The sequence below is a fragment of the Microbulbifer sp. TYP-18 genome (assembly GCF_040932045.1).
In the GTDB taxonomy this organism is placed as follows: Bacteria; Pseudomonadota; Gammaproteobacteria; order Pseudomonadales; family Cellvibrionaceae; genus Microbulbifer.
In genome coordinates this window covers 55,058-98,781 of the sequence record NZ_JBFRBC010000017.1, presented here as the reverse complement: position 1 = coordinate 98,781, position 43,724 = coordinate 55,058, and the positions used below count along the sequence as shown (strand labels likewise).

The window sequence follows — 43,724 nt, the reverse complement described above, 5'->3', positions numbered from 1 at the left end:
TCGTCTTGTTAAACAGCTCAGTTGAGCGCCAGGCTCTAACTGCGGGACGCGTATTCTACACATCCGGGCCACCGAAACAAGTACTTAAACGCACTTCTTCAACAACCCAACAGCCTCTCTGCGAGACCAAAACAGGTTCAAAAGACAAAGCTCCTGATGCCTGCGGGAGGTGTGCATCAGCACGCCTCTCTCTTATTGGACAGCTTTTTTACTGAAAGATTTTTTCAACAAAATCAATCAGTTGGAGCTGTCAGTCGCCACTTCTCAAGCAGCGAGGGCGCGAACTATACGCACTCAGACTTAACCGCGCAAGCACTTTTACGCGCCGAAATGAACTTTCTTTGGCGGGACGCCCCGATGGGGGCAGAGGCCCTTCGCCGCCCCCCCGGGATCGGGCCTGCGCCAGCGACAGCTTACAGCAAGAGGCAGGCTCTGCGTGTCGCCAATTTCCTCCTTCACTCCAACCCGTCGGTAGCCGCTCCCCGCTTGCGCTTTTGCGCGATACGCCACAGCCAGGTGGCCGGGCCGGACAGGGTATAGACAACCGCAATCGTCAATAAGACTCTCGGCGGGTCGATGGTGATAAGGCTGAATACCAGGATAACGGCGAGCATCATCACAAACGGCACCCGACCCTTAAAATCCAGGGTCTTGAAGCTCGCATAACGAAAATTGGACACCATCAGCAGGCCGGCGGCAGCGGTGGTCACGGCGGCGACGATACCCACACCGATGCCCACGTCGGCGTCGTAGCCGGCCCACACCATACTGGTGACGATAGCTGCCGCGGCGGGGCTGGAGAGACCGATAAACACACCCTTATCGACCTTGCCCACTTGGGTGTTGAAGCGCGCCAGGCGCAAGGCCGCACAGGCCGCGAACAGAAAGGCGGCAGCCCAGCCAATCTTGCCGAGCGGCCCCAGCCCCCAGCTGAATACCACCAGCGCCGGCGCAAGGCCGAAGGACACCATGTCCGACAGGGAGTCGTACTGAACCCCGAAGGCACTCTGGGTATCGGTCAACCGGGCGACGCGGCCGTCCAGGCCATCGAGTATCATAGCGGCAAAAATGGCGATCGCGGCCGCCTCAAAATTGCCATTCATGCCAGCGATGATTGCGTAGAAACCACTGAACAGTGCGCCGGTGGTAATCAGGTTGGGCAGCAGATAGATACCGCGGGCGCGCACCCGGGTACCGGCTGCCGACATTTCCTCTTCGATGTGCTCATCGACCGGCAGCCGAATCTCATCGGGCGCCTGTTCTGTTGACGACCCCGCCCGGGCTTTTCCGCCTTCCCCTGTGTCGCTCATGGTATCTCCGTGTCTACACTTCGTGGCAGCCGAGTTTACAGCGAATGTCGACCTTCGGCATAGAACAGAAAAGCGTCGGGGTCAGTATCGGACCCGCTCACCCGGCCCGCCAGGGCTCAGCCGTTGCCCTCAGTCTTGTCGATGATTTTGTTGGCCTTGATCCAGGGCATCATGGCGCGCAGCTTGGCGCCCACCTGCTCGATCTGGTGCCCGGCCCCTATGCGGCGCTCGGCTTTCAACCGTGGCTGGCCGGCGAGGGACTCCAGCATGAAGTCCTTGGCGAACTTGCCGGTCTGGATATCTTTCAGTACACGCTTCATTTCCGCTTTGGTTTCATCGGTGACGATTCGCGGTCCGGTGACATAGTCTCCGTACTCGGCGGTATTGGAAATAGAGTAGCGCATATCGGCGATGCCACCCTGGTACATCAGGTCGACGATCAGCTTGAGTTCGTGCAGGCACTCGAAATAAGCCATCTCCGGCGCATAGCCCGCCTCCACCAGGGTTTCGAAGCCGGCGCTCACCAGTGCGGAGACTCCGCCGCAGAGAACGGCCTGCTCGCCGAACAGGTCGGTTTCGGTCTCCTCGCGGAAGTTGGTTTCTATGATGCCGGAACGCCCACCGCCGTTGGCGGATGCATAGGAAAGCGCCAGCTCCCTGGCCTTGCCGGAGGCATCCCGGTAAACGGCAATCAGGGTGGGCACACCGCCCCCTTCCAGGTAAGTGGAGCGCACCGTATGGCCGGGCCCTTTGGGGGCTATCATGATGACATCCACGTCCTGGGGCGGCTCGATCAGTTCGAAGTGCACGTTAAAGCCGTGGGCAAACGCCAATGTGTCGCCGGCCTTCAGGTAGGGAGCCACCTGCTCCCGGTAGACGGATGCCTGGTACTCGTCCGGGGTGAGTATCATTACCAGGTCCGCCTCCCTCACCGCCTCGGTCACCTCGGCCACACGCAGGCCGGCCTTTTCGGCCTTGGCCCAGGAGCTGGAACCCTCGCGCAGGCCCACGATAATATTCTTCACACCGGAATCTTTCAGATTGTTGGCGTGGGCATGGCCCTGGGAGCCATAGCCAATGATGGCTATGGTCTTGGATTGAATTAACGATTGATCACAATCTTTATCGTAAAAAACTCGCATCACTCTCTTTCCTGTTTCGTATCAACTCATCGAACACTTAAAACTTTTTCGCCGCGGGCAATGCCGGACACACCCGAACGCACCACTTCCATGATGCTGTGCTGGCCGAGCGCCTGCAGGAAGGCGTCCAGCTTTTCTTCGGTGCCAACCACCTGTACCGTGTAAATACTGCTGGTGACGTCGACAATCTGGCCGCGGAATATGTCCACGCTGCGCTTGATCTCCTCCCGCTGGGCGCCGGCGGCGCGCACCTTGACCAGCAACAGCTCCCGCTCTATGTGGGAGCCCTCGGTGAGATCCACCAGTTTCACCACATCGATCAGTTTGTTCAGGTTTTTGGTCACCTGCTCTATCTTGTGGTCATTGCCGATAGTAACCAGCGTCAGGCGCGACAGGGTGGCATCCTCTGTGGGCGCCACGGTGAGACTCTCGATGTTGTAACCGCGCTGGGAAAAAAGCCCAACCACACGGGACAGCGCCCCGGGTTCGTTCTCCATCAGAACTGAAACTATTCTGCGCATCGCTATTACTTCCCTAGGTTCGCTCTGTTTTGCTCAGCCACATGTCTCTCATGGAGCCGTTCGGCATCACCTGCATGGGGTATACATGCTCGGACGGGTCCACATAGACATCGATAAATACAGTGCGATCCTCAATGGCAAAAGCCTGCCGCAATTTATCGTGCAGTTCCTCGCGGCGCTCGATTTTCACTCCCAGATGTCCGTAGGCTTCCGCCAGTTTGACAAAATCGGGCAGCGATTCTTCATAGACAGAGTTGGAGAGCCGGCCTTCGTACTGCATTTCCTGCCACTGCTTGACCATGCCCAGGGCCTGGTTGTTGAGGCACAGGATTTTCACCGGCAGGTGGTATTGGGTGGCGGTGGACAACTCCTGAATACACATCTGTATGCTGCCCTCGCCAGTCACACAGATCACCTCGGAATCCGGGTGCGCGATCTTCACCCCCAGGGCCGCCGGCAGGCCGAAACCCATGGTGCCGAGACCGCCGGAGCTGACCCAGCGGCGCGGCTTGTCAAACAGATAATATTGCGCGGCGAACATTTGATGCTGCCCCACATCGGTAGTGACAAACGCATCGCCCCCGGTGATCTCGTGCACCGCCGCTATGACTTCCTGGGGCATGAGCATGTCGCCATCGGTGCGATAGCGGGGTGCCGCATAGATGCCGTGGCGCTCGCGCCAGTCGTCTATCTGTCGCCACCAGTCGACGATGGCCGACTGGTCCGGCTGTGTTTCCGACAGCGCCACCGCCTCCAGCATCTCGGCGAGCACAGATCGCGCGGTGCCGACAATTGGAATGTCGACAATGATGGTCTTGGAAATGGAGGCCGGGTCCACATCGACATGGATAATCTTCGCCCCCGGACAAAACTTGCTCGGAGTATTGGTGACCCGGTCATCGAAACGCGCACCCACGGCGAGAATCACGTCCGCGTGGTGCATAGCGGTGTTCGCCTCGAAGGTACCGTGCATACCCAGCATTCCGAGGAACCGCTTGTCGGTGCCGGGAAAGGCCCCCAGCCCCATCAGCGTGTTGGTTACCGGATAGTTGAGTTTGCGCGCCAGCTCAGTGAGCAGTTCTGCGCTGTCACCCTGGATGACGCCGCCACCGGCATAGATGACCGGGCGCTTGGCGGATAGCAGCAGCGCAACCGCCTTGCGGATCTGGCCGCTGTGCCCCCGGTCGGCGGGCGAGTAGCTGCGCATGCGCACCTTGTCCGGAAAGGTGTAGGGGAAACGCTCCGCGGGATTGGTCACATCCTTGGGCACGTCGATTACAACCGGCCCCGGCCGGCCGCTGTTGGCGATGAAGAAAGCCTTTTTCACCACCGAGGGAATCTCCTCGGCTGTATTGACCAGAAAGCTGTGCTTCACCACCGGGCGCGAGCACCCCACCATATCGGTTTCCTGGAATGCATCCTCGCCAATTTTGTCGCGCGGCACCTGCCCGGAAATCACCACCATGGGAACTGAATCCATATAGGCGGTGGCGATGCCCGTAATCGCATTGGTGGCCCCGGGACCCGAGGTTACCAGCACCACACCGGGCTTGCCGGTGGAGCGGGCGTAGCCGTCCGCAGCGTGGGTAGCCCCCTGCTCGTGGCGCACCAGAACATGCTTGATCTCCTTCTGGCGGAAGATGGCATCGTAGATATGCAGCGCAGCCCCGCCGGGGTAGCCGAAAATCAATTCCACCCCTTCATCCTGCAGCGCGCGAACCAGCATGTCGCCACCGGAGAGTAATTCCACCGCAGCCCCCTCAAATTTCCCGTTTTGTAGGATATCTATCACCCCAAAGCCCCAAAAAGGCCCTGCAGTGACAATGATAAGCCGGGATTGTAAAGGAAAATTATGACAAATATCAGCCCAAAGGGCGATTTTTGTTCAATCTTTAGGATGAACCTGCCATTAGGGTATGGAGAAGCGCCGTCCGCGGCCCAAAGCGACACGAAAGCATTGTGGCCGGGCAGGTTAAGGTAGTACGAATAAGGCCCGGGGATGCCCCCTGGCAGGTTGCTGAAAAACACTTTTTCAACAGCCTGCTAGAGGACACACCACTGACGCAAGCCCTCGGGGATCTACCAGGGTTAGACGGTTAAACTGTTAAGGCGGCTATGGGATTACCTTCCCAGCCCGGTACAATGCACACAACAAAAAGACTAGACACGGAAAGGGGTAACTCATGCGCATGGCTCTCGTGACTTTGATTGCCGCCCTGGCCATGACCGCCCAGGCGGACGGTATCTATAAGTGGGTGGACGAAAACGGCGTGGTTCACTTCGGCTCCCAGCCCCCGCCAAAGAATAAAGAGGTGGAAGTCATCAGAACACCCAAATCCGACCGCTACAAACAGTGGGAGGCGGAGCAGCAGACACTGCTGGCAACGCAAAAAGCCGCGGAGCAACCGGTCCAGGCCAACAGGCAACCCGCAGTGAAAGCCGATCCACAGCCTCGGCAGCAACAGGCAGACACTTCCCAGGCCGAGCGGGCGATACGCGCCCAGCGCTGCCGGCGCGCCCAGGACAATTTGCAGGAACTAACCAGCCACTCCCGGGTCCGCGCAGTGGGACCGGACGGCGAATTGAGGGTACTGCCGGAAGAGGAGCGACAGGAGCGCATTGCTAAGGCCCGGCGGACGATTCGCGACAACTGCTGATTATATTATTAACGCGGCAATCAAATATTGCCGGGTTAATGTGGCACAAGGATGTGCCACCGCCAGCCGAAGGCTGACGCGAGCCCTTGAAATACAAGCAACTCCGCGCAGTTGCGCCAGTATTTAAAGGGCGACAGTCAAATATTTCAGGACGAAATATTTGACTGTCAAGTTAATAGCGGGATCGGGGCGGCCGCTTCCCGCAGGGCTGCCATGGCATCAGGAGTGAAGATAGGCTGACAGCTGGCTAAAAAACCTTCCTTGGCTTTCCCCAGCCCGGGTTTGCGACCCATGTCCGCAAACCTTCCAGGACAACTCAAGCAGTTACACGCATGATTTGCGGCCGGAACAGGGATGTCCGGTAAAGCGGCGGCATCGCCGCCGGTCAGCCCTCCCCTGTCTCATAGGGGTTCTTACCGCCACCCTCAATCCAGGCATCCAGCTCGGACGCCAGTACCGGCAAGGGCACCGAGCGTAATTTCAGAATCGTGTCGTGGAAATAGCGCTGATCGAACTCTGCTCCCAGGGCTTCTTCCGCTTGCGCACGCTTGCTGCGGATCAGCATCTCGCCCAGCTTGTAGGACAATGCCTGCCCCGGCCAGGAGATATAGCGGTCCACCTCGGTGGTGATCTCGTGCTCCGACAGGGCCGTGTGTTCGCGCATATATTTTAGGGCCCGCTCGCGACTCCAGCCGTACAGGTGGATACCGGTATCCACCACCAGCCGGCAGGCACGCCACATCTCGTAAGTCAGGCGGCCGAACTCCTCATAGGGTGTATCGTATACCCCCATCTTGGTGCCCAGCCACTCGGTATACAGCCCCCAGCCCTCACCGTAACCGGAGAAGTAGTTGTCCGCGCGGAACTGGGGGATGTCGCCCGCCGTCTCGTTGGCAATGGCGGCCTGCAGGGCGTGCCCCGGCGCGCACTCGTGCAGCGTCAGCGCCGTGAGCGTATACAGCGGCCGCGAAGGCAGGTCGTAAGTATTCATCAGGCAGCTGTCCAGGCCACCGCGCCCCGCAGTGTAAAAAGGGGCTATCGCATCCGGCACCGGCAGTATGGTAAAGCGCCGGCGCGGCAACATTCCCAGTGTGTCCCCCAGGGCGCCGTCAACCCGCTTGGCCACATAGGCTGAAAACGCCAGTAACTCGTGTGGGGTCTTGGCATAGAATTGCGGATCTGTGCGCAAATACTGCAGAAACGCCGGCATATCGCCCACAAATCCCGTCTGTCCCTTCACCACCTCCATTTCTGCACGGATTCTCGCCACCTCTTTCAGGCCGCGCTGGTGAATCTCTTCCGGGCTAAGCGCCAATGTGGTGTAGGCCTTTACCTGACTGCGGTAAAAAGCGTCGCCCTGGGGCAGATCCTGGACGGACAGCGTAGTGCGGGTCTCGGGCAGGTATTCGTCCACGAAAAATCTGTGCATGCCGCGATAGGCCGGAATCACTGAAGCGCGGATCGCCTTGCGCGCCTCCGCCTGCAGCTCCCGCTGCAGATCAGCCGGAATTGAATCGGGCATGGACTCCATGGGGCTCCAGAATGGATTGTCGGAACCCTCCTGCATATAGGGGGCAAAGGACTGATCGCGCCCCTGCAGAGTCACTCTCGGCACACTGTAGCCCCGCGCCAGGCCCGCGCGCATATTCTCCATTTGCTCTGAAAAGAAACGCGGCAAGTCTCCCATGCGCGCAATATAGCTGCGATATTGGCCTGCATCGGCCAAACTGCCGCGAGGGGAGAGGTGCGTCCAAAACAGGGAATCGGAATTAAGCGGTGCCTCATAGGTGCGGTAACGCACCTCCGCCAGGCGGGACTCGATTATCTGGCGGAAAACCGCCGCGTTGATACGCTCTTCATGGCTGAGCTCCCGCAAAGGTATTTGCTCCAGCTCCGCCAGTGCCGCCTCCCAATAGCGCCGCCGCGCCTCCTGGGAAGCGGCGTCCACTGATGGAAAGCGATTACCCGGCAGCCACTCCCCATCCGCATCCTTGACCATTGCATTCTGCTGCTTGCGCCAGTCGTATTCGGCTTTGTACAACGCCTGCAGACGCCGATCCGCCGACTCACCACTATCCTCCTTGGCAACCGCAATTCCGAACGGCATAAAAAACGTCGCAAAAGCGGCGACAATCATTACTTTCCTTGATCGACTCTGCTTGGATATAAGCAAACTGGACATAAGTGGGGCTCCGGAAATCATAGTGACTCCCGGGACACCATAGGAACCACTGGCGCACCGGGTCGCCTGATACTAAGCGGACAGGCCCGCATGTCAATGGCAAGGTGTGAATATTCAATCGGCTTGGTTCACATTCAATTCAGTCGATCAGGTCGAGATACCATCGACATTCGCGAAAATAACAAAACTCCAAAACAAAAGTATCGCGAAATATTTAGACACAGAAAATCCTAAAGGGTATCTTTCTATAGGAAAGACCGGGATCACAATAGCCTTTACACCACCCCAGGCTGGCGCCTCTGAGTCACTATGATAAGAAGTGCATCGCATCAACCGCGCCTGCAATGTGATAAGGAACAACTACTGTTTCGGACGGAACCCAAGGTGTTAAAGAGAGTTCAACGGCAGTCGTATTTTTGTCCCATCGCTAATGCATACGATGGGATAAATTGGCCATTATAAAAATGGTACCTCCCGCCATAATACTGAGCAGCAACACAGAGAACAGTATCAACAACAGGTCCTCCCGCTTCTGTTGCGACAGGTCAATATGCAGAAAGTAGCGCCCATGCACGACGATCTGCCACAGTGCGCACACACCGATCACCACCAGGACCACCGAGGCGGGCAGCTTCTGCCAGGCAACCAGACCGAAAGGAATCAGGGTGAGTGCCAGGGCCTTGCCGAAGCCGATGAGGTAGCCTCGCACTTCCCGCTCATAACTGGGCGGATTGTTCATCAGGCAACGCCTCCCAGATAGACAATGGAGAAAATCCCGATCCATACAATATCGAGAAAATGCCAGAACAAACTCAACTGCAGCAACCTGACTTTCACCACTGTATTGGTGCCAAACACCTGAAGCTGAATCAGCATAACGACTATCCACACACAGCCGGCGGCCACATGCAGGCCGTGCAAAGGCACCAAACCGAAAAAACTGGAGAGATAGCCAGATCGGTCGGGCCCCGCACCCATGGCCAACATATCGCGGAAGTCATGCAGCTCCATATATAAAAAAGCCAGGCCCAGTAGCAGTGTAATCACCATCCAGAAGTTTATCCTCGGCAGTGAATGCTTATGTCGCACCGCTAATGCTGCAAATCCGAAGGTCAGGCTGCTGATGAGTAATACCATCGTTTGGGCAAATACACTGCCGAGATTGGTCACATCTACTGGCGTCGGTCCTTCGGCATATGACCAGGGGGTTTGCATGGTGATGTAGGTGGCGAACATCAGGCCAAAGATAATCAGGTCGCTCATGAGAAACACCCAGAAACCAAATACCTTGGTTTCGGCGGTCTCGTGGTCCTCACCGTGATGCTCTCCCAGATTGATACCCGGGTGTCTTAAGGTCCCGGTAATCATGGTGCCGGCTCCATGGCGGCTAGCCCGAGGTTATCCGAGGTGGTTTCCCTGTCTCGCGTTATTCCCTGAACCCGGCCAATAGCATCCAGCCAGTCCCGATGCTCTCGTTCCACCTCCGCGGCCGGTATCACTATCTCCTGATCACTAAAGAAACTACGCACTATTAGCACTAAGGGTAAAACGGCCGCAGACAACACCACCAGCCACCAGATATACCAGGTAAGGGCCATACCCAAAATAGTGAGGGCGATCATATAGATCATGCCTATCGGGGTATTACGCGGCACAGCAATATCTTCATAGTGATCCGGGTGGAGGTAGGCCCGGCCAGTGGATTTCAGTTCTGCGAAGCCATCCCGGGCAGTTACCCGGGGCAGCACGGCAAAATTGTACTCCGGTGGCGGCGAGGGCGTAGACCACTCTAGGGTGCGCCCATTCCAAGGATCGCCCAAGGGTACCCGTGTCTGAGCTCTGTCACGCACACTTACCCAAAGCTGCACCAGTAAAGTAAGCAGGGCTGCGAAAATCAGTGTACCTCCCACCAGGGAGACCATAAATACAGGCTCAAATAAAGGGTCAGTGTAAGTTACCGAGCGTCTGGGCATACCCATCAAACCCACCACATACAAGGGTAGGAAAGTAAAGGCAAAGCCGGCTATCCACAATAGTGCGGCAGCCCGACCCCATTTTTCGTTTAGCCGGTAACCGAATACTTTAGGGAACCAATAATTGAGTGCCGCCAGGAGGCCAAACAAAACACCGGGAATAATCACATTGTGGAAATGGGCCACCAGAAACAAGGTATTGTGCACCTGAAAGGATATAGTCGGATTGGCCAACATAACCCCTGTTACACCGCCAATAGTGAACAGCATAAAAAAACCAGTAAGGTAGATCACCGGCACTGTAAAACGGATACGGCCTCGAAACATAGTGGCAATCCAGTCGTAGATTTTCACCCCGGTAGGTACCGCAATCAGCATCGATGCAATACCGAAGGCAATATTGACGTTGGGACTTTGCCCCATGGTAAAAAAATGGTGCAGCCATACAGCAAAGCTCAATACAGCGATCACCATGGTTGCATATACCAGCGAAGCATAGCCGTACAGACGCTTGCCGGAAAAGGTGGCGACGATTTCCGAGTATATGCCATAGGCGGGAAGTACCAGCAAATACACCTCCGGATGACCGAACAACCAGAAAAGGTTGATGTAGTTCATCATATTACCGCCGAGGTCATTGGTGAAAAAATGAAAATCCAGGTACCGGTCAAGGGCCAGGGTCGCGGTGGCGACGGTCAGCGGCGGCATTGCGAAAATCATAATGATAGCCGTACAGAGCACCGTCCAGGTGAACAGCGGCATACGGAACAAGCCCATGCCCGGGGCTCGCTCCTTGTAAATGGTTACCGCGAAGTTGATTCCGCTCAGGGTTGTGCCGATTCCCGCAATACCTACCGACCATATCCAATAGTCCGGTCCAGGACCCGGATTGAAGGCCCTGCCGGTGTAAGGCGGTGTGCCCTGCCAGCCACCGGTTGAATAATCGCCCACCGCCAGCGATATCATCACCAGCGTCGCACCCGCCGCCGTCAATGCCAGGCTGATCTGGTTTAACACCGGAAATGACACGTCACGCGCACCTATCTGCAGCGGCATCACATAGTTGATCACACCGGCAATAAATGGCATCGCAACAAAAAATATCATGATGGTGCCGTGAGTGGTAAACAGCTGCGCAAAGTGGTTGCCCGCCAGAAAGCCTCCATCCAGGCCCAGAGCGTGCTGGGCAATCATTACAAAGCCTTCGATAACACCCCGGGTCAGCATCACCAATGAGAGAACGATATACATAATACCGATGCGCTTGTGATCCGTGCTTGTCAACCACTCGAACCACAGGGTTCTCCACCAGCGGTAGTAGGTGATCAGACTTACCACTACCACTAACCCAATAATCAAAATAGCGCCGGCGGCGGCGGCAATCATTTCATTGACACTGGGGTTTTCGATCACCCTGAAAAGCTGGAAGGATTCCGGTGAAATCCGGCCGGTCAGCCAGTGCCAGGAATCGTCTGTATTCACGAAGATCCCCTATTTATGAAGTTGCGGCGTTGTATCCGGCGGCGCCGGCACTCGATACAGCACACCTCCAGGCTGCTCGGTCATCGGAATATTTTCACCGGTATGGTAGCGGTCGATAACACTTTGGTAGAGCCCGCGATTTATCCTATTGAAATACGTTATCCCTTCGGGCATTTGTGCATTGGCAAATACCTGATGAACCTGCGCCTTGCTTGAACGCTGTGCCAGTCGTGCGTAGGTAGTTTTATCAAGTCTGACGCCGACAGATCTCGCGTTCTCTATCCACGATTCAAATTCATGGTTGCTCAGTGCTATAGCCTTAAATTTTTGGCCGGCAAAACCGTCGCCGTTAAACTGGGTATTTTCACCTTCAAACACACCGACTGCATCAGCCTTGATATATAGCTTTGTCTGCATACCCGGCATCGTATAGATCTGCCCGGCCAGGGGACTTATGAGAAAAGATTGCATCACCGTATCGCTGGTGAGAACCAGGGAAACAGGCGTGCCTACGGGAAAAGCCATCTCTCCGATACTGGCCACGCCGTATTCAGGATAGATAAACAGCCATTTCCAATCCAAACCAACCACCTGAATATCTAACGGCGTCCGCTCCGGATCGATCGGGCGATAGGGGTCCAAAGCTTTGGTACTGTGCCAGAGCTGCACGGACAACGAAAAAATAATAAGAAAGGGAATACCCCACATCACTGCGTCCAGACGCGCCGAAAACTCCCAGTTAGGGGTATAGCTCGCTCGCTTGTTTTTGTAGCGATAACGCCACAACATCAACGGGACCAGCAGGAAGACGGGGCCCGCCGCAAGCATCGACAGCCAGATTACTCTGATAAAATGCGATTTCTGAGCTTCTGCTATAGGCCCCTTGGGGTCGAGAAAGGATTGAGCATCAGAACCGCAGCCGGAAGTGAGCAGCGCGACTGCGGCTACCCAACAGACAATTGGTACTCTATCCCGCAGTACTTTGAGATAAAAAATCTCTGTTTTCATTTTGCATTCACTGGCCTAAAAATACTCGGCGCATATTTACGGGTGGTCAATGAAACGCTCAATCCAGCGATGAAACTTGTTCGGTCCAGTATAGCAAAACCCTGCAATAAACAAGGCGGCTCTTACAAAAAGCTGATCCACGCCTATCCCGCCGGCAGATCAGCCTGAGTTTGATCGGTATCGGCGCGGTTGCCCGGACAGAGTATTTCGGGCAGGCTCTGGATTGTCTTCTATCATTTAGAGATTCCTTAGCAAGAGAGGCAATACAATGAGACTGGCTGTTCAGAATGTCTATCTGTGCTTTATTCCGTTTAGTTTGGCGCCCGTGTCAAATGTCGGACCCTTTTTCGAAAGGTACGATTTTATTAACTCCAACAGCATGGGCCGTAGCTGCCTCTCATAAAGCCTATCAGAGATTTTTTGCGCAAAACACTTCTTTAAAAATCGAATCACCTGCCGGTTGACTTTCGGCACTGTACGGTAGAGGAAAACGCACCATGGAATGCGGCGTCCCTCTTGAATGTATTTTTGGCCAATGCGCTCGGGCTGTTTCCTGAAGCTTGTTCATCACGAATCCGCCAGCGATTCTGATACTGGTGCACAAACATCAGCAGCAATAGAGAGAGGTCATGATCGCCAGCCATCCCTGAGCCGCCAATCCGGTCTTTCCCCTACTCCATGCCTTACTGCTTCCGAATTCGTTCTGCCAGATATCGAAGTGCTTCTCCTCACCCCAACGGCGCAAGTATAAAAATGCTCCTACACCGGGAGTCAAACTCATTGCGTTGGCGGGGAATTCGAAGCCATTTCCATCCTGTGTCTGGTATTGAATCAGCCGCCAGCGCGCCTGACTGGATTTGAGCGTCACTCCCTCGCCTCACAAAACCCCCTTCTTTTCAAGAAGATGTGTCAGATTTGGCCTGAACTAATCCAGCGAACCGGTGCATTCAAACTGGCTAATTTGCAGAGCCATCAATGATAAAGTCGACATATATGCCGGCCTCATATTGCACCTCATCAAAAGACGGCTCCCTTGATTCACTGTATGCGGCATCCCTTTCACCACCACCAACCCGACTGGCTGTCACAACAATTTCCTCCAGGATCAGCGCCCCCTGGGTAGCCCTTTGCTCCACATTTGATACTCTAAAAGCTACAGGCTTCAATTTCACGCCGAGGCTTTCTTCGTAGAACTTCTTTTGCGCCATTACTTTCTGAACCGCCAATTCCTTGACCTGCATTTCAAACGCATTCTTCTTTGTATGCTCAAACAAGGTGTCGGAAAGCTCGGCTTCCGTATGCTCATCAGCTACTTCAGCCACCCTGTTTAACTGGGATTCATCGGTTATACTGACAGCGATACGATTAACAACCTCATAACTACTCGGTTTTTTGCCAAACCAGCCATACTGTGGGGAAGTGGAGAACTTTGAGCTGTTAATATTTTCAGCGGAAACTCCGGAAGAAGTTAATGCTTGTGTTATCACTTCCCTAAGCTGGCTATTTTTAGCGATGGCCTCAGAAAGCGCCTTCTCTTTCGTTGTTATCACCAAACTTACCAATGCCTTATCTGTATACGCCTTCTTTTCTGCTTCGGCAAATATCGTTACGACCTCCTCTTTCGGGTAGAGGAAACCTCGGAGCTCATCTGGATTTCCTTTTATCTCTGCAATCGACAACGCCTTCAGTGGAAAAATTGCGAACACAAGAAACAATATAAAATTTTTCATAGCCTTCTCTTTGTCAACTCGGTAGCCGGTCAGCGACGGCAAGCCTGCCGTGTAAATAAGCAATTGTGTGGTCGTGATGCCCCAGCTTGCGGGGACATTTCTTCCGCGAAACTGGGGAATGAATCCGCGAGTGTATCCTAAAACTGCATTACGCCCTGTTCAACCAGACGCGCAATCATTGTTGCAGTTAAGGCTTTGGCATTGGAACCAATGTACCAACGACCGTCGATAGTGACTGGTTCCCGACGACCCTGTGCGCAAACGCCGCCCGCCGCCTCAACAGCGATCCTGCCATCGATTTGAGCCAGTGTGGCAGCAGCAGGACGGTCGTTTTTGCTGCAGGTCGCAATAAATGTCTGTACGGAAAATGCCCGCAGCCCATCGTCTGTATGGGCGACAAGGGGTCCCGCCAGGAGAGCGACTTTAAGAAAAACCTTTGAAGGAATCCTGATATATCGGCCACGCATCCCAGGGCCTGTATTTAAAGCGGCATTCCTTCTAAATCTTAAATTGGCACTGGGAATTATTAAATCAGCATATAATATTAGTGTTGTAGACATTCCAACTATGCCGCCTTATGCTACTCCGCTAAAACTACTAGAGCTATAGCGACAACTTCTACTGCGGTAGATATTGCACTTAGTTTTCCGTCGGCCAGCTACCATCCCCACGGCGGCAATTTCAACATGGGTGGAATTAGTTGTCTTAATGCATGTTATGGCAGTAATGACCCACGGGGAGGGTTAAGCTTTCTTTAACCATGGGTTACCGGGGAAAGCACTGCAAAAGCTACTTCAGGCTTTCTTATGCTATTGGGAGCCTGGTTATCTCTTTTAGGCGCCATCTATTTGCTGGTACCTATTTATTAACCTGGCAATCAAATAGTTCGTCCTGAAATATTTGATTGTCGCCCCTGAAATACTGGCGCAACTGCGCGGAGTTACTTGTATTTCAAGGGCTCGCGCCAGCCTTCGGCTGGCGGTGGCACATCCTTGTGCCCCATTAACCCGGCAATATTTGATTGCGGGGTTAATATTTTAGAAGTTTTCGAAAAACACAGAGAAATTCGCTGTGTTGAGGCACCTTTGCAGAGTAAGAATCAGATGGGCAGAAACACCAGCGAGCTTCTCGGCCAATTGAAAATTAACCGGGAGGCAGCTCCGGAATCCAACTCCCGGCCCACTATCATCGCAGCTTCGGCTGGTGTCGCCACCGGGCTGTTGCTGGGCATCTTCGCCACCACTCTGCTGGACGAAGAAAAGCCGGCGCCTCAACCAATCGCCAAAGCGGTCGCCCAGGATTCCACTACCCCCAAAATACAGCCCGCCCCGGTTATTGAGCGTGAAACAGTGCTCAACGCCTCCGGCTATATCACCGCGCGGCGTATGGCCACCGTTTCCGCTGAAGTGATGGGCCTGATTACCAGTGTGGACGTCGAAGAGGGCATGAGTGTGACCCAGGGCCAGGTGCTGGCGCGGCTGGACGATGCCAAAGCCAAGGTGAACCTGGACTTTGCCCTGGCCCAGATCCAGGTATTGCAGGCACGCCAGGCCAGCATCCTAGCCAACCTGGAAGAGGCCCAACGCCAACGGGTACGCTTTGCGGGCCTGATGGACAAACAATACTCCAGCCGCGCCCAGCTCACCCAGAGTGAAGCCAGGGTCGAGAGCCTACAGGCGGAACTCGCCAGCGCGCGCGCGGATATCGAAGTGGCAGAGATCGAAGTGCAGCGACAGAGAGAGCGACTGGAGGATCACACCATACGTGCGGCCTTTGCCGGTGTGGTCACACAGAAAAATGCCCAACCCGGCGAAATCGTTGCGCCCAGCTCTGCCGGCGGCGGCTTTACCCGCACCGGCATCTGCACCATCGTCGACATGGATTCCCTGGAAATCGAAGTGGATGTGAACGAGGCCTTTATAGGCCGGGTCTCTCCGGGGCAGAAAGTGAATGCCAACCTCGACGCCTACCCGGACTGGGATATTCCGGCCACAGTGGTAGCCATCATTCCCACGGCTGACCGGGCCAAGGCCACTGTGCGGGTGCGTATCGGCATAGACGATTTAGATCCCAAAATCCTTCCGGATATGGGTGTCAAGGTGGCATTTCTACAGCGGGAAGCCGAGGGTTAATGACGGGTCTGTTATCGGGAAAAAAACAGCTTTTAATTTAGGCTACAGACAGGCAAGACGATCAATAAAAATACTGGAGGGATTAAGTGATGTCGCAGGACGTATTGTTTCAATTAACGGGTGTGAACAAGAGTTTTGTCAAAGGCAAAGAGAAAATCTCCATTTTTAACGACCTCAACCTCAATATCAACCGCGGTGACTTTGTCGCCATTATGGGTCCTTCCGGCTCCGGCAAAACCACACTGCTGAATATGCTCGGCGGCGTGGACCAACCCAGTGGCGGTGAAATCTGGTTCGATGGCGCGCGCATGGACAACTTGGGCGAGGGCGCCCTGACTCGCTGGCGCGCGCACAATATTGGCTTTATTTTCCAGTTCTACAACTTGATGCCAATGCTAAACGCGGCGCGCAATGTGGAGCTGCCGCTATTGCTGACCAAATTGTCCAAGGCGCAACGGAAACAGAATGTCGAGACGGCCCTGGCCCTGGTGGGCCTCTCCGACCGCACCAAGCATATGCCCAGCGAAATGTCCGGCGGCCAACAGCAGCGGGTAGCCATAGCACGCGCCATCGTATCGGATCCGAAACTACTGCTATGCGACGAACCCACCGGCGACCTGGACCGCACCACTGCCGAAGAAATCCTCGAGATGCTGCAGCTACTGAACCGCGAGCACGGCAAGACCATTGTCATGGTCACCCACGACCCGGCGGCGGCCAAGTACGCGAACCAGACACTCAACCTGGACAAGGGCAAGTTCGTGCAAAAGGAATTGGTGGCATGAGTGATCTCTACTTAATTTACAAGAACCTTACCAGGAAGCCGCTCAGGCTGTTCCTCACCTGCTTTGCGATCTTTATTGCCTTCCTGATTTTTGGTGTCGTGACCACTTTCAAAAGCGCCCTGGATTCAGGTATTGAGATGTCCGCGGACAACCGTCTGGTGGTATTCAACCGTATCAACTTTACCGTGTCGCTGCCGGAGAGTTACTTCCAGAAGGTCGCGACGGTCGAAGGTGTCAGGGATGTAACACACCTGAACTGGTTCGGCGGCTACTATCAGGAACCCGCCCAGCAGTTGAGCATAATGGCGGTAGAACCGGAGTCCTACCTGCGTATTTATTCTGAACAGCTGGTACCAGCAGAGCAACGCGAAGCCTGGATACGCAATCGTCAGGGCATTCTGGTAGGGGAGAAACTCGCGGACATGTTCGGCTGGAAACTCGGCGACCGGGTGCCGATTTCCTCCAATATCTTTTCCCACAAAGAAGGCGGGCAAACCTGGGATTTTGTCGTTGAGGGAATCTTCTCCGCCAGCGACGAGCAGGCGGAAACCCGCATGGCGGTTTTCCACTACAAGTACTTTCAGGAGACTGCCACTTTCGGCGGCGATAACCTCGGCTGGCTGGCGCTAACCACCGAAGATCCGTCCCTAAACGAGCAGGTGGCAAAAACCATTGATGAAATGTTTGCCAATTCGCCCTACGAAACGGATACCAGCACCGAAAAAGCCTTTAACAAGGCCTTTATCGAACAGTTGGGTAACATTGGCCTGATCATATTTGGTGTGGTGTTTATGGCCTTTTTCACCATCCTGGTAGTCGTCGGCAACACTATGGCGCTGGCAATCCGCGAGCGTACCGGAGAGATAGCCGTGTTGAAAACCCTCGGTTTTTCGCGCCAGCGGGTATTCGGAATGGTGCTGTCTGAATCCCTGCTGGTCTCTCTGCTGGGCGGGGCCGCCGGTCTGGCAGTGGCTTACTTTGTGCTCGAAGCGGTCAAAGCCACCCTCGGCCAGTTTCTGCCCAATCTGGTGATGGATCGGGGTTTAGTGCTGCAGGCAATTGGCTATATGCTGCTGCTGGGCCTGCTGACCGGCCTGGTGCCGGCACTCAACGCGCTACGACTGAATATCGTTACGGCTTTTAACAGGGGATAAAGGAATGCGCTCTTTAATGTCTCAAATTGCCACCGTAACGGTGATGAATATCCGCAGCTTGCCCCAACGCCTGTGGATGTCGCTGGCGATGGTGCTGGCCTCCGCAGTAGTGGTGGCGATACTGCTCGCTTTTCTGGCCATGGCCAAAGGTTTCGAGGCCACGCTGAGTGGCGCAGGCTCCGACACCATTGCGGTCCTGACCCGGGAGGGAGCGGCGGCGGAGATCAACTCGGTGGTCACCCGCGAACAGGTCAATCTGGTGGCCGATTCCCCTGGTATCGCCCAGGATGCCCAGGGAGCAGATATTTCCGCAGAGCTCTATGTGATCGTTGACGGTACCAAAAAGAGTTCCGGCACCGACGCCAATATACCGCTGCGCGGCCTGGATGCGCGCGGTATGGCAATGCGCAGTAATATGGAACTGGTTGAAGGGCGCATGTTCACACCGGGCACCAATGAGATGATCGTGGGCGCCGGTGTGCTGCGGGAATTTGACGGTTTTGCAATCGGCCAGGAAGTGCGCTTCGGTAAGAATGTGTGGACGGTAGTAGGCGTCTTCTCGACCGGAGGTGACATCTTCGAGAGTGAGCTGTGGGCGGGCGCCAGGATGATCCAGAGCCACTACAACCGGGGCAGCAGTTACCAGGTAATCCGCGCGCGACTGGAACAGCCCGGCGGCCTGGCACCACTGCAGGAAACCATCGACCAGGAACCGCGCCTGAACCTCGAACTGAAGACTGAAGCGGACTACTTCTCCGAGCAGGGCAAACAGCTGCAGTATATGGCCATCTTCGGCCGCGTAATCAGTTCTATCATGGCCCTGGGGGCCCTGGCAGGGGCTCTTAATACCATGTACACCTCGGTGGCGAGCAGGGCAAAGGAAATCGCCACCCTGCGCGCCCTCGGCTTCGGCAACTTCTCCGCCTTCTGCGGCACTATCGCCGAAGCCCTGGTGCTGGCTGCCGCCGGCGGCCTGCTCGGCTCCCTGGCCGCCTTTGCCTTCTTCGACGGGCTTAACACATCCACCCTCGGCGGCAGTTTTACCCAGGTGGTATTCAGCTTCGAGATGTCGCCGGACCTGTTTGTACAGGGTGCAGTACTGGCGCTGTTCATTGGCTTTATCAGTGGTTTCTTCCCGGCCTGGCGCGCAGCGCGGATGCCGGTCATTGTGGCCTTCCGCAATGAAGCCTAACCATTTGTTGTCCCGAAAGGACAAAACAATAAGGCGTGGCTAGAAAGTCGTAAACAGCACGGGCTGATTCAGGGGTTCGTCCCCATCAGCCCGACACAGCCAATCCAGCACCAATAGTTGGCATAACGTCCAGCCTGCGGTACCGAGCGCCAAAAAGCTTCAGGCGAATACTGGTAATACTGCAACTATGTTCGAAGTCAGAGTGAAGTTTAGCTACGCTTGTTTCGAGCAGGTAATCGGGTAGCAACCTGACTGGCATGAGATCCAAATCCACAAGGGGATATCGTTGACAAGACTGCACCATACGGGAAGCAGAACATTCTTAGATTTATTCTCTCTCAAGCTAAACAATTTAATCGAACAATCTCCATAGCAAATTGGCTGTCGGCCACTATCACTAACTGCCGCAAGACTTAAACCAGGGCAATTTATTCATATTTCCAGGCACAGTAGTCGACGATCTTGGAATTTCATCCTGCAATCATGTGAAATGAATTCCAAATTAACCCCAACATGAATTAAATCAAATAATCTCCCATCAGAAAATACTCCGCCAGTTAGCCAAAAATATTTTCCTTTCTGCACTCCAAAGAATTATTTAATTACTATTGATACAGCAGGCAATATATAGAAGCATTATTCACCCCAGAAAATATTGTCGCAACTTATTGCATGGAATATGCTGAAACCGCTGTAGTGATTATCGTTAATTTTAGCGCAAACTTTTTTATCAAATTCTTTATCAAATCAAGGAATGAATATGCTTAAATTTATAAATGGTTTTGCTTATGTGACAGCTTCAATTCTCCTTATTGGATTTACCCAATTTAACCAGGCTAATGTTTTGGATGGCGATTGCAGCGTCCAACTACAATGCCCGGACAATTCTATTATCAGTTGTGAAGGGAGCAATTACAGTTGTTCGACTGGAGCTAACTATGTGAGCTGTAATGGGCAGACTACCCATTGTAATGACTGTGTCGCTCCTCCGGCGATGGATATTGTAGAGTTTATCCCAGCATACTATCCTCCTGAACACCCTTATGGCCGCTACGGATTATCACCCGGCACAGCAGGGTCTAACTATGTTTGGTCGGTCAACTATGGCGAAATTTTGAGCGGCAATCCCGGAGATTATGTGATCATAAAATCCTCTTCTGTCGGCTGGTTTACCATTACTGTGACTGCAACTTCCACGGTACCTGGCTGTGATAAAACCACCATATTCTCGGAGAATTTTTATGTTGAGGAAAATCCCTTCTAACAACTAGATACAGCAAGGGTGCTAAAAAAGGCATTACCAGCACCCTATTGGCCCGGACAGGGGTTTTCGGGCCGGACATCAAGCGTTTAATTGCTTAACTCTTTTATCTTGGAAGGTTTGTGGACATGCTCCGAAAATCCGGGCTACGAAAAGTCAGGAAAATTTTTTTCAGAAAACCGCTAGTGCTTCGTTTCCTGTTAGATCAGAAGATGAAACTCAATACTGCGGGACCTCGTGATAGTCCCTGCCCAAGTAGAGATACATGGCTGGCACCACAAATAGTGTAAACAGGGTGCCAATGGTCATGCCGGTTGAGATCACAAGGCCCATGGCGAAACGCGCCCCGCCGCCGGGGCCGGCCGCCAGTAACAGGGGTACCATCGCCAGCACCAGTGAGGCGGTTGTCATCAGGACCGGACGCAACCGGATAGCGGCGGCCTGTTCTATGGCCTCCCGCTTGCCCAACCCCTGCTCCTGCAGTTTGTTGGCAAATTCCACAATCAGGATGCCGTGCTTGGAAATGACCCCAATCAGAGTCACCAGACCCACTTGTGTGTAGATATTCAGCGTGGTCAGGCCGAGGCTGACAAATATCATGGCGCCACACACACTCATGGGGACGGTCACCAGCATAATCAGGGGGTCGCGCCAGGATTCGAACTGTGCGGCCAGCACCAGGTAAATTACGATTAGGGCAAAGAAAAACGTCACTACCAGTTGGGAGCCCTCAGCCTTGTACTGCCGGGACTGGCCGGAATAATCCACATTATAGCCAGGAGGCAGGAGTTCCATCGCGGCGGTTTCCAACACCCCCAGTGCCTCATCCAGTGTAATACCCGGACGCGGCACGCCGGATATGGTTACCGCATTCAGCTGCTGAAAACGTTTGAGCTGCTGCGGCTCGACCCTTTCCTGCAGAGTAACCAGGGTGGAAATAGGTACCAGGTCGCCACTGCCGGTGCGAATATAGTATTGCTTGAGCTGTTCGGCGCTGAGCCGTTCGACCCGCACCACCTGGGGTATGACTTTGTAACTGCGGTTGTCCAGGGAAAATCGGTTGACATAGGCACCGGACAACGCCGAGCCAAGTTCCCGGCCGATATCCGCCATGTTGATGCCCATGGCGGCGGCCTTGTCCCGGTCGATCAATACCCGCTGCTCGGGCTTGTCCAGCTTCAGGTCGCTATCCACAAAAATAAATTTTCGGCTGGCATAGGCGCGCTGCATGATTTCGCCAGCAAATACAGCGAGGTTTTCCACCGGCTCGGTGGCGCCGATTACAAATTCAACCGGGAGATTGCCACCGGCGGTGGGCAGGCTCGGCGGGACCACTACGGCGATTTTAAGCCCCGCAATATCTGCCACTTGTCCACTGATAATCGCCTGCATCTGGTGGGTATCCCGGTGGCGCAAATTCCAGGAGTTGAGCACGAAACCGGCGATAGCGCTGTTGCTGGCATTGCCGGAGCCACCTACGCCGTTCAACAGAAAGAGATTTTCCACTTCCGGGTGGGCGTCGGCAATAACATTGAACTCCTGAGTGAAAAGCTCCAGGTAGTCCAGCGTTGCATAAGCATCCGCGGAGGAAATGGTCAGCACCAGCCCTCTATCCTCGTCGGGCTCCAGTTCCCGGGGAGAACCCAGGAACAAAAAATAACAGCTGGCCAAAACAATCAAACCGAATACCAGCACCACGATACGATCATCCAGGATGCTGTGCAGGCGGCGTCGATAGCTGCCCTGCATACGGTCGAACAACTGTTCCAGCCACTGTTCCAGCCACGTGCCGCCATCATCGTGCGGCTTCAGTATATTCGCCGCCATCATTGGCGACAGGGTCAGTGCCACCACGCCAGATAGCAGCACCGCCCCCGCCAGTGAAAACGCAAACTCCACAAACAGGGTGCCGGTGAGCCCACCGAGAAAGCCAATAGGCAGATATACGGCGATCAAGGTAGTGGTCATGGCCACTACCGGCCAGGCGAGTTCCCGCGCACCTTTTATCGCCGCATCCCTGGGCGCCATACCCTCCTCGATATGCCGGTGGACATTTTCGAGCACAATAATTGCGTCGTCCACCACGATACCGATTGCCAGAACCATGGCCAACAGGGTGAGCAGGTTGATGGAAAAGCCCATCAGCAACATCAGAAACAGGGCTCCAACCAGGGACAGGGGCACTGCCACGGCCGGGATAACGACACTGCGCACAGAACCCAGAAACAAGTAGATCACCAGAATGACAATGAGCACTGCCTCTGCGATGGTTTTGACCACCTCGTAAATGGAATCCTCGATATACTCGGTGCTGTCGTAGGGGATCTCGCCGATCATGCCCCGGGGCAATTGGGGAAAAATATCGGTCTCCAGTTTTTCGCGCACAGCGCGAATCACTTCCAGCGCGTTTGCGTCCGGCGCCAATTCGACAGCGATGAAGGTGGCGGAGCGGCCATTGAAGGTAACCGAGCTGTTGTAGGACTCGGAGCCCAGCTGCACTTCGGCCAGATCCCCCAAGCGCACTATCCGGTCGCCATCGGCGCGCACTACCAGCTGCCGGAAGGCCTCTTCGGTGGCGATGTCGGTGGCCGCAGAGAGTTCCACCGCAACCATTACACCCTTGGTTCTGCCCACTGCGGCGAGTACATTGTTGGCACGCAGTGCCCGGCTGACATCCGCCGGTGTCACCTCCAGCGCGGCCATGATTTCCGGCTTCAGCCATATACGCATAGCAAATGTTCGATTGCCGAGCAGTCGGGCGCGCTGCACGCCGGCAATAGTGGACAGCTTGGGCTGCACCGTCCGGATAAGGTAGTCGGTGATCTGGCTGCTGGTGAGCACTTCGGAGGAAAAAGACAGATACATGGCGGCGACGGTCTGCCCGATGGCCATATCCACGATGGGATCTTCGGATTCCTCGGGGAGCTCGCTGCGCAACCGGTTTACCTTGGCCACCACCTGGGTCAGCACTTCGTTGGCGTTGTAGTCCAGGCGGACGTAAACGCTAATGGTGCTGAGCCCCTGCACACTGGTGGACACCATGTAATCGATACCGTCCGCGGAGGCTATTTCCTGTTCCAGGGGCGTGGTGATAAACCCCTGCACCAGGTCCGCATCCGCACCGACGTAGACGGTGGCGACGGTAATGACAGCATTTTGCAGTTCGGGGTATTCGCGCACGTTGAGTTCGGCCGCCGCGCGCAAGCCGAGCAGCAGTATAAAGAGGCTCACCACCGCCGCCAGCACCGGCTTGCGAATGAATATCTCGGTAAAGTTCACCGGTTGCTCCGGCGCAAATTAGTCTGACAGCGCATTCAGCGATTTTCCGGCTGGGGATGGAGGTTCTCGGGAGGGGTTATGGCGTCGTTGATGCGCACCGGGGCGTTATTGCGCAGTTTGAGCAGTCCACTACTGGCAACCGTTTCGCCCTCCTGCAGCCCTTCGACTATTTCCACCAGATCGCCGCGCTCCTCGCCGGTTTTCACGATACGCTGGCGGGCCAAAACCGCATCACCCGGCTGCTCCCGCTCTAGGACGAACACTGTATTGCCAAAGGGCGCATAGCTGATGGCAGTTCTCGGCACCACCAGCACGCGGCGCTCGCCGGGCAGCAAGATAGAGACATCGGCAAACATCCCCGGGCGCAAACGACCGTCGGGGTTGTCGATGGTGCCCTGCAGCAGAAAGTTACGGCTGGCGCTGTCTACCTGCGGGTCTATGGCAGTGATCCGGCCGGGAAAGACTTCCCCGGCAAAGGCACTGGTGGTTACGGCAATTGCCAAAGTCACACCGACCCTGGCGAATTCCTGTTCCGGCAGAGAAAAATCCACATAGATAGGATGCAGCTGTTGCAGGGATACCACCGCGTCGCCCGGATTAACATTCTGCCCCAGGTCCACCTGGCGGATGCCCAGCCAGCCACTAAAAGGAGCGAGGATACGCCGCTCTTGAATGGTGGCGCGCTGTACAACAATATCAGCCAGAGCCCGATCCAGGTTGCGGATGGCGTCGTCCAGTTCCGCTTCGGTGGCGACGCCCTGCTTGAACAATCGCCGCAGCCGCTCATGCTCGCGCTCCGCCAGGCGCAGTTCCGCCTCCAGGACCCCTAACTGCGCCGTTTCCGGATCTGCGGACAATTCCACCAGCAGATCGCCCTGATTGGTCTGCTGGCCGGAGCGAAAATAGATTTTGCGCACTACGCCCTGGGCCTGAGTGGTTACCTCCACGCCGTGCACGGCGCGCAGACTGCCCACCGCCGCCAACCGCAGCCGCCAGACCTGGCTCGCGACCTCAGCTGAGGTCACTGTGGCCGGCGGCATAGGCATAGTGTCGAAGGCCCGGTTCATCATCACCCTGCCAAACAGCTTGAAAGCGAAAATACCGCCAAACAACAGCAGGCAGCCGAGCAACATCAGCAGCATGCGCTTGTTTAGTATTCGCCTTGACTCAGCCACACATACTCCGGACAAATCGCCAGCCGGCGCCACCAGAGGCGAATCCGCGCACCCGCCTGGGGCCGCGTTCGTGGCGCAGGACACAGGTGACGCCGAAAATCAAACACCGCAGATGACAGGATAGGTGATGCGGAAGAGCTGGCGGCAAGAGCCGCGAAGGTGGTGGCGCCGCAGGTAATGGCTGGAGGCTATGGCCCGCCAGGGCCTGTTGACACTAACTGAGTTGGCCCTGTTGTGACAGAAATGGTGCCAATCAAGGCACGAGGAGAGAGATTGGGTTGTTCCAAACGAGCGACGAGCAACGAAGGGTGCGCCTTTTTGGGCACAACCCGAAAGGCTTCCCCTGAGTTTCGCAGCCTGGGGCGTTAGAAATTACTTATGTGGACCCGCCACACTGCGCAATTCCTGCCTTGCAGGCCACAAAACCAGTAGCAGCAGAGCTATCTCAGTTAGTGTGGCCCTGGCCTATTTAATTGTGAAAAACCGCCCTGTCGTCTTCGAGATCGGCGTGCACTGTATCACCGGGGGAAAATTTGCCCGCCAGAATTTCCTGGGACAAAGGATTTTCGAGCCACATCTGCATAGCGCGTTTGAGCGGGCGGGCGCCGTACACAGGGTCGAACCCGACTTCGGAAAGCTTGCTCAACAGGTCATCGGTGATTTCCAGTTTGAGGTCGCGCTCCGCCAGGCGCCTGCGCAGATGTTCCAGCTGAATCCCGGCAATTTCCCGTACCTGCTCGCGACCCAGTGGATGGAACACCACCACCTCATCGATCCGGTTGATAAACTCGGGGCGAAAGTGCTCCCCGACCACTTCCATCACGGCGTTTTTCATCTGCCGATAACGGATTTCACTGTCCAGTTCGTCCTCGTCTGCGCCGCTGGCATATTTCTGAATCAGATCCGAGCCGAGATTGGAGGTCATTACCACCACGGTATTGCGAAAATCCACGGTGCGCCCCTGACCATCCGTCAGGCGGCCATCCTCCAGGACCTGCAGCAGAATATTAAAAACGTCCGGGTGGGCCTTTTCCACCTCGTCCATCAGCACCACCGAATAGGGCTTGCGGCGCACCGCTTCGGTGAGATAGCCACCCTCCTCGTAACCGACATAGCCGGGAGGGGCGCCGATCAACCGCGCCACCGAGTGCTTCTCCATAAATTCGGACATGTCGATACGCACCATGGCATCCTGGGTATCGAAAAGAAATTCCGCCAATGATTTACACAATTCGGTCTTGCCCACTCCGGTGGGACCCAGAAACAGGAAGGAGCCATTTGGCCGGTTGGGGTCCGCCAGGCCCGCGCGGGAACGGCGCACCGCATTGGCAACGGCGGTCACCGCTTCGTCCTGACCAATAACACGCCTGTGCAGCTCGCCTTCCATACGCAACAGTTTTTCCCGTTCGCCCTCCAACATTTTGGAGACGGGAATGCCGGTCCAGCGGGATACCACTTCCGCCACCTCTTCATCGGTGACACGGTTGCGCAGCAGGCGCGGCTCCTCGGCATTTTCCACAGAGGCGGCGGTCTGCAATTGCTGCTCCAGTTCCGGAATCACTCCATACTGCAACTCGGACATACGGGTCAGGTCGCCGGCGCGGCGCGCGGCCTCCATATCCAGCTTGGCCTGCTCCAGTTTTTCCTTGATTCCATGACTGCCGGCCAGCTGCGCCTTCTCAGCCTTCCACACTTCTTCCAGATCCGCGTACTCTTTTTCGATCTGGTGAATGTCCTCCTCCAGCTTGGCCAGGCGTTTCTGCGCAGCCTCGTCGTCCTTATCCTTTTTGACCGCTTCGCGCTCTATCTTGAGCTGAATCAGGCGCCGTTCCAGCTTGTCCATCGACTCCGGCTTGGAATCAATCTCCATACGGATGCGGCTGGCAGCCTCATCAATCAAATCGATGGCCTTGTCCGGCAGCTGGCGGTCGGTGATATAGCGCTGGGACAGCTTGGTCGCGGCGATGATGGCCGAGTCGGTAATATCGACGCCGTGGTGCACCTCGTAGCGCTCCTTGAGGCCGCGCAGAATGGCAATGGTGTCCTCTTCCGTGGGTTCGTCCACCAGTATTTTTTGAAAACGGCGCTCCAGCGCGGCGTCTTTTTCTATGTACTTGCGGTACTCGTCCAGGGTAGTGGCACCGACACAGTGCAATTCGCCCCGGGCCAGCGCCGGCTTGAGCATATTGCCGGCATCCATTGCACCTTCAGCCTTGCCGGCGCCCACCATAGTGTGCAGCTCGTCGATAAACAGGATGATACGGCCCTCCTGTTTGGAGAGCTCGTTGAGCACTGCCTTCAGCCGCTCTTCAAATTCGCCGCGGAATTTCGCCCCGGCCAGCAGGGCGCCGAGGTCCAGGGACAGCAAGCGCTTGTCCTTGAGCCCCTCCGGCACTTCGCCATTGACGATGCGCTGGGCCAGCCCCTCGACGATGGCGGTCTTGCCGACGCCGGGCTCGCCGATCAGCACGGGATTGTTTTTGGTGCGCCGCTGCAAGACCTGGATGGTGCGGCGGATCTCGTCATCGCGGCCAATGACAGGGTCCAGCTTGCCCGCCAGGGCGCGCTCGGTTAAATCCAGGGTGTATTTGTCCAGTGCCTGCCGCGCATCTTCGGCCCCCGGGTCATCGACCTTGTCCTCGCCGCGCACTTTTTCGATCGCCGCCTGCAACTGTTTCACATCGCCGTTGGCATTGAGCAGCTTGGCGATCTCGCCGGCGGCGGAGTCGAAGGCCGCCAGCAGTACCGTCTCACTGGCGATAAAGCTGTCGCCATTCTGCTGCGCTTTTTTGTCGGCCAGATTAAACAGCCGCACCAGCTCCTGGGACATACCCACGTCGCCGGTAGGGGTGCTGATGGTGGGCAGCGCATCGAGTCGCTTGGCCAGATCGTTGCGCAGTCCGTTGAGATTGAAGCCGGCCTGGGCGAGAAATGCCGGCACACTGCCGTTGTTCTGGTTGAGCAGCGCCTGCAGCAGGTGTTCGGGATAAATCTGGTTGTGATCGCGCCCCACGGCGATGGACTGGGCGTCGGCAATCGCCGACTGCAGCGCGTTTGTCATTCGGTCTATACGCATTGACGAGGCCTCTCCTTGATTGCGGCAAAGCAGTCCTACCTGCAGCGACGCTTTTGTTGCGGACGTCACTCAGTGTAGTGTCGATACTTAAATAGGGACGGGGGGAAATTTTTCAATGGGTGAGGGATGGCGCGACTTGATCTGCATCAATTTGACGCCAGGATAAAATTAATTTCCCGGCGACCGAACAGATCGTGGAATCATTGGGCACCGGGATTTGTCGCCGCCGGACCTCAGCGGGGTTCGAGCCAGATCAGTGAGGCCATGCGACCGGTGACGCCGTCCCGCCGGTAGGAATAAAAACGCTGCGCGTCCGTAAAGGTGCAGTAACCGCCCTCATAAACCTCCGCTACGCCGAGCCGCTCCAACTCGGCGCGGGCAAGCCCGTACAGGTCGGCGCGAAAGTGCAGGGGTTTTTCCGCATGGGGCTGAAAGCACCGGGCCATGGCTTCCGCGTGCCGCCCATCAATGGCCCGGTCAAAGAAGGCCTCCAGTACCTCGATACCGGTCTCGAACGCCTGCGGTCCTATGGCGGGACCCAGGTACACCAGCAGGTCTTCCGCCGCGCAACCCAGGGCGCTCAGGGTATTGCGCAATATGCCACCAGCCAGCCCGCGCCAGCCGGCGTGTACCGCGGCAACCCGGGTGGCGGCCCTATCGCACAGCAACAGCGGTAAACAGTCCGCCGTCAACACTGCGCAGACTATACCGGGCCCCAGGGCTATGCTGGCATCCGCCGTACGCACCAGGCCGTCGGACTGTGCCTCTACTACCTTGCTACTGTGGATCTGCTCCAGCCACTGCGGCTCTGCGGGCAACCGCAATTCGTCCTTCAACCGGCGCCGGTTGGCTGTCACCGCCGCCGGGTCGTCGCCGGCGTGGGCACCCAGGTTGAAGGATTCGTAGACGCCGCCGCTGTGGCCGCCCGTGCGTAGGGTAACTACAGTGCGCACCGGTTCAGGTGCGGGCCAGTGGGGATAGAGGTAGTGCTCGGCGGTCATTGGAATCCCTGGTAATTTGTTAACCCGGCAGTTTGTTGAGGCACCGGTTCGTAACCGTCCCATGGAGAAGCTTAAGGGGCATCCTCGCGCAACAGCGTCAGCAGCCGCAGCATATCGTCGGGCACGGACCTGTGCCAGCGCATCGTTGTGCCGCTCTGGGGATGCCTGAGCACCAGTTCCTCCGCGTGCAGCGCCTGGCGCGGGAACTGCTGTAACTCGGCCACCAGTGCCCCGCCGGCGTCCAGGGGCAACCGCGGGCGGCCGCCGTAGAGAGGGTCCCCCACCAGTGGATGGCGGATATGGGCCATGTGAACACGAATCTGGTGGGTACGCCCTGTCTCCAATTGGCAGCACAGGAGGGTGTGTGCACGAAACCGCTCCGCTACCCGGTAGTGAGTGACCGCTTCTCTGCCTCCGGTCTCCAGCACAGCCATCTTCAGGCGGTTCTGGCGGTGTCTGCCAATGGGGGCATCCACGCTGCCGCCACCGCTCAGCACACCCTGGACCAGGGCCTGGTAGCGGCGGCCGACACTGCGCTCCTTCAGCTGGTCCACCAGACTGGTCTGGGCCCGAAGGGTCTTGGCCACCACCAGCAGACCACTGGTGTCCTTGTCGAGCCGGTGCACAATGCCGGCCCGCGGCACCTTTTCCAGTTGCGGGGCATGGTGCAACAGCGCATTGAGCAGGGTACCGCGAGGATTACCCGCCGCCGGATGCACCACCAGCCCCGCGGGCTTGTTGACCACCAGCAGTGTCTGGTCCTCATAGGCGATGTCCAGGGGAATATCCTCCGCCTGCCACTCCCCCTGGGGCTCCAGTTGGGCGCGCAGACGCAGGGTTTCACCCCCAAACAGCTTGTCCCGTGGCCTGGCGGTGCGACCATCGAGGGTCAGCTGGCCACTCCTGATCCAGCCCTGCAGGCGGGCGCGGGAGTAGTCGGGAATTAATTCGGCCGCCGCCTGGTCTAACCTTTGTCCAGCCAGCCGGGCGGGAACTTCGATATCCAATTCGAGTCGATCGGTCATTCTGCAAAGACTTTGGGCAGCCCGGCTACTGTGGTTAAATGGCGGGCCGCCGCAAGGGTTACCGGTAAATGGCGGCTAGTTTAATAGGGTAGTGACTGATAATGATAGAGAGAGGCGCAATGCAGGCCTGGAAACCTCTGTGGCTGGCCGCACTGGCGGCGATACTGGTCGCCTGTGCCAGTACCGAGGAATCCGAGGAGGGCCTCCCCTCCGGCAGCCGTACCGAGCAGACCTTCTACGAGGCCGCACAGCGGCAGCTGAGGTCCAGCCAATGGGACCTGGCGATCAACAACCTGCGGGCGCTGGAAGACAACTTTCCCTTCGGCAACTATGCGGAACAGGCCCAGTTGGAGCTGATTTACGCCTATTACCGCAACTACGAGAATGACGCAGCCATTGCCGCGGCGGACCGCTTTATCCGCCTGCACCCCCAGCACCGCAATGTGGACTATGCCTACTACATGAAGGGGCTGGCCTCCTTTACCGAGGGTTCCGGGCTGTTCGAGCAGTTCCTGCCCACGGATATGACCCGCCGCGACCCCGGCTCGGCACGGGAGTCCTTCGCCTACTTTGCCCAACTGATGTCGCGCTATCCGGAGAGCCGCTACGCGCCGGACGCGCAGAAGCGCATGATCCACCTGCGCAACCTGCTGGCCCGCTACGAAATACACGTGGCCAACTACTATTTCAAGCGCGGCGCCTACCTGGCGGCCGCCAACCGGGGCCGCTTTGTGGTGGAAAACTTCCAGCAGACCCCGGCGGTGCCGGACGCGCTGGCGGTCATGGTACAGGGATACCACCTAATGGAGGTCCCCGAACTGGAAGCGGATGCACTGGCCGTATTGCGTACCAACTACCCGGACCACCCGGCGTTTCGCAGTGACGGCAGCTTCGACTACGACTACTACAAAGGCGCCAGTGGCCGCAGCCTGATCCACCGCCTCACCCTCGGTGTATTCGAGAAGTCCGATCCCCGCGGCTTTGACAGCCGCGAGCTGTACAATGCCGAGTACCAGCGTGAGAGTGCACCCCTGCCACCGGAGCTAACCTAGCGATCACCACAGCAGAGGGTTGCAGGGCTATGCCGCAAAGGACTCCGCCCGGCGTCAGCCGGGCCTAACAGATTGCTGAAAAGCCTTCTCCAGCAACCCGCTAATCCCCCGCCTTCCAGCCATTGGTGATGGGATAGCGGCGATCGCGGCCGAAACCCCGCTCGGAGATACGCACACCCACGGCGGCTTGGCGGCGCTTGTATTCATTGCGATCCACCAGGCGCACCACTCTCTCTACCAGGTGGCGGTCAAAACCCTTCTCGACAATCTCCGCGGCGCTGTAATCCTGATCCACATAGAGATCGAGAATAAGGTCCAGTTCGTCATAGGGGGGCAGACTGTCGCTATCCACCTGGTCCGGCGCCAGTTCAGCGCTGGGCGGACGGGTAATGACCGTCTCGGGAATCACCTCCGAGAGGCTGTTGCGGTAGCGGGCCAGTTCGAACACCAGAGTTTTGGGCACATCTTTGAGCGCATTAAATCCTCCCACCATATCCCCATAGAGAGTCGCATAGCCCACTGCCATCTCGCTCTTGTTGCCGGTGGTCAGTACCATGGCGCCCTTCTTGTTGGAGATGGCCATCAGCAGTACGCCGCGGGAGCGCGCCTGCAGGTTTTCCTCGGTGGTATCTCGCTCGGCCCCGGCAAACTCTTCCGCAAGGGCCCCCATAAAGGCGTCAAAAATAGCCTCGATACTGATCACGCGGTAGTGAATCCCGAGCCGCTGGGCCTGGTCCCGGGCGTCGTTGCGGCTCAGGTCCGAGGTATAGCGAAACGGCATCATCACCGCCTCCACCCGCTCCTTACCCAGCGCATCCACCGCAATAGCCAGGGTCAGGGCCGAATCGATACCGCCGGACAGCCCCAGTACGATTCCGTTAAAACCATTCTTGTTGACATAGTCCCGCACCCCCAGTACCAGGGCCTGGTACACAGCGGCTAGGTCCCCCAGTGCCGGAACCATCTCGTCGGACTCCAGCGCGACTTCTCCCTTGTTGCAACTCACCGTGACTGGCAGCAGATGTTCTACGAATTCCGGGGCCCGTCCACAGAGCCTGCCCCGGGCATCCACTGCGAATGAACCCCCATCGAACACCAGTTCATCCTGGCCCCCAACCCAATTGACGTAGACCACCGGCATATTGCCGGCCCTGGCCTGCTTGCCGAGGAGTTCCAGCCGCTGCCGGGTCTTGCCCCGATGAAAGGGCGAGGCGTTGATGTTCAGCATCAGCCGGGCGCCGGCAGCCGCCGCCTGTGCCATGGGCCCGGGATGCCAGATGTCCTCGCAGATGGTAATGGCGATGGGAATTCCCTTGATTTCCACCACTTGTGGGCCATCGCCGGGGACGAAATAGCGCTTCTCGTCGAACACCTGGTAATTGGGAAGCTTCTGCTTCGCATACTCCGCCTGCAGCTGACCTCCGGCGATCAGCCCGGCCATATTGAAGGTGGCACCGGCCACCATGCGCGGATAGCCGATCAGTACTGCACAGGGAAGCTGTGCGGCCCGCAACTGGTCTAGCGCGCTGTCGATCCGACGCTGCATACTGGGCCGCAGCAGCAGGTCCTCCGGTGGGTAGCCACACAGGGTCAGTTCGGGAAAAACCACCAGGTCGGCACCGTGATCGCGGTGTGCGCGACAGGCAACGTCGATCACCCGGGCTGTATTTGCGGGAATATCCCCCACCAGAGAATTGATTTGCGCCAGCACTAGCTGCAAAGTAGACATCTTGGGACCTCGTCACACTCAGGCCGTTATTGTAACGCCTGGCGCGCTGCGACAGCACCGGTAAACCGGTTGCAGGCGGGGAGAACAGCCAACAGCGTGGGGAGCCACCTCTTGACCAGCGCGACGCCGGCCTCCAGTGATGGACTTGCCCTGCAACACCATGAGCTGTTGCGTATTTACTCCGTATATCGGGTAGCCATTGCACTGGTGCTGCTGGGGGTCTTCTCCTCCGACATTGGCAGAGGTGCAGTGGGCAGCAGCGCTCCGGCGCTCTATCTGAATACCGTGGTTTTCTACACTGCCCTCAATATCGGCTGGCTGCTGCACCTGCGCCGACTCAGGTATGAGGGCAGCGCCGGCCAGGTGGGACTGATCCTGGGCTGTGACATCCTGTGTTTTCTGTTGCTGATCCACGCCAGCGGCGGCCTCAATTCCGGGCTCGGCTATCTGTTGCTGATCAATTGTTCCGTGGGTTCCCTGCTGCTGGACCGGCGCATGGGCGCCTTCTTCGCCGCCGTGGCCAGTATGGCGGTGATCAGCCAACAGCTCTACCGGCTGCTGGCGGGGCGCGCCGAAACCCAGGATATAGTTTCCGCCGGCATGCTGGGGATTTTGTTGTTTGCCACTGTGAGCGCATTGCAGTATCTGTCCGGTCGCATCAGCAGCGCCAATCTGCGCGCTGAACAACAGAGTCGCCAGGCGGCCCACCTGCAGCGGCTGGCACAGCAGATCATCGAGCGGATGCACACAGGGGTACTGGTTCTGGACGCCGCCAACAAACCGGAACTGATCAATCGCGCCGCGCGCCAGTTGCTCGGCGACGACTACCAGCCGGGCGGCCAGCGGCAGCAGGCGCTGTTTTCGGCCCTGCGCGAGTGGCGCCGCGACCCCTCAAAGGGCAGCACCGTATTGAGCGACACCGTTGGTACCGAGCTGCGCATCAGTTTCGCCAAGCTATCCCAGGACCAGGGCGACAATTCACTGCTGTTTATCGAGGACAACCGCAAGCTCTCCCAGGCGGCACAGAAGCTGAAGCTCGCCTCTCTGGGACATCTCACCGCATCCATCGCCCACGAAGTGCGCAACCCCCTGGGCGCCATCAGCCATGCGGCGCAACTGTTGTCCGAGTCCACCGCACTGAACCCCGAGGACCGGCATCTCACCGAGATCATCTGCCGTCACAGTCAGCGGGTCAATCAGATCGTCGAGAATGTGATGCAACTGTCGCGCCGCCGCGCCAGCACTCCCCAACAGTGGGATCTCGTCGCCTGGCTGGAACAATTTCTGCCGGATTTTCGTGCCGGCGCAGCGGCCGATATCCAGATCAATCTACTTCTTCCGGCACAACCGGTGTACGCGCGCTTCGATCCACAGCAACTGACCCAGGTCGTCACCAACCTTTGCAGCAACGCCCTGCACCACTCCCGGCTGGCCGGGAAACCCCAGGCAGATATCGCTGTCTACCACAAAGGGCAGAGGGATTGCGCCATTCTGGATGTGATCGACTGTGGCCCGGGTGTGGTGGAGGAGCATCAGCAAAAAATCTTTGAGCCTTTTTTTACCACCGGTGCCGGTGGCAGTGGCCTGGGCCTCTATATAGCGCGGGAGCTGTGCGAAGCAAACCAGGCGACGCTGTCCTGGTGTCGCAACCAAGACAACAGAAGCTGCTTCAGGGTAGAATTCGCCCACGCAAATCGGATTTTCTGACCAAAACGGGAAATCAGTTAACCTGCTGTCCCGAACAGAGATGTTCGGGCCGCAAATCGAACATGTAACTGCTTGTTTTGTCGTGGAGGATTTGCGGACATGCGCCGCAAACCTGGGTTGAGGAAAGCCAGGGAGGTTTTTTTCAACAATCTGCTAGGGGGCCCCTGACTCATTGCCGGGTTAACGCAAAACCATGCCCGGTTTCGATAGGGGAACAGGATCACAATCCGAAGGGAGTCGGGCTGGAAACCCGATCGGCGGTAAATATAGAACAACAAAAGATCAGAAGATTGATGCAATCACTTGCCCTGGTTGTCGACGACGAACCGGATATCTGCGCACTGCTGACTATGACCCTGCGGCGCATGGAGGTGCGCTGTCATACCGCCACCAACCTGCGCGAAGCGCGCAGCCTGCTCTGTGAGCACCGCTACGATTTCTGTCTGACGGATATGCGGCTGCCGGACGGCAATGGTTTGCAACTGGTGGAACATATCCAGAGTCAGGAGGAGGGTGCCCTGCCGGTGGCTGTTATTACCGCCCACGGCAATATGGATACCGCTATCTCTGCGCTAAAGTGCGGCGCCTTCGATTTCGTTACCAAACCCGTCAATCTGGAACAGTTGCGCAGCCTGGTACAATTGGCCCTGCGCCTCAAGCGAACAACCGATCGGGGCGCGGAGAACCAAACCGGACAACTCCCGCTGGGCGAAGCGGAAAATATGCGCCTTCTGCACCGACAAATCGCCAAGGTTGCCCGCAGCGATGCCCCTGTTTATATCAGTGGCGAGTCCGGCTCGGGCAAGGAACTGGTCGCCCGCTCCATCCATGCCCTGGGCGCCCGTGGGGAGCGGCCCTTTGTCGCCGTTAACTGTGGTGCCATTCCCGCCGACCTGATGGAAAGCGAATTTTTCGGGCACGCCAAAGGCAGTTTCACCGGCGCCCACAAGGACAAACCCGGACTCTTCCAAAACGCACAGGGCGGCACCCTGTTTCTCGACGAAGTGGCGGACCTGCCTCTCCCCATGCAGGTCAAGCTGTTGCGTGCGATCCAGGAAAAGGTGGTGCGCCCGATTGGTGCCGGCGGGGAAACTCCGGTCGATGTGCGAATTCTGTGCGCAACCCACCGGGACCTCGCCAGAGAAGTGGAAAAGGGACGCTTTCGCAACGACCTTTACTATCGCGTGAATGTCATCGAGATAGCCGTGCCCCCGCTTCGTGAAAGGCGGGAGGATATTCCCCTGTTGGTGAGCAGGATCATGGATCGCATAGCGGCGAAAAATGGTATAGAAGTGCCGCGACTGTCCGCTGAGGCGATGGCGGCACTGCAGAATTACACTTTTCCCGGCAATGTACGCCAGCTGGAAAATATACTGGAGCGCGCTTTTACCCTCAGCGACCAGCGACAGATCCGAAGCGATGACCTGCTGCTGGAAGAGGCCAGAATGGCATCGGCGCCATCGGTGCAGGGCACCCTATCCACCGCCCCCGGACGGGAGGATCTTTCGGGCCCCTTCGATCCGAACCGATACCCCTCACTGGATGATTTCTTGCAGTGTGTTGAAAAAGAGGCGATAGAACGGGCACTGGCAAAAACCCGCTGGAACCGCACTGCCGCTGCGGAAAACCTCGGCATCAGTTTTCGCTCACTGCGCTACAGGCTGAAAAAACTCGGGCTGGAAGATTAATTGCCAGCTAGCCAACGCTTCCCCGGCTTTTCCCAGCCCGGGTTCGCGGCACATCACATATCAAGCAATTACACATTGATTTGCAGCCCATTGTTAATCCGGAAATTCAATAGATGCTGCCTCCTCTATTGGGTTATCACCCTTTATAAACTGCGCAATTACGCACAATTACTGGTTTTTCAATGGCTTTTGCCGTATTAACCCGATAATTTACCAAGTTGCGGGTTACTAGCAGGCTGTTGAAATTCGCAGAATTTCGACGCCTGGTACCGGAATATGGATGTTCCGGCAAAATCGACGACGCCTAAGTCGTTGATTTTGGGTGAAAAGTGAAAATCACATTTTTCGCTTTTCGTGTTTTGAAACAGGGAGGATGCCTTTTTCAACAACCTGCTAGAGTACAAACTGATACCCGCGTGCTGTAATGCCCTGTGATTGGCTTTTGGGCCCATCGGCGTATGCTGGTAAATCCCCATCAAAGGGAGATATCCGGCATGCACACTCTGCGCAATCTCGGGGCTTTTACCCTGGTTGAACTGATATTTTCCATCGCCATCCTCGCCATAGTGATCGCACTGGCAGCACCATCCATGTCCGACCTGCATCGCCGCCACAGGAATGAATCCACCGGTCGCCAGTTGTTTGACCTGATTTCCCTCGGTCGCGGCAAAGCCTATGGACACGGCCAGGTCTACACCCTTTGCCCCAGCAAAGATGGACAAAGCTGCGGCGACGACTGGGGGCGGGGCGCCATGTTATTTGTGGACAGTGACAGCAGCGGCGAACGGGCCGCAACGGAAAAAATCGAGCGGGTAATGCCGGCACTGCCCGCGGGGGCTTCTTTACAGTGGCGCAGTTTCAGTCCCAAGACATTCCTACAATTTCGCCCCGATGGGCTGACCAACAACCAGAATGGCAATTTCGCCTATTGCCCGCCCAACGGAAAAGCCAGCCACGGCTGGATCATTGTACTGAACGCCACCGGCCGCCCCTACTATGGCAGAGACAGCGATGGCGACGGTATTGTGGAAACCGGCAGCGGCAAAAATCTCGCTTGTGGCAGTGTGATTTGAGTTAATTACAAACCTTGTCCCAGCACAACTCCCCCGCATCAAATTTATTATTTAGGTTACGATCCCAGGCTTTTTCACCACTGGACTTCAAGCTCAGATTACCGGTCCCTGCCTGGGATCCTATAGGTTCTGCAAGCAGAGTGTAAGTGTCCCCTGCATCTGAGACGTCGATCTTAAGGTTATAGGTTTTGTTGCCGCTATCCAGTGGCGATTGCGTGGGAAAAATTGCCGGCGCGCCATCATCTTTATTGCCTGCTGCCGCTTTCTTATAGCTACCATTCTGGGTGAAATGCCGCTCCATGGCCTGGGCCAGGCCCAGCAGGGCGCCCTGGGCATCGGCGCGGTTGGTGGCACGCACCTGCGCCTGGTAGGATGGCCAGGCCACCGCCGCCAGTATGGCGACAATAGCCACCGCGATCATTAGTTCTATCAAGGTGAATCCGCGCTGTTTCATTTGTTTTATTCGCCTCTTCTTTATTTCTTATCAACCCGGGGCCGTATCAATACCCAGGGAGAATAACTGGCCCCGACGCTAGCGTTCCTCCTCAGCGGGGAGAGAACTCCTCCCAGGATAGGCGACCTTCGCGGTCCGCATCTGAAAATCTGTATTTTCTGCAATTGTCGTTAGCATTGCTATCCGAGGCGCAAACGTACTCACCGATTACTTTGTTTTCTCCAAGTATACCACCCTCATTGTCGTCTTCACCGTCGCCATCTTTATCACAGTTGTCACCAGTACAACCTGTGTACTGCTGGCCCACAAAGCCATTGTCTTCCTCATTAATGTCACCGTCACCATTGGTATCGGTCACCGCCTCGTCATTGGACCTGCCAGTTCTGAGGTCGATAAACATCTGAAAACTGGTGCCGCTGGAAGCACAGGGGGTTGGATTGGGAATGGCAGTATTGAAAAGCAAAATATTGTCGCGCGATTTCGGTGGTGTAATCACCCTTTCCCCCGCATAACCGTTAGTATCCACATTTCCGGTGGAAAACTCCATTCTCCAGCCGTGGTGTGTCCCCCAGTCCAGGGTGACGCTGGTTTGCTCGTCTATAACCCGTCGCCCGGCACCATCGGTATCAAGTACCTGCTGTGCCAGATCGCCGGCTTTAATGGAGGTTGCATCCTTCCCCAGGGTGGAACCATTGTCCCACACAGCATAAAAGCTACCTGGCTGGTTATCACGGAGATCCCCGCTATTGAGGTACTGGCCGGTGCCGAACAGTACCAACACATTGGCACCCTCACCTTCGACTGCCGTATTACGGACTACCAGGGGTCTGGCCAGAATGGCGCGGTCAGGCCGGCCGGCTGCATCGCCGGCACTGAACAGGGGCTTGCCCCCATAGACGCCCCATTTCTTATCAGAGCCTGCGGACAAATCGAAGGACCACATATTGCCCATCAAATCCCCTGCATAGACACGGTCTACCACCCTGTCCTTATTGAGATCAATCAACCAGGGCGAGGAGAGCCCATTCTTGCGACCAGTGTCATCGGTGCCAGAGCCGGTGGAAATAAACTTCCAGTCGCCGGCACTCCAGCCGTCTATGCCCTCCTCGATATAGACAATAAACAACCCTGCAACGCCAGTTTCACTGTTATAGCCATTGCCAAAAATTGCCGCCCACTTGCCGTTGTTCAGCCTGGCTATTTGAACATCGGAGTAGGAATAACCGAGAGAGTTTGCATCGGTGGCGCCATTGAATTCCCACAGGGCTATATCGGCGGCATTGGCCTCGGCCTTCTTGAGCTTACTCGGGTCAGTTACGTTCAGGGCAAAGTAACCTTTGCCACCGCCGCGCAAGCCCCCCACCAGTACCGAAGTCCACTCTTTCCCAATGCTGCTGTCGTCGGCGTCAATATAGATATCCGACACCGCCGGGGTCAAATCCACATAGTAGTTGTGTCTATAGTCCGGATGGGTATAGGAATGCAGCCCTTCATAGCGCGTCGCATCCAGCACCAGGGCGGGCACATAGGCGAAGACTTCTTCACCACTATCGGCATCAAAGCCGTGCAACATACCGTCATTGGCGCCCACATAGACAATAGCCGACCGGTTTTGGTTGTCGAGGCGGAACTGCTCATAGGATTGAGCGGCACTGTCGCCACCGAAACTGGCCGGCCAGCGGGATTGCGGCTTACCCACATAAATCGGCGTGGAGTGTACTATATCCCCCAGCAGCTTTTTGCCGGTAAGGAGGTCTTCCACGATGGAAAAGCTGCCTCGCTGGCGCAGGCCGGAACCCTCCCTACTGGTATCGCCGCGTAAATAGGCCAGTCGCTCGGCCCAGAGCCCATCCGCACTGTTGGTGGAGTCATTGAAATTGAGATCCTGCTCGTGGGGGGAATCCTCCGGGTTGCCATCTACTCCGGATGTGGTAGCGGCAAAAGGTACGCCAACACCATTAAAATAGGTAATGATCTCGCGTGAAGAGGCAGATTTCTCAGTGAGCTTTTTCGACGCCTCCCACAGGGTCTTGCCAATCGCACCGGTATTGGGATCGATGGGCTTGGCAATAAGTTTTCCACTGAAATCGAGTGTATCAAACTGCGCCGAATAAATGACCGAGTTCAAATCCAGCGAGGTAGAATTGAAGGAGACCGAGGACTGTGAACCAATCGAATTGGAAAAAGCCTGTACCGCATTGTTGAGGGATGTCACCAGTGTGGAAGCGTTGCCCGCAAACTGGTAACTGCCCCCCCCCTGGGCACCGGCGGACTGCAACAAGGGGTTATCCTTGAGGCTTTCGTCCGCAAAGCCGATAAAGTAACTGCTGATATTGTTTTTTGCCTCCTCGTCGCCGTCATCAAGATCGGGCCGCCAATCCACCTCAAAAAGCGCCTGGGCAACATCATCCAGGGCATCACTGTTCGCAGCGTTATCGTCTCCATCATAGTTCTGGAGATAAGTGGTATAGGCGGAATCACGAGTAGGCAATCCATCGGTCAGGGCGATCACAGTACTGGGCTGGCAGTAGTATTGTATGGCCGGCTTGGCAGTCGTTGGCTTACTAACCCCAGTCGCATAGACCGGACCTGGAAAGCTCCCGGTCTTTGGATCCTTTTTCGCCCCCAGTACATTACCCGCGACGACCTTGGTCGCCAGACCATCAGGGTGCAACTCAACTTTCCGCCCCGTATGGCCTTCAATAAAATAGTAGCCGATATCAGTGAGGGCCTCGGCCAGAGGGGTGCTGCCATCCGCGCTGATTCTGTCAATCTCCGACAACAAGTCAGCGCGCACCGCGTCAACTGAAACACTGTCCAATCCAGCGAGAATTCTCGCCCCGTCCTCACCGTTGAACTGCGCCAACCCAACACGCAGGTTATTGAACCCCCCAACCAGCAACCTGGCCGCGCTTTGCGCAACGTCCATACGGCGCTCTGTACCCTCTTTACCTCTCAGTGCATTACCAGTGCTGTCCTTGAAAGCATCGGCAATGTAACCGCCTCCGGAGAACCTGGAAAAATACCAGTTGAGAAAGTGACCGGTGTACTCAGCGGTACCATAGCTGCTGGTCCAGAAATACTCAGCATTACCAGTATTCGCATATAGTCGCGCTCTGTATTGCGAATTATTGGAAAAGCAATTATTGGTCGAATTCCAGGTTCGCCAATCGCCTCCTGCGCTATACCAGACTTTCCCTGTTGCACGGGCAATCAGGATTACAACAGTACTGCCCACCGGTTCCGGGTAATAACAGCTCGCATAGCTGGCGTTCGGGTCATAGGTTTCATCGGGAGGCAATATGTGATTCATGGAACCCGACGAATCCATCAGAATCATCAGGTTGGATTCCACCCTGCCGGTAGCCTGCAAGGGGACTTCGGAAAGTTCCAGTGGCACGGCGCTGACACAAGTGGAAAAGGCGAAAAAAAAGCCGCACAGGCCCCACAACAGCGACCGGACCGAGAAATTATTCTGTCGTTGGTTAACCATAGTTTTTACCCTAGAAACGCTTGCCGTAGTGACTGACAATAATTCTGCTGGTGCTGTCGGTGATCCCCTGCCCCCGGGCCACGATACGGAATACCCTTATCTCGCCGCCACCTGTTTCCTGGTTATAGTTGCCAACACCAATATCACCCGGGTCCTCCTTGTCCGCTTGGCCGGCCAGCTCAATATAGTAGCGGCCGCTCATGGCATTGCCGTCGGGTCCTTTCATGGCCACAGTGATGGAATTGGAATTTGTATTGCTCCAGGTAGCGGAGTCCAGCAAACTGTCCGGCCCTTCCCCCTCGCGGTGCAGATAATTTTTCGCGCCGAAGTTGCCCAGGGTGATGAAGCCCTCTATTTCCTGTTCCGCCGCTCTTACCGACGCTTCGGCCACCTCCAGCGCCACCTTGGCGTCCCGCGCCGCAAAGGTCATTTTCTCCTCCAGCAACACTGTCCGCGCCGCCGATACCCCCAGCAGGGTCAGCACCAGCAGAATAATGAGGCTGACGACCAGCACCGCCCCTTTTTGCTTCGCCATCCGGTTCATTTATAGCCTCCCCCGGTTGCGTACCTTGGCCACACTGAGGTAGACCTTGCGCAGCCGGCCATCACTGTAAGTGGTATCCACACCATCCAGGTCCTTTACGGTCAGATCATCGGCATTGACGCCGCTATCACTGGCCGCTACCAGCTGCACTTTAATTGCGATCGCCTGCTCCATTTGCACGGCGTTACTGCTGGCGGCCACCCAGCCGTCGACCACTTCATCACCGTCTGTGTCGCGGCCGTACAGAATCTGCAAATCGTCAATACCCGGCACCAGTTCCATGGGGCTCGCTCCGGTGTCCGCCACATACAGGGAATTGCCACCGGCGGCACCACTGGCGGCAATAAAATAGGTGCGCTGGTAGGGTTTTAGAATGCGCGCATCGGCACCATACTGGCGCTGCAGGACTTTGGTGGCATTATCGACGGCACCAGCGAGATTGCAGTTGCCGGTATTGTGGGTAATGGTTTTTTTGCTTGTATCGGTACCAGTGCCAGTACCGGTACTAGCACTGGCACTGTTCCCACCACCGGAAGTACTACAGCCCCCCTCCCCCTGTACGGAAGTGATGCTCATCAGTTCGCCGCTCTGGCAGTTGGTCAATAATACGATTTCGCCAGAAGCCACTTGACACTGGGCGCTTACATGCAAAGCCGCGGCCTGGGTACTGGGTACCATCCGTCCGACTCCGCCACAGGCATCTTCGGAACCCCGCAGCGTCAGGACGTCGGTGCCGTCCAGCACCGTCATGCCGCCGACCGATGCACCGCTAGTATTGTCTACCCCGGCGATCCCGTTTGCGCCGATCTGGTCATACAGTGCCTGGACAGTTGAGTTTGTATAGTCGTCGTCGTTTACATCCAGATGGTTTTCAATACTGTCCTGGTCCGGCGCACAGCCCCAGTAGTCGGCCATACGGATTTCTTTCACCAGCAGGTCGGTGGCAAAGCGGCCGCTCTCCTGCACCCGCGCAAAGGCGGTCTGCATACGCATGGTGTTGCGGTTGCCATCGAATATCTGCAATACGCCCCAAAGCAGGGTTGCACTGAGTAGCAACGCAATCATCAGTTCGATCAGCGACAGGCCTCGCTGCCGGGCAAGAGGTTTTATCGTCATAGTTCCACCACCATCTGAAATGTGGAATTCTCCGTGCCGCCGGCGGCGGTGCCACGGTTGGCACCGGTATGCTGTTCGTTCCAGGTCACGGTGAGGGTTACCCTTCTGCCGGCGCGGGCGATAGTGCCCTGGCCACCGGGCAGATTGTCGGAAATCACCTGTCCCCAATCGAACAGGTCCAGAGTCGCCAGGTTGGCCGCGCTGCAACTCAGGGTTGCGCTGCAATTCGAGCCCGTTTCACTGCCATCAACGGTTTTCCCGTCGTAGCTGCCCAGTTCAAGGCCGTCGGGGTTGGCGCGCATACGCTCAGCCATTTCCTGTGCGGCGAGTGCAGCCAGATAGCGATGATGGGCATTGTTGCCGTTCTTGAGACTCATCACCTGGGTGGCCGACAGCCCCAGCAGGCCTATCGCCAGCACCAGGATGGTGATAAGAATCTCGATCATTGTCGCCCCGGTTTGTCGCTTCATGGTGCACTTTCCTGATGGTTACAGGCTATGCCGGAGGTGGGGCGCAACAGACCCGAGGCGAGTAATTCAAGTGTTTTTCCGTGGTTGCCGCTACGGTCGTCGCACAGAGTGAAAACCCTGCTGCCACCATTGCTGACCACTCCGCGCGGGCTGTAGCTTATGGATAGATTCGCCTCGCTGCTACCGTTCAACTCCCCGCTTACGGCCACGCCGGATGCGGCGGACAGTCGCACTAAGCGCAGCTCCTCACCCGCATCCATCCCGTTGTCCCCGTTCTTGTCGTACCAGACCCGAAGCCCATTGGAGATATTGT

35 protein-coding genes (1 of these 35 cut by a window edge) are annotated in these 43,724 nt (G+C 56.6%); 11 read left to right on the top strand and 24 right to left on the bottom strand.

Annotated elements, in window-relative coordinates; all coding sequences use genetic code 11:
- Nucleotides 1-215: hypothetical protein (locus tag ABVT36_RS14015; RefSeq protein WP_368457098.1), on the top strand; the 215-nt coding region annotated here is incomplete at its 5' end.
- Nucleotides 216-455: 240 nt separating this feature from the next.
- Here ABVT36_RS14015 and pssA read toward each other — a convergent pair.
- From pssA to ABVT36_RS13995, 4 genes are all read right to left on the bottom strand, one after another.
- On the bottom strand, nt 456-1,310 hold the full coding sequence (pssA, locus tag ABVT36_RS14010) for a CDP-diacylglycerol--serine O-phosphatidyltransferase (RefSeq protein ID WP_367151570.1): 855 nt from the start codon (nt 1,308-1,310) through the stop codon (nt 456-458).
- A 116-nt stretch (nt 1,311-1,426) separates the two neighbouring features.
- A complete protein-coding gene (ilvC, locus tag ABVT36_RS14005; protein ID WP_368457099.1) occupies nt 1,427-2,452 on the bottom strand; it encodes a ketol-acid reductoisomerase in 1,026 nt (341 codons plus the stop codon).
- Between the two features lie 26 nt (nt 2,453-2,478).
- The gene (gene ilvN, locus ABVT36_RS14000) at nt 2,479-2,973 is read right to left on the bottom strand and encodes an acetolactate synthase small subunit (protein WP_367151571.1); all 495 of its coding nucleotides are present in this window, start codon (nt 2,971-2,973) and stop codon (nt 2,479-2,481) included.
- A gap of 13 nt (nt 2,974-2,986) precedes the next feature.
- Complete coding sequence (locus ABVT36_RS13995; RefSeq protein WP_368457097.1) at nt 2,987-4,723, bottom strand: acetolactate synthase 3 large subunit; 1,737 nt, start codon at nt 4,721-4,723, stop codon at nt 2,987-2,989.
- Nucleotides 4,724-5,156: 433 nt separating this feature from the next.
- On the opposite strand from ABVT36_RS13995, the gene ABVT36_RS13990 reads away from it, so the two are divergent.
- Nucleotides 5,157-5,630 (top strand): DUF4124 domain-containing protein, encoded by a 474-nt coding sequence (locus ABVT36_RS13990; protein ID WP_368457096.1) that lies wholly within the window; start codon nt 5,157-5,159, stop codon nt 5,628-5,630.
- A gap of 385 nt (nt 5,631-6,015) precedes the next feature.
- Here ABVT36_RS13990 and ABVT36_RS13985 read toward each other — a convergent pair whose 3' ends face one another.
- The 8 genes from ABVT36_RS13985 to ABVT36_RS13950 form a co-directional block, all read right to left on the bottom strand.
- Nucleotides 6,016-7,812 carry a DUF885 family protein gene (locus ABVT36_RS13985; RefSeq protein ID WP_368457095.1) on the bottom strand — a complete coding sequence of 599 codons (1,797 nt, stop codon included), beginning with the start codon at nt 7,810-7,812 and terminating at the stop codon, nt 6,016-6,018.
- 427 nt (nt 7,813-8,239) lie between these two features.
- Complete coding sequence (gene cyoD, locus ABVT36_RS13980) at nt 8,240-8,551, bottom strand: cytochrome o ubiquinol oxidase subunit IV (RefSeq protein WP_368457094.1); 312 nt, start codon at nt 8,549-8,551, stop codon at nt 8,240-8,242.
- The gene (locus ABVT36_RS13975) at nt 8,551-9,180 is read right to left on the bottom strand and encodes a cytochrome c oxidase subunit 3 (protein ID WP_368457093.1); all 630 of its coding nucleotides are present in this window, start codon (nt 9,178-9,180) and stop codon (nt 8,551-8,553) included. The genes cyoD and ABVT36_RS13975 overlap by 1 nt, the downstream gene beginning before the upstream one ends.
- Entirely contained in the window at nt 9,177-11,267 is a 2,091-nt protein-coding gene (locus ABVT36_RS13970) for a cbb3-type cytochrome c oxidase subunit I (RefSeq protein WP_368457092.1), read from the bottom strand. Before ABVT36_RS13970 ends, ABVT36_RS13975 begins: the two co-directional genes overlap by 4 nt.
- 9 nt (nt 11,268-11,276) lie before the next feature.
- Nucleotides 11,277-12,275, bottom strand: coding sequence for a cytochrome ubiquinol oxidase subunit II (locus ABVT36_RS13965; RefSeq protein WP_368457091.1), 999 nt, complete (start codon nt 12,273-12,275; stop codon nt 11,277-11,279).
- A gap of 607 nt (nt 12,276-12,882) precedes the next feature.
- Nucleotides 12,883-13,143: a hypothetical protein gene (locus ABVT36_RS13960; RefSeq protein ID WP_368457090.1), complete on the bottom strand. Its 261-nt coding sequence runs from the start codon at nt 13,141-13,143 to the stop codon at nt 12,883-12,885.
- 88 nt (nt 13,144-13,231) lie between these two features.
- Nucleotides 13,232-14,005: an SIMPL domain-containing protein gene (locus ABVT36_RS13955; RefSeq protein WP_368457089.1), complete on the bottom strand. Its 774-nt coding sequence runs from the start codon at nt 14,003-14,005 to the stop codon at nt 13,232-13,234.
- Nucleotides 14,006-14,142: 137 nt separating this feature from the next.
- Nucleotides 14,143-14,565, bottom strand: coding sequence for a serine hydrolase (locus ABVT36_RS13950; protein WP_368457088.1), 423 nt, complete (start codon nt 14,563-14,565; stop codon nt 14,143-14,145).
- Between the two features lie 525 nt (nt 14,566-15,090).
- Here ABVT36_RS13950 and ABVT36_RS13945 point away from each other — a divergent pair.
- The 5 genes from ABVT36_RS13945 to ABVT36_RS13925 all read left to right on the top strand — a co-directional run bounded on the left by ABVT36_RS13945 (nt 15,091) and on the right by ABVT36_RS13925 (nt 20,532).
- Complete coding sequence (locus ABVT36_RS13945; protein ID WP_368457087.1) at nt 15,091-16,137, top strand: efflux RND transporter periplasmic adaptor subunit; 1,047 nt, start codon at nt 15,091-15,093, stop codon at nt 16,135-16,137.
- A gap of 89 nt (nt 16,138-16,226) precedes the next feature.
- Entirely contained in the window at nt 16,227-16,922 is a 696-nt protein-coding gene (locus ABVT36_RS13940; RefSeq protein ID WP_368457086.1) for an ABC transporter ATP-binding protein, read from the top strand.
- On the top strand, nt 16,919-18,076 hold the full coding sequence (locus tag ABVT36_RS13935; protein WP_368457085.1) for an ABC transporter permease: 1,158 nt from the start codon (nt 16,919-16,921) through the stop codon (nt 18,074-18,076). The genes ABVT36_RS13940 and ABVT36_RS13935 overlap by 4 nt, the downstream gene beginning before the upstream one ends.
- Nucleotides 18,077-18,092: 16 nt before the next feature.
- Nucleotides 18,093-19,268, top strand: coding sequence for an ABC transporter permease (locus ABVT36_RS13930; protein WP_368457084.1), 1,176 nt, complete (start codon nt 18,093-18,095; stop codon nt 19,266-19,268).
- A 760-nt stretch (nt 19,269-20,028) separates the two neighbouring features.
- Entirely contained in the window at nt 20,029-20,532 is a 504-nt protein-coding gene (locus tag ABVT36_RS13925; protein WP_368457083.1) for a hypothetical protein, read from the top strand.
- A gap of 216 nt (nt 20,533-20,748) precedes the next feature.
- On the opposite strand, the gene ABVT36_RS13920 is transcribed toward ABVT36_RS13925, so the two are convergent.
- From ABVT36_RS13920 to rluD, 5 genes are all read right to left on the bottom strand, one after another.
- Nucleotides 20,749-23,808, bottom strand: a complete 3,060-nt coding sequence (locus ABVT36_RS13920; RefSeq protein WP_368457082.1) for an efflux RND transporter permease subunit — start codon at nt 23,806-23,808, stop codon at nt 20,749-20,751.
- Between the two features lie 35 nt (nt 23,809-23,843).
- Nucleotides 23,844-24,983 carry an efflux RND transporter periplasmic adaptor subunit gene (locus tag ABVT36_RS13915; protein ID WP_368457081.1) on the bottom strand — a complete coding sequence of 380 codons (1,140 nt, stop codon included), beginning with the start codon at nt 24,981-24,983 and terminating at the stop codon, nt 23,844-23,846.
- 469 nt (nt 24,984-25,452) lie between these two features.
- Nucleotides 25,453-28,059 carry an ATP-dependent chaperone ClpB gene (gene clpB, locus ABVT36_RS13910; protein ID WP_368457080.1) on the bottom strand — a complete coding sequence of 869 codons (2,607 nt, stop codon included), beginning with the start codon at nt 28,057-28,059 and terminating at the stop codon, nt 25,453-25,455.
- A 233-nt stretch (nt 28,060-28,292) separates the two neighbouring features.
- The gene (gene pgeF, locus ABVT36_RS13905; protein WP_368457079.1) at nt 28,293-29,060 is read right to left on the bottom strand and encodes a peptidoglycan editing factor PgeF; all 768 of its coding nucleotides are present in this window, start codon (nt 29,058-29,060) and stop codon (nt 28,293-28,295) included.
- A gap of 71 nt (nt 29,061-29,131) precedes the next feature.
- The gene (rluD, locus tag ABVT36_RS13900; protein ID WP_368457078.1) at nt 29,132-30,085 is read right to left on the bottom strand and encodes a 23S rRNA pseudouridine(1911/1915/1917) synthase RluD; all 954 of its coding nucleotides are present in this window, start codon (nt 30,083-30,085) and stop codon (nt 29,132-29,134) included.
- Nucleotides 30,086-30,204: 119 nt separating this feature from the next.
- Here rluD and ABVT36_RS13895 point away from each other — a divergent pair, with 119 nt between their 5' ends.
- A complete protein-coding gene (locus ABVT36_RS13895; protein ID WP_367151598.1) occupies nt 30,205-31,137 on the top strand; it encodes an outer membrane protein assembly factor BamD in 933 nt (310 codons plus the stop codon).
- Nucleotides 31,138-31,237: 100 nt separating this feature from the next.
- Here the strand turns inward: ABVT36_RS13895 and ABVT36_RS13890 are convergent, their stop codons facing one another.
- Nucleotides 31,238-32,866 carry an NAD+ synthase gene (locus ABVT36_RS13890; RefSeq protein WP_368457077.1) on the bottom strand — a complete coding sequence of 543 codons (1,629 nt, stop codon included), beginning with the start codon at nt 32,864-32,866 and terminating at the stop codon, nt 31,238-31,240.
- Nucleotides 32,867-32,977: 111 nt separating this feature from the next.
- Here ABVT36_RS13890 and ABVT36_RS13885 point away from each other — a divergent pair, with 111 nt between their 5' ends.
- From ABVT36_RS13885 to ABVT36_RS13875, 3 genes are all read left to right on the top strand, one after another.
- Nucleotides 32,978-34,573: a PAS domain-containing sensor histidine kinase gene (locus tag ABVT36_RS13885; RefSeq protein ID WP_368457076.1), complete on the top strand. Its 1,596-nt coding sequence runs from the start codon at nt 32,978-32,980 to the stop codon at nt 34,571-34,573.
- Nucleotides 34,574-34,866: 293 nt separating this feature from the next.
- A complete protein-coding gene (locus ABVT36_RS13880) occupies nt 34,867-36,261 on the top strand; it encodes a sigma-54-dependent transcriptional regulator (RefSeq protein WP_368457075.1) in 1,395 nt (464 codons plus the stop codon).
- A gap of 494 nt (nt 36,262-36,755) precedes the next feature.
- Nucleotides 36,756-37,334, top strand: a complete 579-nt coding sequence (locus ABVT36_RS13875) for a GspH/FimT family pseudopilin (RefSeq protein ID WP_368457074.1) — start codon at nt 36,756-36,758, stop codon at nt 37,332-37,334.
- 1 nt (nt 37,335) lies between these two features.
- On the opposite strand, the gene ABVT36_RS13870 is transcribed toward ABVT36_RS13875, so the two are convergent.
- The 6 genes from ABVT36_RS13870 to ABVT36_RS13845 all read right to left on the bottom strand — a co-directional run.
- Nucleotides 37,336-37,788, bottom strand: coding sequence for a type IV pilin protein (locus ABVT36_RS13870; protein ID WP_368457073.1), 453 nt, complete (start codon nt 37,786-37,788; stop codon nt 37,336-37,338).
- A gap of 91 nt (nt 37,789-37,879) precedes the next feature.
- Entirely contained in the window at nt 37,880-41,281 is a 3,402-nt protein-coding gene (locus tag ABVT36_RS13865; protein WP_368457072.1) for a PilC/PilY family type IV pilus protein, read from the bottom strand.
- A gap of 10 nt (nt 41,282-41,291) precedes the next feature.
- Nucleotides 41,292-41,825 carry a PilX N-terminal domain-containing pilus assembly protein gene (locus ABVT36_RS13860; protein WP_368457071.1) on the bottom strand — a complete coding sequence of 178 codons (534 nt, stop codon included), beginning with the start codon at nt 41,823-41,825 and terminating at the stop codon, nt 41,292-41,294.
- Nucleotides 41,826-42,941, bottom strand: a complete 1,116-nt coding sequence (locus tag ABVT36_RS13855; RefSeq protein ID WP_368457070.1) for a PilW family protein — start codon at nt 42,939-42,941, stop codon at nt 41,826-41,828.
- Nucleotides 42,938-43,411 (bottom strand): type IV pilus modification protein PilV, encoded by a 474-nt coding sequence (gene pilV, locus ABVT36_RS13850; RefSeq protein WP_368457069.1) that lies wholly within the window; start codon nt 43,409-43,411, stop codon nt 42,938-42,940. The genes ABVT36_RS13855 and pilV overlap by 4 nt, the downstream gene beginning before the upstream one ends.
- Nucleotides 43,408-43,724, bottom strand: the 3' portion of a protein-coding gene (locus tag ABVT36_RS13845; protein ID WP_367149289.1) for a GspH/FimT family pseudopilin. The gene runs 220 nt beyond the window's last position; the window shows 317 of its 537 coding nt (coding positions 221-537); its start codon lies off the right edge, out of view; its stop codon occupies nt 43,408-43,410. The genes pilV and ABVT36_RS13845 overlap by 4 nt, the downstream gene beginning before the upstream one ends.

Coding starts and splice junctions, on each gene's coding strand:
- pssA (WP_367151570.1), bottom strand. CDS start 1,310: ATGAGCGACACAGGGGAAGGCGGAAAAGCCCGGGCGGGGTCGTCAACA.
- ilvC (WP_368457099.1), bottom strand. CDS start 2,452: ATGCGAGTTTTTTACGATAAAGATTGTGATCAATCGTTAATTCAATCC.
- ilvN (WP_367151571.1), bottom strand. CDS start 2,973: ATGCGCAGAATAGTTTCAGTTCTGATGGAGAACGAACCCGGGGCGCTG.
- ABVT36_RS13990 (WP_368457096.1), top strand. CDS start 5,157: ATGCGCATGGCTCTCGTGACTTTGATTGCCGCCCTGGCCATGACCGCC.
- ABVT36_RS13985 (WP_368457095.1), bottom strand. CDS start 7,812: ATGTCCAGTTTGCTTATATCCAAGCAGAGTCGATCAAGGAAAGTAATG.
- cyoD (WP_368457094.1), bottom strand. CDS start 8,551: ATGAACAATCCGCCCAGTTATGAGCGGGAAGTGCGAGGCTACCTCATC.
- ABVT36_RS13975 (WP_368457093.1), bottom strand. CDS start 9,180: ATGATTACCGGGACCTTAAGACACCCGGGTATCAATCTGGGAGAGCAT.
- ABVT36_RS13965 (WP_368457091.1), bottom strand. CDS start 12,275: ATGAAAACAGAGATTTTTTATCTCAAAGTACTGCGGGATAGAGTACCA.
- ABVT36_RS13955 (WP_368457089.1), bottom strand. CDS start 14,005: ATGAAAAATTTTATATTGTTTCTTGTGTTCGCAATTTTTCCACTGAAG.
- ABVT36_RS13950 (WP_368457088.1), bottom strand. CDS start 14,565: ATGTCTACAACACTAATATTATATGCTGATTTAATAATTCCCAGTGCC.
- ABVT36_RS13940 (WP_368457086.1), top strand. CDS start 16,227: ATGTCGCAGGACGTATTGTTTCAATTAACGGGTGTGAACAAGAGTTTT.
- ABVT36_RS13935 (WP_368457085.1), top strand. CDS start 16,919: ATGAGTGATCTCTACTTAATTTACAAGAACCTTACCAGGAAGCCGCTC.
- ABVT36_RS13930 (WP_368457084.1), top strand. CDS start 18,093: ATGTCTCAAATTGCCACCGTAACGGTGATGAATATCCGCAGCTTGCCC.
- ABVT36_RS13925 (WP_368457083.1), top strand. CDS start 20,029: ATGCTTAAATTTATAAATGGTTTTGCTTATGTGACAGCTTCAATTCTC.
- clpB (WP_368457080.1), bottom strand. CDS start 28,059: ATGCGTATAGACCGAATGACAAACGCGCTGCAGTCGGCGATTGCCGAC.
- pgeF (WP_368457079.1), bottom strand. CDS start 29,060: ATGACCGCCGAGCACTACCTCTATCCCCACTGGCCCGCACCTGAACCG.
- rluD (WP_368457078.1), bottom strand. CDS start 30,085: ATGACCGATCGACTCGAATTGGATATCGAAGTTCCCGCCCGGCTGGCT.
- ABVT36_RS13895 (WP_367151598.1), top strand. CDS start 30,205: ATGCAGGCCTGGAAACCTCTGTGGCTGGCCGCACTGGCGGCGATACTG.
- ABVT36_RS13890 (WP_368457077.1), bottom strand. CDS start 32,866: ATGTCTACTTTGCAGCTAGTGCTGGCGCAAATCAATTCTCTGGTGGGG.
- ABVT36_RS13880 (WP_368457075.1), top strand. CDS start 34,867: ATGCAATCACTTGCCCTGGTTGTCGACGACGAACCGGATATCTGCGCA.
- ABVT36_RS13875 (WP_368457074.1), top strand. CDS start 36,756: ATGCACACTCTGCGCAATCTCGGGGCTTTTACCCTGGTTGAACTGATA.
- ABVT36_RS13870 (WP_368457073.1), bottom strand. CDS start 37,788: ATGAAACAGCGCGGATTCACCTTGATAGAACTAATGATCGCGGTGGCT.
- ABVT36_RS13865 (WP_368457072.1), bottom strand. CDS start 41,281: ATGGTTAACCAACGACAGAATAATTTCTCGGTCCGGTCGCTGTTGTGG.
- ABVT36_RS13860 (WP_368457071.1), bottom strand. CDS start 41,825: ATGAACCGGATGGCGAAGCAAAAAGGGGCGGTGCTGGTCGTCAGCCTC.
- ABVT36_RS13855 (WP_368457070.1), bottom strand. CDS start 42,941: ATGACGATAAAACCTCTTGCCCGGCAGCGAGGCCTGTCGCTGATCGAA.
- pilV (WP_368457069.1), bottom strand. CDS start 43,411: ATGAAGCGACAAACCGGGGCGACAATGATCGAGATTCTTATCACCATC.